This is a genomic window from Streptomyces sp. NPDC042259, assembly GCF_055582085.1.
In genome coordinates this window covers 968,720-1,023,782 of the sequence record NZ_JBVJDW010000002.1, presented here as the reverse complement: position 1 = coordinate 1,023,782, position 55,063 = coordinate 968,720, and the positions used below count along the sequence as shown (strand labels likewise).

The window sequence follows — 55,063 nt, the reverse complement described above, 5'->3', positions numbered from 1 at the left end:
GGCCGGTTTTCCGGCCGGGCGCCCCGCGTTCCCGCAACCGAGCAATTCAGGTTAAATGCACCACAACGGAGTGTGATTACCGCCGGTTCGTCACTGCTTTCGCCTCATCAACTCGCCCTCCGTGACGGCAGGTTCGCGCCAGGGCCGTCAACGCCCTTGACGGGGTGGTGAATCCGGGTTCCCGATGCGCGGGTGACGCGATGGGGCGATAGGGTTACTCTGCCTGGGCCGGGTGCCTCGTACGGGTGGGGAGTCTCAAATGGATCAGATAGCAATGCGCGGCAGGCCACGTATGCCTGCCATCAACTGCGGAAACAGCGCTTCCAGCGCGCGTCTCGACCGTCATCTCGCCGTGCTGGGCGGGCCCGCCCTGCCGCAGCGCGAGGTGGAGGGCGCGACGGTGCTGATGCGCGAGCTGACCGCGCGTGACCGTGCGCGCACCAAGCAGAGCCGGACCGCCAGGGTCTCGCTGTTCGCACCGCTGCGACGGCTTCGCCGTTCGCTGTTCGGCAACCACAGCTGACCCGGGGCCCGGCCCCCGTACCTCGGAGCCCGGCAGCCCCACCGACCCGGCACAGCGCCGATGGTCGCACCCCCTTCCCCGGGGGTCGGCCATCGGCGTTTCGGCTGTGGGCCGCCGGTTCGCCCGCGCGGCGGTTCCCGTCCGTCCGCGGCGCCGAGCGTCCTGCGGGCGTGTCCTCGCTCAGTCGGCGGCCGCGCAGTCGGCTTCGAGAGTGACGGTGAACGAGAACCGGTCCCCGCGGTACCGGATGCGCGCGACGTCGACTGCGCGGCCGGTCTCGTCGTAGGTGACGCCCGTGTAGTGCAGGATCGGGCTGAGCAGCGGCACCTTGAGCAGCCGGGCCGTCTCCGGGTCCGCCAGGCGCGCCTCGACGGTGTCGGTGATGCGGCTGATGCGCACCCCGACCGCGTCGCGCAGCACCTTCGTCATCGGCCAGCGGGCGAGGTCCGCGAGGTCGATGCGCTCGGCCAGCTCGGGGCGGACGAGGTTCTCCGCCCAGTTCGTCGGCTCGCCCGACTTCTCGTCGCAGCGCAGCCGCCGGTAGGCCACCGCCTCGTCGATGTCCGGGAAGTGCTCGGCCAGGTCGGCGGGGACCGGCACCGGGCCGTGGCCCAGCACGGAGGTGTGTTCCCCGGACTGCTGGGCCACGATCGTGTCCACCGAGCCGAGCAGCCGTACCGGCGAGCCGCGCCGGGCGCTCGGTTCGATGAACGTGCCGCGCCTGCGGTGGCGGCTGATCAGCCCCTCCGCCTCCAGCTCCTTGAGCGCCTGCCGCATGGTGAGCACGCTGACGCCGTAGTGCTCGGCGAGGGCGTCCTCGGTGGGCAGCCGCAGCGGGTCGTGCGGCCGCCGCCCGAGTATCGAGGCACGCAGGGACTGCGACACCTGATACCAGAGCGGCAGCTTGCGGTTGAGCGCGAGGGAGTCGGGGGCGAAGGTGGTCACGGGAACTCCGGCTCTACTGCGGCACTGACGGCGGGGTCCTGCCGGGGGTCACGCCCCGGAGCCCCAATGGCGCTCCAGACCCTGCCACACCTCGTCGTACCCCTTCTGCAGATGCCCCGCGGTCCGCGCCTGCTCGGTCGCCGTCACCGGCCAGCGCGTCTCGAACATGAACGCCAGCCCGTCGTCCACCTTCTGCGGCCGCAGCTCGGCCGCGCTCGCCTTGTCGAAGGTGTCCCGGTCCGGGCCGTGCGCGGACATCATGTTGTGCAGCGAGCCGCCGCCGGGTACGAATCCACCCTTGCCGGCGGTCTTCGCGTCGTACGCGCCCTCGATCAGCCCCATGTACTCGCTCATCACGTTCCGGTGGAAGTACGGCGGCCGGAAGGTGTCCTCGCCGACCAGCCAGCGCGGTGCGAAGACCACGAAGTCGACACCGGCCAGGCCCGGGGTGTCGGACGGCGAGGTGAGGACCGTGAAGATCGACGGGTCGGGGTGGTCGTAGCTGATCGTGCCGATCACATTGAAACGGCGCAGGTCGTAGACGTACGGGGTGAGGTTGCCGTGCCAGGCGACGACGTCCAGCGGCGAGTGCCCGTATGTCGCCGACCAGAGGTTGCCACAGAACTTGTTGATCACCTGGACCGGGCCCTCGACGTCCTCGAAGGCGGCGACGGGAGCGAGGAAGTCACGCGCGTTGGCCAGACCGTTGGCACCGATCGGGCCGAGGTCGGGGAGGACGAACGGCCGGCCGTAGTTCTCGCAGACGTAACCGCGGGCCTCGGGGTCCAGCAGCTCCACCCGGAAGCGCACGCCGCGCGGGATCAGCGCCACGTGTCCCGGCTCGGCGCGCAGCAGACCGAACTCGGTGCGCAGCAGCAGCCCGCCGCGCTGGGGGACGATCAGCAGCTCGCCGTCGGCGTCGCTGAACACCCGGTCGGTCATCGAGGTGTTGGCGGCGTAGAGGTGCACGGCCATGCCTGTGCGCTGGGTGACGTCGCCGTTGCCGCCGAGGGTCCACAGCCCGGCGAGGAAGTCCGTGCCCGGGGCGGGCTCGGGCAGCGGGTCCCAGCGCAGTCGGTTGGGGTCCGGGACGGTCTCGGTGAACGGCGCGCTGCGCAGCCCGCCGTTGTCGATCCGGGTGAACGGCGGGTGCACGGCGGACGGGCGGATGCGGTAGAGCCACGAGCGCTGGTTGCTGTGCCGGGGCTCGGTGAACGCGGTGCCGCTCAGCTGCTCCGCATACAGCCCCAGCGGCGCCCGCTGCGGTGAGTTGCGGCCGTGCGGCAGCGCCCCCGGGACCGCTTCGGTGCTGTGTTCATTGCCGAAGCCGGACGAGTGGACCAGCCCTTCGGCCGTCTTACGCGCCTGGTCGTTGCCCGTACCGCTCATCGCGTGCTCCCGCTGCCGGTGGATTCCTATGGAAGACCGTAGGATTCCATCCGGGGCACGTCAATGGATCAATTCCCCGTGGCGTCGGACGGGTTTGCTGTGCTGTGTCCTCAATCGCCGGACGGGCTCGATTCGAGCCCGTCCGGCGATTGAGGACGCGCCCGCAGGGCGCCCGCCGCCGCAGGCGGCACGGACGGTCCGCAGCCGAAAGAGCCGCCGGCCAGGCAATCGGTAGGGTCGGCCCGACCGTGTGTCACCGCCGCCGTCCCCGGGAGGGACCGATGACCCGACCCCCGAGCAGCACCCCGACCGGGACCGCCCCGCGGATCTGTCCGCTGTGCGAGGCCACCTGCGGGCTGACCCTCACGCTGGAGGACGGGCGGGTGACCGGCGCCCGCGGCGACCGGGCCGATGTCTTCAGCCGGGGCTTCATCTGCCCCAAGGGCGCCGCCTTCGGCGAGCTGGACGGCGACCCGGACCGGCTCGCCCGCCCCCTCGTACGCCACGGCGGACGGCTGCGCGAGACGGGCTGGGACGAGGCGTTCGCCGCGGTCGCGCGCGGACTGCGCCCGGTCGTCGAGGAGTACGGGCCGCAGGCCGTGGCCACCGTCCTCGGCAACCCCAACGCGCACACCATGGCGGGGGCGCTCTACCCGCCGCTTCTGATCGGGGCGCTGGGCAGCCGCAACGTCTTCACCGCCAGCACGCTCGACCAGATGCCCAAGCACGTCTCCAGCGGGCTGCTCTACGGCGACGCGATGGCGGTGCCCGTGCCCGACCTGGACCGCACCGACCACCTGCTGATGATCGGCGCGAACCCGCTCGACTCCAACGGAAGCCTGTGCACCGCGCCGGACTTCCCCGGCCGCCTCAAGGCGCTCCGGCGGCGCGGCGGACGGCTCGTCGTGATCGACCCGCGCCGCACCCGCACGGCCGCCCTCGCCGACCGGTACGTGGCGATCCGGCCCGGCGCCGACGCGCTGCTGCTCTTCGCGGTGGTCCACACGCTCTTCGCGGAAGGGCTCAGCGACCCCGGCCCGCTCGACGCGCACCTCACGGGCGTGGCGGACGTGCGCCGACTGGCCGAGGACTTCGCCCCGGAGACCGTGGCCGGGGCGTGCGACGTGCCCGCCGAGGAGATCCGCGCCCTCGCCCGTGAGCTGGCCGCGGCCCCCCGGGCCGCCGTCTACGGCCGCATCGGCAGCACCACCGTCGCCTTCGGCACGCTGACCAGCTGGCTGATCGACGTACTCAACGTCCTCACCGGCAACCTCGACCGGCCGGGCGGCGCGATGTTCCCGCTCTCCGCCACCGCCGCCGCGCCCCGTCCGCCCCGGCCGGGCAGGGGCTTCGCCCTCGGCCGCTGGCACAGCCGGGTCGGCGGGCACCCCGAGGCGAAGTCCGAGCTGCCCGTCGCCGCGCTGGCGGAGGAGGTCGACACACCGGGGGAGGGCCGGGTCCGGGCGCTGGTCTCCATCGCCGCCAACCCGGTGCTCTCCGCGCCGAACGGCGCCCGTCTCGACCGGGCCCTGGCCGGGCTCGACTTCATGGTCAGCGTCGACCCCTACCTCAACGAGACCGCCCGGCACGCGCACGTCGTCCTGCCCCCGCCCCCGCCCAGTCGCAGCGCCCACTTCGACTTCACCTTCAACGCCTTCGCCGTCCGCAACCAGGTGCGCTACACCCGGCCGCCGGTCCCCCTCGACGCCGGCCGCCCCGACGAGGCCGAGATCCTCGCCCGGCTCGTCCTGTGCGCCGGCGGCCGGCCGGACGCCGACCACCGCTCGATCGACACCACCGTCATCGCCCGCACCCTGGGCAAGGCCGTCACCGACCCACTCTCCCCGGTGCACGGGGACGACCCCGCCGCCCTCGCCGAGCGCCTCACCGGCGCCACGGGCGCCGAGCGCCGGCTCGACCTGATGCTGCGACTGGGCCCCTACGGCGAGGGGTTCGGTGCCGATCCCGACGGCCTGACGCTGGAGAAGTTGCTCGCCCACCCGCACGGCATCGACCTGGGCCCGCTCACCCCGCGCGTGCCGGAGCTGCTGCGGACCCGCAGCGGGAAGATCGAGCTGTGCCCCGAACCCCTCGTGGGCGAGGTGCTCCGGCTGCGGCGCTCCCTCGACGAGGGCGCCGCGTCACCGGACTCCCTCGTCCTGGTCGGCAGGCGTCATCTGCGCTCCAACAACAGCTGGATGCACAACGTCCCCGCCCTGACCGGCGGCAGCAACCGCTGCACCCTCCAGGTCCACCCCGAGGACGCCGCGCGACTGGGGCTGCTCGACGGCGGCGGTGCGCGGGTCACCGGCGACGGCGGCACGGTGGAGGCACCGGTCGAGGTCACCGACACGGTGCGCCGGGGGGTGGTCAGCCTGCCGCACGGGTGGGGGCACGACCGGCCGGGCACCCGGCTGTCGGTCGCGGCCGGCACACCGGGCGTCAATGTCAACGCCCTGTCCGACGGCACCCGGCTCGACCCGCTCTCCGGCACCGCCGTGCTCAACGGCTATCCGGTGCGCGTCACTCCGGTCACCCCCGTGCCGCTCGCGCCAACCCCGTGACCTGGGGTTCTGCTCGTATTGCGCAGGTGTCAAGGCCTTGTGGACCCAAAGTTTGCGCACTTAGCGTCACCAGGACCGCCGTCCCGCGGTGGAGTTCAAAGGCGAACGTGAGGTACCCGCATGCTGACCATCCTGGGCTTCGGCATGATCGCCACCTTCCTGGTGCTGATCATGCTGAAGAAGATGTCGCCCATGGCGGCGCTGGTGATCGTCCCCGCGCTGTTCTGCGTCCTGGTGGGCAAGGGCTCCCACCTCGGCGACTACGTGCTCAAGGGCATCGGCTCCCTGGCGCCGACCGCCGCGATGCTGATGTTCGCCATCGTCTACTTCGGCGTGATGATCGACGTCGGGCTCTTCGACCCGGTCGTCCGCGGCATCCTGCGCTTCTGCAAGGCCGACCCGATGCGGGTGGTCGTCGGTACCGCGGTGCTCGCCGCGATCGTCTCGCTCGACGGGGACGGTTCCACCACCTTCATGATCACCGTCTCGGCGATGGTGCCGCTCTACCGCCGCCTCAAGATGAGCCTGGTCATCATGACGGGCGTCGCCGCCATGGCCAACGGCGTGATGAACACCCTGCCCTGGGGCGGCCCGACCGCCCGCGCCGCCACCGCGCTCAAGCTCGACGCCGGCGACATCTTCGTCCCCATGATCCCGGCGCTGGCCGTGGGCCTGCTGTTCGTCATCGGTCTCGCGTACGTCCTCGGGCTGCGGGAGCGCAAGCGGCTCGGCGTCCTGACGCTGGAGCAGGCCCTGGGCCGGCCCGACGGCGAACCGGAGCCCGAGCAGGCGCTGATCGGCTCGGCCGGCACGGGCGACGCCCCGGCCCGCAAGGTGGCTCCGGCCGGCGCCGGGTCCGGGGCGAGCGGCGCGGCGACCGGTCCGGCTGCCGGCGACCACACGGCCGTAGGCGGCGACATCCAGGACGAGGCCGACGCCTCCTCCGAGATCCTCGACCCCCACCGCGCCACCCTGCGCCCGCGCCTGTACTGGTTCAACGCCGCGCTGACCGTCGCGCTGCTCACCCTGCTGATCCTCCAGACGCTGCCCATCCCGGTGCTGTTCCTGCTCGGCGCCGCCATCGCCCTGACCGTCAACTTCCCGCACATGCCCGACCAGAAGGCCCGCATCGCGGCCCACGCCGAGAACGTCCTCAACGTCTCCGGGATGGTCTTCGCCGCCGCCGTCTTCACCGGGGGGCTGACCGGCACCGGCATGGTGGAGCAGATGGCCCGCACCGTCGTCGACTCCGTCCCCGACGCGATGGGCCCGCACATGGGCCTGGTCACCGGTGTCCTGTCGATCCCGTTCACGTACTTCATGTCCAACGACGGCTTCTACTTCGGCATCGTGCCGATCCTCGCGGAGGCCGGCGCCGCCCACGGGGTCTCCCCGCTGGAGATCGCCCGGGCCTCGCTCGTCGGCCAGGCCCTGCACATGTCGAGCCCCCTCGTGCCCGCCGTCTACGTGCTCGTGGGCATGGCGAAGGTGGAGTTCGGCGACCACACCCGCTTCACCGTCAAGTGGGCGGCGCTCACATCCCTCGTCGTCCTCGGGGCCGGGATGCTGTTCGGCATCATCTGAGGCCGCGGGCCGGACGGCGCGGCCCGCGGCGCCGGCGCAGCACACCGGAGGGCCCCTGGCGTACCGGACGAGTTCGGCGTTAGCGTGAGGCGCGTACGGGCATCGAACGGGCGAGCGAAGTCGTGGCCGCCTGCGGGCCCGTCCCGATACCGAGGAGACGGTCTGTGATCGCGCACGACGGGATGTTCATCGACGGCCAGTGGCGGCCCGCCGCCGGACCGGACACGATCGAGGTGGTCAACCCCGCCGACGAGCGCGTCATCGGCACCGTCCCGGCCGGTACGCCCGAGGACGTGGACGCCGCCGTGCGGGCCGCCCGCGCGGCCCTGCCGGGCTGGGCCGCCACCTCGCCCGCCGAGCGGGGGCGGCACCTCGCCGCGCTGCGCGACGCGCTCGACGCCCGCCGCGAGGAGATCGCCGCCACCGTCGTCGCCGAACTCGGCTCGCCCGCCGGCTTCGCGCGGCGGGTCCACACCGGCCTGCCGATCGCCGTCACCGGTTCCTGCGCGGAACTCGTCACGACCCACCCCTTCGAGGAGAAGATCGGCAACTCGACCGTCCTGCACGAGCCGGTCGGCGTCGTCGGCGCCATCACCCCCTGGAACTACCCGCTCCACCAGATCGTCGTCAAGGTCGCGCCCGCCCTCGCCGCGGGCTGCACGGTCGTCCTCAAGCCCGCCGAGGACACCCCGCTCACCGCCCGGCTCTTCGCCGAGTGCGTGGCCGCCGCCGGGATCCCGGCGGGTGTCTTCAACCTCGTCACCGGGCTCGGCGCCGTCGCCGGCCAGGCGCTCGCCGAGCACCCCGGTGTCGACCTCGTCTCCTTCACCGGGTCGACGGCGGTGGGCAAGCGGATCGGCGCGATCGCCGGGGCGGCCGTCAAGCGCGTCACCCTCGAACTGGGCGGCAAGTCCGCGAACGTCATCCTCCCCGGCGCGGACCTGGCCAAGGCCGTCGCCGCCAATGTCGCCGACGTCTGCCGCAACACCGGCCAGTCCTGCAACGCGTGGACGCGGACGCTCGTCCACGCCGACGACTACGAGGAGGCGGTCGCCCTGGCGGCCGAGGCCGTCGCCGCGTACGTCCCCGGTGACCCGGCCGACCCGGAGGTCCGCCTCGGCCCCCTCGTCAACGCCGCGCAGCACGCCCGCGTCCGCGGTTACATCGACCGTGGCGTCGCGGAAGGCGCCCGGCTCGTCGCGGGCGGATCCGACGTCCCGGAAGGCCGCGAGAAGGGCTACTTCGTCCGTCCGACCGTCTTCGCCGACGTCACCCCGGACATGGCGATCGCCCAGGAGGAGATCTTCGGCCCGGTCCTCAGCTTCATCAAGTACACCGACGAGGACGAGGCGGCCCGCATCGCCAACGACACCGTCTACGGACTGGGCGGAGCCGTCTGGGCCGCCGACGACGCGACGGCCGCCGCGTTCGCCCGGCGCATGGACACCGGGCAGGTCGACATCAACGGCGGCGGCTTCAACCTCCTCGCGCCCTTCGGCGGCCACAAGCAGTCGGGCATCGGCCGCGAACTGGGCACGCACGGCCTGGCGGAATTCCTGCAGACCAAGTCCCTGCAGTTCTGACCGGCGCCCGGCCGACCAGCCCGTCCGGCGCTTGAGGACGACCGCCGCGCAGCGGCGGTGCCGGTGACCTCCGGCGGTTCTTCGGCCACCGGGCCGGTTGTGCCGCCTGCGGCGGCGAGGCGCCCTGCGGGCGCGTCCTCAAACGCCGGACGGGCTCAGCCACACCAGCCTGTCCGGCGCTTGAGGACGACCGCCGCGCAGCGGCGGTGCGCACGACAGCCGCGGATCAGGACGTCACCCGGTACCCCCACGGGACATGCACGACGACGAGCGTGAATCCGGCCAGCATGACATTGCGGCCGGCGGCTTGGAGGCCGTTCCACTTCGAGGACTGCCACATCGCGAACCACTCGCCGCCGATGGCGATGAAGCCCATGCCGAAGAGCAGCAGCATCATCACGAGCCCCACGGTGGTGGCCCGGCGGGCCGCGTCGAATTCCCGGGGGTGGGCGGCCCGCCCCCGCAGCCCCCGCACCCACAGCGCCGTCCCCGCGACGAGGGCGAGCGCCGTCAGCGCCTCCCAGCCGATGATGGCGACGTAGGCCAGGTCCTGGACCGTACGGGAGGTGACGGCCCGCCACATCAGGTCCTCGTCCTGGAAGGTGGTGTCCATCGCCAGGACGTGCCGGACGAAGTCCCGGTTGGTGCCGAAGTCCGTGACGTTGCCGAAGACGACCAGCGCCATGTACAGCGCCAGGGTCGCCGTGAGCACCGCCGCCGCCACGGGCAGGGTACCGAGGGCGGATATCCCGCCGCGGCCGCCGAGCATCGGGCGCCCCGCCCACCGGCGATTCCGTTTGCCGTCCATCAGGCCCTCCCCTGAATCCCCTCGGATGCTTCTCCGGGATGATTCCCGGACACGACCCCTCCGCACCCTAAGCGCTTGCTCAGCTTCGCGGTATGGTGTTCGTTCTGTCGGAACAGGCCCGGGGCGGGCCCGGAGAGCGGGGCGTGGTGATGGGCACGGAGGCGAAGCGGGCCGGGGAATGGGCCGACGTCACACCCGATGCCGCCCGGCGGCTGGTGATCGCGGCCGTCCAGGCCTTCGCCGAGCGCGGCTACCACGCCACCACCACCCGTGACATCGCCGGGCGGGCCGGCATGAGCCCCGCCGCGCTCTACATCCACTACAAGACCAAGGAAGAACTGCTCTACCAGATCAGCGGCGTCGGCCACCGGCTCGCGCTCGGCATCCTCCGCCGCGCCCGGGAGGGCGACGGCAGCCCCGCCGAGCGGCTCGCCGAAGCCGTGCGGGCCTTCGTCCGCTGGCACGCGGAGCACCACACCACCGCCCGAGTCGTCCAGTACGAACTGGGGGCGCTCGGCGAGGAACACCACGAGGAGATCGTCGGGCTGCGCCGCGCCTCGGACGCCGCCGTCCGCGCCATCATCGAGGACGGGGTGGCGACGGGCGACTTCGACGTCCCGGACGTGCGCGGCACCACCCTCGCCGTGCTGTCGTTGTGCATCGACGTCGCCCGCTGGTTCAACGCGGACGGCAAGCGCACCCCGGACGAGGTGGGCGAGTTGTACGCCGGGTTGGTACTGCGCATGGTGGGGTACGCGGGCGGGGAGTGAGGCGACCGCGGGTGGGATTCAGCGGTAGAAGCGGCTCACCGACTCCGCCACGCACACCGGTTTCTCGCCGCCCTCGCGCTCGATCGTCACCGACGTCACCAGCTGCACGCCGCCCTCCACCTCCGACACCCCGGTGATCCTCGCCGTGGCCCGCAGCCGTGAGCCGACCGGGACGGGGGAGGGGAAGCGGACCTTGTTCACCCCGTAGTTGATGCCCATGCGGACGTTGTCGACGCGCATCAGCAGCGGCACCAGGGACGGCAGCAGGGAGAGCGTCAGATAGCCGTGCGCGATGGTCGACCCGAAGGGGCCGGACGCCGCGCGCTCGGGGTCCACATGGATCCACTGGTGGTCCCCGGTCGCCTCGGCGAAGAGGTCGATCCGTTTCTGGTCCACGTCGAGCCAGTCGCTGGGGCCGAGTTCCACACCGACCGCGGCCCGCAGCTCGTCCGGCGAGGTGAAGATCCGGGGCTCCGTCATCCAGGTGCCTCCCCATAGAGGTTTCCAAGCGCTTGCTCAGCATGCGGGGAGGCTCTCCCGGTGTCAACGCCCCGCGTTGACGTAAGGTCTTGAGCCGTGCCGCAGATTTCCACGAAGGTTCACGAACTCACCGTCGGCCAGCTGTCCGCGCGCAGCGGCGCGGCCGTCTCCGCGCTGCATTTCTACGAGTCCAAGGGCCTGATCAGCAGCCGCCGCACCGCCGGCAACCAACGCCGCTACGAGCGTGACGCGCTGCGCCGGGTCGCCTTCATCCGTGCCGCGCAGCGGGTCGGCATCCCGCTCGCCACCATCCGTGCGGCGCTCGCCGAACTGCCCGACGAGCGGACCCCCAACCGCGAGGACTGGGCCAGGATGTCCGAGCTGTGGCGCTCGGAACTGGACCAGCGGATAGCGCAGCTCAACCAGTTGCGCGACCGCCTCGCCGACTGCATCGGCTGTGGCTGCCTCTCGCTCGACAAGTGCGCGCTGTCCAACCCCGAGGACCGCTTCGGCGGTTACGGCAGCGGCTCGGTCCTGCTCGCCGGGGCCGACAAGCCCGGCGGACCGGGCCCCTCGGGGAAGGCCGCCCCGAAGGCCGCCCCGAAGGCTTCCGACGCGGCCACGCCGAAGCGGAGGGCCGCGCCCGACCAGTGCGCGGGAGCCACCCCCGGGACCTGAGGTCCGAAGGCCTTCGCACCGGTCCCGGGACGATCAGCCGGTCGCCCCGGGCGGCGTGCGTGCCCGTCCCCGCGGACACGGGACGGACCGGCCCTCACACCGTGGCGTACCGGGCCGCGTAGGCGTACCTCCTCGCCGCGGCCAGTGCCTCGGGGGTGAGCACGGACACCGGCACCACGATGCCGCAGTCCGTGCAGACGGGTCCCGTCAGCGGGTAACGCTCCAGATCGGTACGCCACTCGATCCGCTCCTGCGAGCAGACCGGGCAGGCGTCCCCGGGGCCGGACTCCATGGCGTTGATCATGCGTCGCAGCACCTCGGCGAGGCGCGCGCTCGGGAACAGGGTGGGACTCGCGCATGGCACGATGTCACACCCGCCCCAGGTGTTGCGGTGCCAGTCGTCGACGGCACTGGGCTGCCGGATGCCGTCGTGCTTCTCGCGCTTGCGCCGGCCGGCGAACTCGACCTCGTAGGCCAGCCAGAGTTCCCGGGCCTCCTCCAACTCCTCCAGCGCCGCGATCAGCAGCTCCGGGTCGGGTGCGCGGTCCTCGGGTGCCAGCCCGGCCCGGTTGCACAGATGGTGCCAGGTGGCCCGGTGCCCGTAGGGGGCGAAACGTTCGAGGCATTTGCGCAAGGAGGTCCGTCGCAGCGCGATCGTGTTCCGTGGATTGCGCACCTCTCGTGCGAGTGCTCTGAAACCTGCCACTGCATCCCACCTCCGACAGCGCGGACTCGGATCGACATGGAAGGGACGTAACTCATCGCCATTCGGATCCATCGGACGCCCGACGCGGCCGACTCCGCTCTGCTACCCCCATCACGCGTACAGATGTGAGGAACCGCGAAGGTGGCGGATCCTCACCCTCCGTTCCGTCCCGGAAGGTGCTCAGCCGACGATCCGGCCGGCCAGCAGGATCAGCCGCGCCAGCTCGTCGTGACAGATGTCGCCGTGGGCGCCCGAGGGCGGTCCGCCGCGCGAGACGACCGCCGACGCGTCGACGCTCGCGCACCCCTCGGCGGGCAGCCCGCCGTCCAGCGCCCGCGCGAGCGACAGGCGCGCACAACCGTCCACGGCCTGGACGCCGTCGTAGCCCATCGCGCCCCACCGGGTGTTGTCGATCCCCCGCACCGAGTCCGCGTCCCGGGCCAGCCGGGACGCCAGGGGATACAGCACGCCGAGTGCCGTGTCGTGACGCGAGTGGACACACACCACCGGCCCCCGCACCCGGTGGTGGGCGCCCTTCAGCGCGCCGCCGCGGCCGGTGTCGAAGGGCAGCCGGGAGGAGAAGGCGTAATGCGAGAAGGCACCCTGGAGCAGCGTCAGGGAGGAGACGGTGGCCTCCTCCGGCAGCCCGCGCAGCGCGAAGGCCATCAGCCGGGCACCGAAGCTGTGTCCCACGAGGTGCACCCGCGGGCCGGGCCCGGAGCGGGCGAGCACCCCGAGCACCGGGCCGAGCCCCCGCTCGCCCACCGTGCCGGCCCGGCGCTTCATCGTGTAGTACGAGGCCTGGCGCAGCAGCTCGTGGGCGCCCTTCCACAGCTTCTTCCAGCCATCGCCGAACAGCCCGGCCGACGCCTCGTCACCCGCCAGGGCATCGGCGAACGCTGCGCAGACCGCCTTCGGATCCCCGGTGAGCACGGCGGGCGCGCCCTCGCCCTCCAGATCCCGGACGACACGCGCGGCCCCCTCTTCCGTCGCTTCCCCCACCGTGACGAGCGCGCGGGCGAGACCGGCGAACTCCGCCAGCCGCTCCGGAGCTTCCGGCCGCCGGTCGAGCAGTTCCGCGAGCCGGGCCACCGTCTCCTCGCTTCCCGGGAAGACCGTGGTCAGCGCCTGCCGGGTGGCCGGGTCGAGCACGGGCGCCCCGGGGGCGGCGGTGACGGGCACCCGCTGCGGGAAGTCGGGGACGGGCTCGTCGGCGAACCGCATCGACGGCCAGATCACGCCGCAGTAACCCACGCGCACCTCGTCGCGCTCGACCCCGAGGACCCTGTCGAGGAGCGCCGGAAACGGGGCGAAGAAGCGCCGGTAGAGCCCGGTCGCCATCGACCGGTCGTTGTTCCAGCCGTGCGCGAAGATCACCAGATCGGTGAGCCGTTCCTGTCCGACCCCTGCCACCAGGGCGTCCCGTTCGCCGGTGTGGACGTCGCCGTCCGCGTCGAAGGTCAGCTCCCAGTAAGGCTCCACACGCGTGCCCGCCATGGCCAGTCCCCCTGTGCCGGTCGGATGTGCGGCGCATCGTCCCGCCGTCAAGAGGGCCTGTCCAGCGTTTTCGCCGGCGCTGGCCGGGGCGGGTGTGTCTGTGCCTGTGCCACACGGTGGGTGTCCTCAAGCGCCGGACGGGCTCGGTTTGGTGGGGTCCTCAAACGCCGGACCGGCTTGGTTTGGTGGGGTCCTCAAGCGCCGGACGGGCTTGGTACGGCTGGGCTCAGCCAGATCAGCCCGTCCGGCGATTGAGGACACGCCCGAAGGGCGTTCGCCGCCGCAGGCGGCAGCGGCGGCAGCGGCGGCAGCGGCGACGGCGGCCTTCGGCCGAAATCCATAGCGCGCCAGGCGCCCACGGCGCGAACGCGCTCTTCCGCTCGCACATACCGACTGGTTAGTCTGCGCACGCGGCCGACGCGGCCGGGTACCGACCGAGGGAGACACGAACGTGCACACCGTGCGGGACGCGGGAGTCGTGGTTACCGGAGCGGGTGGCGGCATAGGTGCCGCCCTCGCCCGCCGGTTCGCCGCCGAAGGCGCCCGGGTCGTCGTCAACGACCTCGACGCCGCCAAGGCCACGGCGGTCGCCGCGGAGATCGGCGCCACCGCCGTCCCCGGTGACGCCTCCACCATCGTCCCCGCCGCCCGGGAGGCGCTGGGCGGGACGATCGACGTCTACTGCGCCAACGCCGGCGTCGCCGCCACCGGCGGCCCCGAGGCGGACGAGGACCAGTGGGCCGCCTCCTGGGACGTCAACGTCATGGCCCACGTACGGGCGAGCCGGGAGCTGCTCCCCGCGTGGCTGGAGCGCGGCAGCGGGCGCTTCGTCGCCACCGTCTCCGCCGCCGGACTGCTCACCATGGTCGGCTCGGCCCCCTACAGCGTCTCTAAGCACGCGGCGTACGCCTTCGCCGAATGGCTCTCCCTCACCTACCGGCACCGCGGCATCGCCGTCCACGCGATCTGTCCGCAAGGCGTCCGCACGGACATGCTGCGTGGCACCGGGGCGGCCGGGGACCTGCTGCTCGCGCCCACCGCCATCGAGCCCGAGCGGGTCGCGGACGCCCTGTTCGAGGGCATGGCCGCCGGTCGTTTCCTGATCCTCCCGCACCCCGAGATCGCGGACTACTACACCGCACGGGCCGCCGACCCCGACCGCTGGCTCGACGGCATGAACCACCTTCAGCGCAAACTCGAACCGGCCCCGGACCCCGACCGCGCGTAGCCGCGGAGGCGGCCGGAGCCTCCCGGAAAGGGCGGCACCCACGATGACAGCGAACCCTTCCCCGTCCCGCCCCCGCCCGGCCCGTGCCCCGGTGGCACGGGCGGTAGCGGGCTCCTACGCGGACAGGCCCTGGCTCGCACTGCTCAACGAAGCCCAGCGGGCACCCGTCGAGCCGCCGCCGAGCGTGCTGCACGCCTTCCGGGACGCCGTGCGGCGTGCTCCCGACCGCCCCGCGCTCGCCTACTTCGACGGGCGGCTGGACTACCGCCAGGCCGACGAGATGTCCGACGCGATCGCGGGCCACCTCGCCGGGCGCGGCTTCCGGCCCGGCGACCGGGCGGCGGTCGTGCTGCAGAACTCCCCGCACTTCGTCCTCGCCGTCCTCGGCATCTGGAAGGCGGGCGGCATCGTCGTCCCGATGAATCCCATGTACAAGGCGGGCGAGGCCGGGCACATCCTGCACGACGCCGAGGCCACGGCCCTCATCTGCGCGGACCGCGCCTGGGTGGACCGGCTGCGGGAGGCGGCGGACGCCTCGGCCGTCCGGATCGTCCTCACGGCCTGCGAGTTGGGCCTCCAGACCCGCGACGACACCCGGGTGCTGCGCGGCGGACGGCTGCCCGTGCCCGAGGACGCCGAGGACCTGCTGACCGTGGCCCGCTCGGGTGCCACCGCACCCGAGGGCATCGACCTCGGCCCCACCGACATCGCCCTCATCAGCTACACCTCGGGCACCACCGGCCGTCCCAAGGGCGCCATGAACACCCACGGAAACATCTGCCATAACGCCGAGCGGCAGCGCACCGGCGCCGGACTGCCCGAGGGCTGTACCTACTTCGCCCTCGCCCCGCTGTTCCACATCACCGGCATGGTCGCCCAGCTCGCGGCCTGCGTGGCCGGGGCGGGGACCCTCGCGCTCGCCTACCGCTTCGAACCCGGCGTCGTCCTCGACGCGTTCCTGGAGCACCGCCCCGCCTACACCGTGGGCCCGGCCACCGCGTTCATGGCCCTGATGGCCCACGACGGCGTCGGCCGGGACCACTTCGCGTCCTTCCGCATGATCTCCTCGGGCGGGGCCCCGCTGCCGCCCGCGCTGGTCGAGACGTTCCGCGCCACCCTCGGCCCCTACCTCCACAACGGGTACGGGCTCACCGAGTGCACCGCCCCCTGCGCGGCCGTCCTGCCCGGCCTCGAAGCCCCGGTCGACCCCGTCTCCGGCACCCTCGCCGTCGGGGTGCCCGGCGCCGACACGCTCGTCCGTGTCCTCGACGAGCACGGCGCGGAGGTCCCCTTCGGCGAGCAGGGCGAGATCGCGGTGCGCGGCCCCCAGGTGATCCCCGGCTACTGGCGGCGCCCCGAGGACACCGCCGCCGCCCTGCCCGGCGGCGAACTGCGCACCGGTGACATCGGCTTCATGGACCGCGAGGGCTGGCTGTACGTGGTCGACCGCAAGAAGGACATGATCAACGCGTCGGGCTTCAAGGTCTGGCCCCGCGAGGTGGAGGACGTCCTCTACACCCACCCCGCCGTCCGCGAGGCGGCCGTCGTCGGAGTGCCGGACCCCTACCGGGGGGAGACGGTCAAGGCCTGGATCAGTCTGCGGCCGGGCACGACCGCGGACCCCGAAGCGGTCGTCACCTACTGCCGCGAGCGGCTCGCGGCGTACAAATACCCGCGGGCGGTGGAGATCCTGCCGGACCTCCCCAAGACGAGCAGTGGCAAGATCCTCAGACGGGAGCTGCGCGACCGGGCGTAGCACAGCACTTCGGCGACAGGCGGGTGACGGCGATGACCAGGACGACGACGGCCGGGACGACGGACGGCGGCGGCAGGGCCGTGCCGCAGCGGCTGCTGGCCGCCGCCACCCGCCTCTTCGCGGACCAGGGGTACGACCGGACGTCCGTACAGGAGATCGTCGAGGCGGCGGGCGTCACCAAGGGCGCGCTCTATCACTACTTCGGGTCCAAGGACGATCTGCTGCACGAGGTCTACGCACGGGTCCTGCGGCTCCAGCAGGAGCGGCTGGACGCCCTGGCGGACTCGGACGCCCCCGTCGAGCGGCGGCTGCGTGACGCGGCCGCCGACGTCGTGGTCACGACGATCGAGAACCTCGACGACACGAAGATCTTCTTCCGGTCCATGCACCATCTCGCACCGGAGAAGGACAAGCAGGTGCGGGCCGAACGCCGCCGCTACCACGAGAGATTCCGCGCGCTGGTCGAAGAGGGCCAGCGCACCGGAGTGTTCAGCACGGCGACCCCCGCCGATCTGGTGGTGGACTACCACTTCGGCTCGGTCCACCACCTGAGCAGTTGGTACCGCCCCGACGGACCGCTCCGCCCCCAGCAGGTCGCGGAGCACTTGGCGGACCTGCTGATGCGGGCCCTTCGGCCGTAGCCGGGGCTCTGCGGCTCGGCTGCGGGCCCGTCGTGCCGCCTGCGGCGGCGGGCGCCCTGCGGGCGCGTCCTCAAGTGCCGGACGGGCTGAATCCAGCCCGTCCGGCGATTGAGGACAGAGCACAGCAGCCCGTCCGGCGATTGAGGACGACCGCCGCGCAGCGGTGGTGCGGACGGCACGGCCCGCAGCCGGCACGACATGCCTTGCCCAGCTGCTCAGCGATACCGCTTCAGCTCCCGCCGCGCCAGCGACCGCTGGTGGACCTCGTCCGGCCCGTCGGCCAGGCGCAGCGTCCGCGCCGCGGCCCACAGCTCGGCGAGCGGGAAGTCCTGGCCGACACCGCCCGCGCCGTGCAGCTGGACCGCCTTGTCGATGATGCCGGCGACCGTACGCGGCGTCGCGATCTTGATGGCCTGGATCTCCGTGTGCGCCCCGCGGTTGCCGACGGTGTCCATCAGCCACGCGGTCTTCAGCACCAGCAGCCGCAACTGCTCGACCGCGACCCGGGAATCGGCGATCCACTCCTGGACGACACCCTGCGCCGCCAGCGGCTTGCCGAACGCCGTACGGTCCGCCGCCCTCCGGCACATCAGCTCGATGGCGCGCTCGGCCATGCCGATCAGCCGCATGCAGTGGTGGATCCGGCCGGGGCCGAGGCGGGCCTGCGCGATGGCGAATCCGCCACCCTCCTCGCCGACGATGTTCGCCGCCGGGACGCGGACGCCGTCGAAGACCACCTCGGCGTGGCCGCCGTGGTAGTGGTCCTCGTAGCCGTAGACCCGCATGGCGCGCCTGACCTCGACGCCGGGCGTCCCGCGCGGGACCAGCACCATGGACTGCTGGCGGCGCGGGTCCGCGCCGTCGGGGTCGGTCTTGCCCATGACGATGAAGATCTCGCAACGGGGGTTCATCGCACCGGAGATGTACCACTTGCGGCCGGTGATGACGTAGTCGTCGCCGTCCCGCTCGATCCGCGTCCCGATGTTCGTGGCGTCGGAGGAGGCGACATCCGGCTCGGTCATCGCGAACGCGGACCGGATCTCGCCGGCGAGCAATGGACGGAGCCAGCGCTCGCGCTGCTCCTCGGTGCCGAACTGGGCGAGCACCTCCATGTTCCCCGTGTCGGGGGCCGCGCAGTTGAGGGCGGTCGGGGCGAGCTGCGGGCTGCGGCCGGTGATCTCGGCGAGCGGCGCGTACTGGACGTTGGTCAGCCCGGCGCCGTACTCCGCATCCGGTAGGAACGCATTCCACAGCCCCCGCCGCCGGGCCTCGGCCTTCAGCTCCTCGACCACCGGCGGGGTGTCCCAGGGATCGGCGAGCGCGGCGCGCTGTTCCTCGGCGACCGCCTCCGCCGGGTACACGTGCTCGTCCATGAAGGCCAGCAGCCTGCCCCGCAGCTCCTCGGTGCGCGCGTCGAACGCGAAGTCCATGGCTCAGCCCTTCCGAAGCGTGGTGAGGCCGCCTTCGACGAAGAGCGGCACGAGCTGCCCGATGCGGTCGAAGCCCGCGCCGACGGTCTGCCCGAGCGTGTAGCGGTAGTGAATGCCCTCCAGGATGACCGCGAGCTTGAAATAGGCGAAGGCGGTGTACCAGGGGAGGGCCGACACATCACGGCCCGAGCGGGCGGCGTACCGCTCGACGATCTCGGCGGGCTCGGGGTGGCCGGGGGCGTCGCGCGTGGTGGCGACCGGCGAGCCGGGAACGGGCCGTTGCTCGCTGTACATCATCAGCAGCCCGAGATCGGTGAGCGGGTCGCCGAGCGTGGACATCTCCCAGTCGAGGACGGCCTCGACGGTGTCGTCGGCCCCGATCAGGACGTTGTCCAGCCGGTAGTCGCCGTGCACGACGGTGGGGGCGGGGGAGTGCGGGAGCGCCGCGCCCAGGGCTTCGCGCAGTTCGTCGATGCCGGGCAGCTCGCGGTTGGCGGAGGCTTCCAGCTGGGTGCCCCAGCGCCGCAGCTGCCGGCCGAGAAATCCCTCCGGGCGGCCGAAGTCGCCGAGACCGACCGCGCCCGGGTCCACGGCGTGCAGGTCCACCAGCGTATCGGCGAGGCCGAGGACGACCTCGCGGGTCCGGGCGGGGCCGAGGACGCGGAGCTGCTCGGCCGTGCGGTAGGGCGTGCCGGTCACGAACTCCATGACGTAGAAGGGTGCTCCGAGGACGTCCTCGTCCGCGCAGAGCGCGATCGTCCCCGGCACCGGCACGGCGGTATCGCGCAGTGCGCTGATCACCCGGTGCTCGCGCCGCATGTCGTGGGCGGTGGCGAGGACGTGCCCCAGCGGCGGCCGGCGCACCACCCAGCGGCCGGTGCCGTCCGTGACGGCGTAGGTGAGGTTGGAACGACCCCCCTCGACCAGCTCCGCGCTCAGCGGCCCGTGGACCAGCCCCGGCCGCTCCCGCTCCAGATACGCGCGCAGCCGTTCCAGGTCGAGCCCTGGGGGGTTGCCCTTGCTCATCGAGTGTTCCTCCACGGGGAGTCGAACAGGTGGATGTGCGGTCCCCGATCATGATGCCGACCGGTCGGTATGCCGTCTAGGGGGCGCCGGGGCCGATTTCCGGCCACGGGCCGAGCCCGGCGGCCGGCCCGTCCGCGGTGGAGGTCAGGCGTGGCAGGCCATCGGTTCGCCGCCGTTCATCGTCATCATGTCGCCGAGGACCTCCGGCAGGTCCAGCGGGCTGCCCAGGGGCTGCCCGTCCAGCTCGGCGTAGGCGCGGTGCAGATTGGCGACCAGGCGCTCGCTCTCGCGCAGTGACGCGAACTCGCCGAGTTCCGCCTCGCGGGCGGCCTCCAGCGGTGTGCGGCCCGCCGCGCGGGAGGCGCGGGCCAGCTCGTCGACGTACCGCAGATAGGCCTCCGTGGCGTCGTACACCCCGGGGTCGGTGACACGGCCGTGACCGGGGACGACGACCTGGGCGTCGAGCGTGCGCAGCCGCTCCAGGGCGCGCAGTGATCCCGCGAGGGAGCCCATCATCAGGAAGGGGGTGCCGCCGTTGAAGATCAGGTCGCCGGTGAAGACGATGCCCTGCTCGGGCAGCCAGGCGACGGTGTCCCCGACGGTGTGGGCGACCCCCGGGTGGATCAGCCGTACCTCGATGACACCGACGTGCACGGTGAGTGTCTCGGAGTAGGTGAGCGTGGCGGGGGTGATGGCGACGTCGCCGTAGTCGACCCCGGGCCAGATGGTGTGCAGCTGGTGCCCCGCGGCGAGGGTCTCCTCGCGGCAGGCCGTGTGCCCGATGATCGTGGCCTCGGGGAACACGCAGTTGCCGTAGGTGTGGTCGCCGTGGTGGTGGGTGTTGACCACGGTGGTGGGCGGCGGCGCGCCCTCGGCGGTGACGGCGGCGCGCAGCAGCCGCGCCCGCCGCTCGGTCGCGGCGGTGTCGATCAGCAGGGTCCGGCCGCCGGCCGTCACGAACCCGGCGTTGTTCAGGCACCAGCCGCCGTCGGGCTGGACGAACGCGTGCACCCCGGGGGCGAGCGGGACCGTATACGGTTCCGTCTCCGCCGGTTCGACGGCTCGGGCGGTGGTCGGACTGGACATCGCTGCCTCCCCTGGCGTCCGCGCGGGGCGCGCGGATCGGACCGACCGTCAGAATACGGTCCGGGGCGGGCGGCTGAGGACCGGTCAGGCGCGGTGCTCCAGGCCCGGGCGCAGCCGCTCCAGGAGCCCGTAGAGCGCGGTGCGCTCGTCCTCTTCGAGGGCGTCGAGCGCGCTGTGGGTGGCCTGCATCTCGGCGCGGACGCGGCGGATGGTCTCCAGGCCCTCGTCGGTGGCGACCACGTTCTTCACCCGGCGGTCGCGGGGGTCGGACTCGCGGCGGACCAGGCCGCGCGATTCGAGGCGGTCCACGATGCCCGTGACGTTCGAGGCGTCGCAGACCAGCAACGTGGCGAGGCCGCGCATCGGGACCGGTCCCTTGAGCTGGGCGAGCAGCTTGGCCTGGACGGAGGTGAGCCCGTGCCGGGCGGCGGCGGCCGCGAAGTCCTGCCACTGGGCGGTGCCGAGCGCCGCCACCAGCTCCAGGAGCTGGGCCTTGGTCGGGGACTGAGGGGTGCCGGTCATGGTTGAAGTGTACTCAAAGAGCTTGAGCCCGTAAAACATTAACTTGACTATGTGAACTATTTCGACCTACCGTGCATCGAGTTGCTTGACGATCTCAAGCATCCATGTCGTGAAGTAACTCGAAGGACCCGACACCCCTCATGAGCACCCAAGCCACCACCGCCCCGGCGGGCAGGCAGCGCAACGAGACGGTCATCGTCTTCGCCCTGAGCCTCGCCGCCATGGTCGTCTCGATGATGCAGACCCTGGTCGTGCCGATCCTCGGCCTCATCCAGACCGACCTCGAAACCTCCTCGGCCAACGTCAGCTGGGTCACCACCGCCACCCTGCTCTCCGCGGCGGTCTTCACCCCGCTGCTGGGCCGCTTCGGCGACCAGCACGGCAAGAAGCAGACCCTGGTCGGCGTGCTGATCGTCATGGTCGCGGGCTCGGTCCTCGCGGCCGTCACCCACTCCCTGCTGTGGCTGATCGTCGGCCGGGTGCTCCAGGGGGCCGCCACCGCGATCTTCCCGCTCGCGCTGTCCGTCCTGCGCGAGGAGGTCCGTCCCGCCAAGCTGCCCGGCGCGATGGCCATGGTCAGCGGCACGCTCGCGTTCGGCAGCGGTCTCGCGCTGGTCGCCACCGGTCTGCTGACCTCCGGCGACAACCCCGACTACCGCAGCGCCTTCTGGCTGGCCACCGGCCTCGCCGCGCTCGCCCTGCTCGCCGTCGTCCTCCTCGTGCCCGCCACCCGGGAGACCACCGGCGGCCGTACCGACGTCCTCGGCGCCCTGAGCCTCGCCGCCACCCTCGTCCTGCTCCTGCTGCCCATCACCCAGGGCCACGAATGGGGCTGGTCCTCCGCCCGCACGATCGGCTGCTTCGCCGGTGCCGTGCTGATGGCCGCCCTCTGGACGGTCATCGAGCGCAAGGTGCGCGAGCCGCTGGTCGACATGCGGATGTTCTCCCACCGGCCCGTGCTCTTCGCCAACATCGCCGGCCTGCTCGTCGGCTTCGGCTCCTTCGCGCTCTTCATCGGCGTCTCCTACCTCGTACAGATGCCGTCGAAGATCGCCGGTTACGGCTTCGACGCCAGCGTCCTGCGTGCCTCCGTCCAGTTCCTGCTGCCCAGCACGATCGTCTCGCTGCTCGCCGCCCCGATCGGCGGCCAGCTGGTCCGCCACAAGGGCCCGCGCCTGGTGCTGCTGCTCGCCTCGCTCATCGGCACCGCCGGCTTCGTCTGGATCGCCCTCGACCACGAGCACGCCTTCTCCGTCATCGCCGCCGGCATGTTCGTCGGCGCGGCCATCAGCTTCGGCTACGCCGCCATGCCCGCGGTGATCGTCGCCAGCGTGCCGCCCCGCCAGACCGGCATCGCCAACGGCATCAATTCCATCTCCCGCTCGACCGGCAGCGCCATCGGCAGCGCGATGATCACCACGGTGCTCGCCTCCAAGAGCCTGGAGCACCTGCCGCCGGGCGCGCCGAAACTGCCCGCCGAAAGCCAGTTCTCGCTGACCTTCGTGATCGCGGGCACCGCGTTCCTGCTGGTCGCGTTCGTCGCCGGGCTGGGCCTGCGCAAGGTCTACGGCCCCCGCCCCGCCGAAGTGGCGGACCACGCCGCCACGGCGGACGCTGGGACCGCATCCGCCAACGCCTGACCCGCCCCCGCCCTCCCACCCCGTAAGGAGCACCACCATGAAGGCCATCAGCTACCGCGCCTACGGCGGACCCGAGGTCCTGGAGTTCGGCGAGCTTCCCCAGCCCAAGGTGGGCCCGGACTCCGTCCTCGTCAGGGTCAGGGCCGCGGCCGTCAACCCCGTCGACTGGAAGGCCCAGGCCGGCTACCTCGACGGAATGCTCCAGGCCGTCTTCCCGGTCGTCCCGGGCTGGGACGTCTCCGGTGTCGTCGTCGCCCTGGGCGCCGACACCCCCGAGTTCGAGATCGGTGACGAGGTCATCGGCTACGTCCGGGAGGACGTCCTCTCCCGGGGCACCTTCGCCGAGTACGTGGCCGCACCGGTGCGCACCCTCGCGCGCAAGCCGGCCAACCTCACCTTCGAGCAGGCCGCGGGCCTTCCGCTGGCCGGGCTGACCGCCTACCAGTCCCTGCGGGCCGCCGGTGCCGGCGAAGGGGACACCGTGCTGGTCCACGCCGCCGCCGGCGGGGTCGGCACGATGGCCGTCCAGCTCGCCAAGCACCTCGGAGCCCGTGTCATCGGCACGGCGGGGGAGCGCAACCACGACTACCTCCGTTCGCTGGGCGCCGAGCCCGTCACCTACGGGGACGGGCTCGCCGAGCGGGTGAAGGCCCTGGCGCCCGAGGGCGTCGACGTCGTCCTCGACTTCGTCGGCGGCGGCACGATCCACACCTCGCCGGAGGTCACCGCCCCCGGTGCCCGGCTGATCTCCATCGCCGACCCGGAGGTGACCGCCCTCGGCGGCCGCCTGCTGTGGGTCCGCCCCGACACCACCGACCTCACCGCGCTCAGCCACCTGGCGGAGCAGGGCGTGCTGACGGTCGAGGTCGCGGAGGTCTTTCCGCTGGAGAAGACGGCGGACGCGCAGCGGCTGAGCGCGGAGGGGCACACGCGGGGGAAGATCGTGGTCACCCTCTGACCGTGTCACGGGCGGCGGTGCTCGGCTGCGGGCCGGTTCGGCCGCCTGCGGCGGCGAGCGCCCTGCGGGCGCGTCCTCAAGCGCCGGACGGGCTGGTTAAACCAGCCCGTCCGGCGCTTGAGGACACAGCACAGCAGCCCGTCCGGCGATTGAGGACACCGCCGCGCAGCGGTGGTGCGGGACGGTGTTTCGTCACTCGGCGAGTCGCCGGTACGCCTCCAGCCCGTCCGGGACCCAGTCCCACTCCCGAAGCCGGGCCGTCAGTTCCTCGTCGGTGAGGAAGGCGTGCCAGGCGATCTCCTCCGGCTGGGGTTCGACCGGCAGGTCGCACCGCACCTCGTAGACCGCCGACCACCACGCGTGTTCCGGCGTGCGGTAGAGGAAGCGGAAGAGCGGTGTGGGGGCCGGCAGGCCGCTGACGCCCAGTTCCTCCTCGGCCTCGCGCAGCGCCGCCGTGTCGTAGGACTCGCCGGCTGCGACCACGCCCCCCACGAACATGTCGTAGCGCGAGGGGAAGACGAGCTTCGTGGCCGTGCGGCGGTGTACGAAGATCCGTCCCGCGCCGTCCCTGGCCAGGACGAAGACGCAGCGGTGGCACAGACCGCGCGCGTAGGCCTCGCCGCGGGGTGCCTGTCCCACGACCTCGTCCCGCTCGTCGACGATGTCCAGCAGTTCGTCGGCCGGCCGCGCTCGCTGATCGCTCATGCGGCCCATCCAACCAGCCGCCCGCCGCGCACGGCTCAGCGCGGCTGGAGGTCGCGCACCCGGTCCGCGTCACCCACCCCCGGCGGCATCGCCGGATGGCGGCCGATCAGGACGATGCCGGCCACGATCGCCGCCAGTCCCGCCGCCTCCCAGGCCAGTGCCCCGGTCGTGGTCCGTACCCGGTCCCCCAGGAAACCCACCCCGCACACGATGCCCGCCAGGGGCTGCGCCGCCGTGAGGGCGGGCAGCGACAGCCGCAGCGGGGCCGTCTCGAAGGCGCTCTGGACGAACATCAGCCCCAGCAGGCCGAGTGCCAGCACCGCGTAGGGCTGCCAGCCCAGCAGCAGCGCCGTCCAGCCACCGCTGTGCAGCCGCTGGCCGCTCACCCGGGTCAGCGCGTCCTGCACGCCGTACAGCAGTCCGGCCGCCACGCCCAGCAGCGCCGCCTCCACCGTGATCCGCACCCGTTTGGAGGCCACCGCCAGCAGCAGCGCCGTGCCCACCATCACGCCGATGATCAGCCATTGCCGCCAGGAGCCCGCGGTGGCGTGCCCGCCGTGCGGGCGGCCCGCGACGATGAACGCCGTCACCCCGCCCGCCAGCAGCCACAGCCCGCCCCAGCCCGACAGGCCGAGCGACTGGCCGGTCTGCCATCGGGACAGGGCCATCGCGAACAGCAGATTCGTCGCCAGCAACGGCTCCACCAGCGAGATCTCTCCCCGGCCGAGCGCCATCGCGCCGAGGGCGGTGCCGCAGACCATCAGCCCGATGCCGGCCAGCCAGCGGGGCATCCGGGCCAGGTCCAGCAGCAGCCGGAAGGAGAGGAAGTCGCTCATCGGGGCGTGCTGGGCCGCGTTCTGCTGGAGAACGAATCCGACACCCAGGCAGCACGCCGCGCTCAGGGCGAAGACGAAGAGCAACACGCCGCGCACCTCAAGACCAGCGGGTCGTAGGAGACTTGACGGGACGAGGCTAACCGTCGTACGGCGGTGCGAGCGCCGAGCGCGGGCCTTTCGGCTCCCCGGCCGGGCAAACGGCCGAACGGCCACCCGGGCCCCACCCCCACGACCGAACAATCGTTCGCTGGTCGGATGTACTGTCCTGTCGGTGCGTCGAGCTGACGGCATGTCAATTGATGAAGTGTCAGCGCAAGATCGGTCTTGACTCGGAGCCGTGACTACCGCTTTGCTGTGCGTGATTACGACAGCTTGTGTGCGGACGCCTCGACCCGGCGCCCGGAGGGGACGTACGCCGTGGAGGAAGCCCGACGATGACGCCCCCACCCCCCTTGGGCCGCCCCCGGAACAAGGACGGGCTGACCTTCGACCCCGCCCTCGACGACACCGAACTCGCCACCGTCCGCGACGCACTGGCCAGAGGGCGCTGGGCGGACGCGCGGAGACTCCTCGCCGAGACCGGCGACGACTGGGACCGCCGCGGCCACCGCCTCACCGTCCTCGGCGAGGGTGCCAGCAGCGTCGCCTGGGCCCGGGAGTGGCAGCTCGCCGAGCCCGACAGCCCCGACGCCGCGGCCCTGCTGGCCAGTGCCACCGTCTTCCGGGCCGTGCGCGGCAAGGGCAGCCCCGAGGCGGCCCGCGCGTGTGCGCTGACCGCGGCCAGGATGGCCCCGGCCGATCCCTCCCCCTGGCTCGCCATCCTCGTCCTCGCCCGCCGGACCGGCACCGACGACGAGCGCGTCCGCGCCTTCGACCAGGTGCGCGCCCGTCACCGCGACCACCACCACGCGCACCATCTGATGGCTGCCTGTCTGGCCGAGCACCAGCGCGACGACCGGGACGACCCGCTGCACGAGGTCTACGACTTCGCCTCCTGGGCCGCCGAGCAGGCACCCGCCGACTCGCCCCTGGCCGTCCTGCCCGTGGTGGCCCACGCCGAGCGCTACCGCGTCCTCGCCCGGGCCGGTCTCGAACCCCGCGACCCCGCCCGCTCCGGGCACTGGACCACCCGGCGGGCCCGGCAGGTGATGAAGGCGGCCTTCGACTGGTGGCTGGAATGGGACATCGACGAGGACGCCGCGGACGCCGCCGCCACCGCGCACCCCCGGCGCAAGGTCGACCTCAACTACCTCGCCCACGCCAAGCTCTACGAGGGCCGGATGGCCGAGGCCGCGGCCCTGCTCACCCGCATCGGCCCGCACGCCGTGCGGGCCCCCTGGTCGTACCCCGACCGGGACCCCGCCAAGGCGTTCCACGCCGCCCGGCGCGCAGCGCTCGGCGCGGCGTGACCCGCGCGGACCCCGCGTCACCCCACGCGCGGCCCCGCCGGCCCGCGTGCGCACCCCAACCCGCTCACCCCCACGGGAAGGACGAACCCGCCATGTCGACGGGCACCACGAGCGAGATCAGCACCTTCAAGGGCCAGGACAGACGGCTGCGCGCCGACCGGATAGGCCTGGCCGGACTGTTGCTGTCGGTGGTCGCCGCCAGCGCGCCCCTGATGGTCACGGCCGGCGTCATGCCCACCACCTACGGGACCATGGGCATCGTCGGGCAGCCCCTCCTCTACGTCATCCTCGGCGTGGTGCTGACCCTGTTCAGCTTCGGCTACGCCGAGATGAGCCGTCATGTGCACAACGCCGGGGCCTTCTACGCCTACATCGCCCGCGGCCTGGGCGGTACCGCGGGCGCCGCCGCCTCCGTCGTCGCGCTGGTCGCCTACAGCGCCATGCAGTTCGCGATCTACGGCATCTTCGGCTACGAACTCTCCGGTCTGCTCGCCACGTATCTGCACGTCGACGTCGCGTGGTGGCTGCCCGCGCTCGGCGCCGTCACGATCGTCGGCGCTCTCGGCTGGCTCAAGGTAGACCTCAACGCCAAGGTCCTCGGCGTCCTGCTGCTCGTCGAGTGCGCCATGGTCGTCGTCTTCGACATCGCGGGCGTCACGAGCCCGGGCAAGGACGGCTTCTCCCTGCACGCCTTCAACCCCGAGACCCTCGGCGGCGCCGGGCTGGGCACCGCGCTCTGCTTCACCATCGCCTCCTTCGTCGGCTTCGAACAGGCCGCCGTCTACGCGGAGGAGACCAGCCGTCCGCAGGAGGTCGTCGCCCGGGTGACCTTCCTCGCCGTCGGCTTCGTCGCCCTCTTCTACGCCCTCGGCTCCTGGGCGCTGAGCGTGGCCGCCGGGCCGTCGCAGATCGTCGGCGCGTCCCGGCAGGAGGGCCCGAACCTGCTGTTCGCCCTCACCGCCGACCGGTTCGGAAGCACCTTCGCCGATGTGATGCACGTCTTCTACGTGACCGGCATGTTCGCCGCGATGCTCAGCTTCCACAACGTCGTCGCCCGCTACGCCTTCGCCATGGGCCGCGAGGGCCTGCTGCCCGCCGCCTTCGGCCGTACCTCCAAGGCCAGCGGGGCGCCCGCCCTCGGCTCGCTGCTCCAGAGCGTCGTCTCGCTGCTGATCGTCGTGGTCTTCGCGGTCACCGACGACAAGCCGCACGGCGATCCGACCGCGCCCGTCCTGCGGCTGTTCACCTGGATGGGCAACGTCGGCGCGCTCGGCGTCATCGTCCTGATGGTCGCCGCGAGCGCCGCCGTCATCGCCTTCTTCGTCCGGCGCGGCGCCGCTCGTGCCCAGGCCCCGCGGCTGATCGCCTCCGGCGTCGCCGGGCTCGCGCTGCTCGGCATCCTGGTCTATGCGGTCAAGGACTTCGACGTGCTGCTCGGCGCCGACCCCGGTTCCGTGCTGCGCTGGGTGCTGCCGGGCATCGTCGCCGCGGCGGTCGTCCTCGGGCTGGTCTACGGGCTGGTGCTGAAGTCCGCCCGGCCCGAGCGGCATGCCCGGATCGGGCTGGGGAACGAGGCGTTCCAGCTGGAGAAGGCGGCGGCCGCCTGCGCGGAGCCGGCGGCTTCCGAGGCGTCGGTCCGCTGACCGGTCAGGCCTCGAGTCCCTGGCCCACCCGCCGGGAGACCGTGAACGCGTACAGGTCCAGCACCCCCGGCGGCTCAGCCAGGCCGGGGCCGCCGGCCCGCACCCACGCGGCGATGTCCGCCAGCGCGTCGTCGTCGTTGACCAGGCCCAGCCACACGGGCCGCCCACCGGCGGCCCGGCCCGCCGCCGACGGCTGAACCACCATCACATTGGCCTGGTCGCAGACGTCCAGGCACTCCGACGCGCGGATCTGCGCGGCCCCGTCCACGGCGCCGCGCAGCTTCGCTATCTGCCCGCCGTGGTCGACGCCGGGCACCTTCGCCGGATCGCCGCAACAGCAGCCGCGGCAGACCGTGATCCGGCAGGGGGCGGGGGCGGCGGGGGAGCGGCGGGCGCTGTTGGAGATCACCGGCCCGATGATACGCAGACCTCCGCCGGCCGTCCGTTGACGAGAGGGTGACCGTGCGTACGGCACAACACCCCGGCGCACCGGCCTCTTTCGGAAAACCCCGGGTGACAACTGCTTGAAGCAGGAAGGAAACACCCGGCCGGTGGCTTTCACGGGGGCATTTCTTTTGAGCCAAAGGGCCGGAACGGATCTCCGGCGCGAACTCTAGCCAACGTGCGTACCGCTCCCTATTATTCGAACGCTCCCAGTCCTACGGACCGCGGGAGGGCAGCACAGTGGCTTGGCATGTGCATGCTCGTACCGCTTTCGCTCGAAGGACAATGCCGTGGTCCATGGCTCTTTCGTCGGTCCGGAACCACTCATTCCTGACGCTCCCGCAGTCGAGCCGGCACCCGGCCGGCCCACCCCCCACCGCTCGGGGGAAAGCGCGCATTCACCTTCGTGATTCCCGCGGTGCGGGCACTTCAGGATCCTTTCGTCTTCCCCTCGTGCCGTATGGCGCGAAGACAACCGACAGGAGAACCCATGCCCGGCGGCATTCTCACCGGCAGCGCGATCGCGGCATTACTCGCCGCGCCGTTCGCCACGCACAACCCGGCGGCCCTCATCACCCCGCCCCCCGACAAAATCGTGATCGAGATAGCGACCGTCAACGGATCGGGATGTCCCGCGGGAACCGCGGCGGTGGCCGTCGCCCCCGACAACACGGCCTTCACCGTCACCTACAGCGACTACCTGGCCCAGGTGGGCGTCGGTTCCAAGCCGACCGACTTCCGCAAGAACTGCCAGCTGAACCTGATCGTGCACGTGCCGCAGGGCTTCACCTACGCGATCGCCAGCGCCGACTACCGGGGCTTCGCCTCGCTGGAGTCCGGCGCCGTCGGCACCCAGAAGGCCTCGTACTACTTCCAGGGGTCCTCCACGACCACGCCGAGCAGCCACGGCTTCAGAGGCCCCTACAAGGACAACTGGCAGGCCAGCGACCGGGTCCCGGTCGGCGCACTGGTCTGGGCGCCCTGCGGGGAGAAGCGGAACTTCAACATCAACACCGAGCTGCGCGTCGGCGCCGGCAGCTCGGACCCCGCCAAGACGACGAGCTTCATGACGATGGACTCGACGGACGGCGACATCAACACCGTCTACCACCTGTCGTGGAAGGAGTGCCCCCGGCCCTGACCCCCGGGTGAGCGCGGTGGCGCTCGCAGGGTGGACGGGCTTGGTTTCGGCCGAGCAGGGCCGGAACCGAGCCCGTCCGGCGATCGAGGACGCGCCCGCAGGGCGCTCGCTGCCGCCGACGTGCCCGGGGCCGACGTGTCCCCGGCCGCGCCGCCGGGCGTCCCGGCTTTGCCCGCCTTTTGCGTACCGCGACTTTATGGCCGTACGACCGTTCCCACCTGCGGCGATAGCGCTCCGCACGCCGACCGTCACCCATAGGGTATAGACCTCTGGCGGAAATCGAGCGAATGTGGGAAATCCCCCTGCGAAGACGAGCGGCCCGCCGAGCCCCCGGAGCCGCCCAGGCGCCGGAGACGAGTCCTCGTTCAGCGCCCTTCGCGCTAGTCGATTGCCAGAGCCCCCTATGCCTCCCAGTAGCCACACCCTGAGCTCCTCGCATACGGCCCACGTTCTTCCCGGAGCCTTCCCCGCCGCGCCCGACCCCCTCCGAACCAGGGCGGCGCATCCGCAGCGACTCCTCGGCCACGGGAGCCACGGCACGTCCCGGACGCCCGGCATGCCGCTGTGCATGCACAGCCCGCCCTCCCGCTGGGCGCCGCACTACCTGCCGCCCGGTCTGCCGTCCCACACCATCTCGCTGCCGTCCTCGACCCGGTCCGTAGCGGCCGCGCGGCGCTTCTCCGAATGCCTGCTGAGCGACTGGGGCCTCACCGAGCTGGCGGCGGACACCGTGCTCCTGCTCTCCGAGCTGGTCACCAACGCCATCGTGCACGTCCCCGTGGCGGCCGGCGACGTGCGTCTCGTCCTCACCCGCGCCTTCGACCATCTGGTCGCCCAGGTCACCGATGCCGGCGGACTGCTGCCGCACTGCGCGGAGGCCGGTGTGGACAGCGAGAACGGGCGGGGGATGTGGCTGGTCGAGCAGATCGCCGCCCAGTGGGGCCACCACGCGTGCGACGAGGGCAAGACCGTCTGGTTCACACTGCGCATCCCGGCGGGCGCGCCCGGCGCCTGACCGGGGCCACCCGGGGGCCGGGGCTCCTCCCGACGAGCCGCCGGTGCCGTTTCCCCGGTCCCGCGGGCTGCGAGGAGGGCCGGTTCGGAGAGACCATGGAAGTCGCGCGGCGCACGGGACGAGGAGACGGGACGGACAGACCGGCACGAGGCCGCCGCACCACCCCGAGCGGGCGGAGGGAGGACCTCGCATGGGCCAAGCCGACACACCGTTCCGGCCCGAGCCCGGCCGGATCCCCGCCGGACGTGCCGCCCGGAACCAGCCGGGCAGCCTGCTGGACGTACTGAGCGTCGCCGCGGTGGTCCTGGACCAGGACGGCCGCATCGTGCTGTGGAGCCCCCAGGCCGAGGAACTGTTCGGCTGGACCGCGGGGGAGGCGCTGGGCACGTTCGCCGCCCGGCTGCTGGTCGCCGAGGAGGACTTCGAGACGGTCCTCGCGGAATTCGCCCGGGTGGTCAGCGGGGGCGGCGGCTGGGCCGGTGTCTTCCCCGCCCGGCACAAGAACGGCGGCTCCCGGCTGATCGAGCTGCGCACCATGCGGCTGGAGGACGAGGACGGCAGGCTCTACGGCCTCGGAATGGCCACCGACCAGGCCGTCCTGCGGGACGTCGAACGGGACCTGGCGCTCTCGCTCCGGCTGGTCGCCCAGTCCCCGATCGGGCTCGCCGTGCTGGACACCGAGCTGCGGTACGTGCTGGTCAACCCCGCCCTGGAGCGCATCAACGACCTGCCCGCCGAGCGGCACATCGGCCGGCATGTGCGGGACGCGCTGCCCCACGCGGACACCGAGCAGATCGAAGCCGCGATGCGCCGGGTCATGGCGACCGGCGTCCCGCTGCTGGACGAGTTCTCCGTCGGCCCTCCCGTGGGCAGCGGCCTGGGCCCCGACCTGGCCCTGCTGGTCTCCTACTACCGGCTGGAGGGCCCCGGCGGCCGACCGCTGGGCCTCGCCACCTCCGTCGTGGACGTCACCGACCGGCACCACACGGCCACCGAGGCCCGCCGCAGGCTGTCACTCGTCGCCGACGCCTCCGTGCTGATCGGCACCACCCTCGACCTGGACCAGACCGCCCGGGAGCTGGCCGAGGTCGTCGTGCCCGACCTGGCGGACGTGGCCGCCGTCGACGTCCTGGACACCGCCCTGAGCGGCACCCGCCCCGGTCCCCTCCCCGACGGGCAGGCGGCCGTCTTCCGGGCCCTGGCCGTGGCGGCGGGCGACTCGGCCGAGGCCGCCGACGCCGTCCGCGCGGCCGACCCCCCGGGACAGATCACCAAGTACGGCGCCGACCGGCTGGTCACCCAGTGCGTCAGCACCGGCCACCCCGTGCACATCGCCCACGTCACCCCCGCCGACCTGCCCCGCATCGCCCGGGACGAGGACGCCGTCCGGCTGCTGGCCGACGCCGGACTGCACTCCTACATGGCGGTACCGCTGATCGCCCGGGGCGAGGTGCTCGGCGCCCTGGACCTCAAGCGCATCGACAACCCGGCGCCCTTCGGCGAGGACGACGTCGTCCTCGCCGGCGAACTCGCCGCCCGCGCCGCGGTCTGCATCGACAATGCCCGCTGGTACCAGCGCGAACGCGCCACCGCCCTCACCCTCCAGCGCGATCTGCTGCCGCACCGGCCCCCGCGGCTGGTGGGCCTGGACATCGCCTACCGCTACCAGCCCGCCGGGCTCGCCAACAACGTCGGCGGCGACTGGTTCGACGCCATCCCGCAGCCCGGGGGCAAGAGCGCCCTCGTCGTCGGCGACGTGATGGGCAGCGGCATCAACGCCGCCGCGGCGATGGGGCAGCTGCGCACCGCCGCCCGTACCCTGACCGGCCTCGGCATCGACCCGGCCCAGGTGCTGCGCCACCTCGACGACACCGCCGCCGGGCTCGACCAGATGATCGCCACCTGCGTCTACGCGGTCTACGACCCCGAGCGCGGGCAGGCGTGCGTGGCCAACGCCGGACATCTGCCGCCCGTCGTCGTCCGCCCCGGCCGCCGCCCCGAACTGATCGAACTCCCTTCCGGGGCCCCGCTCGGCGTCGGCGGCATCCCCTTCGAGAGCGTCAAGGTGGAGCTGGCCCCCGGCGATCAGCTGATCCTCTACACCGACGGCCTGGTGGAGACCCGCGACCAGGCCATCGATTCCCGCCTGGAGACCCTCCTCGCCCTGCTCGACGGCCCGCCCCGGGAGCCGGAGGCCACCTGCGACCTGCTGCTGAGGGACCTGCCCGAAGGCAATGACGACGACGTCGCCCTGCTCATCGCGCGGGTCCGCACCGAGCGGGACCCCGTCAGCGAGCCCCCGCCCCCCACGTCACCGGCAGCTCTTTGAGGGCGTGCGAGCGGAACGAGGTGCGCCAGCGCAGCCGGTCCGCGGGGACGGCGAGTTCCAGGCCGGGGAACCGGCGCAGCAGCGTCTCCAGGGCGATCTGGATCTCCATCCGGGCCAGCGGCGCCCCGAGGCAGTAGTGGATGCCCTGGCCGAGCGCGAGGTGCGCCTTGTCCGCCCGGTGGATGTCGAAGCGGTTCGGATCCGGGTAGCGGGCGGGGTCGCGGTGGGCGGAGGCCAGACACAGCAGCACCGTGTCACCGACCGGGATCCGTACGCCGCCGAACTCCACGGGCTCGGTGGGGAAGCGGCGGATGGCCATCTGGTTGGGGTGCGCGTAGCGCAGCAGTTCCTCGACGGCCCCCGGCAGCAGCGCGGGGTCGGACCGTACCTCGGCGAGCTGGCCGGGGTGGCGCAGCAGGGTCAGCAGACCGCCGCTGATCAGGTGCTGGGCGTTCTCGCTGCCGGCCATGAGGATCAGGAAGGCGAGGGAGACCAGCTCGTCCTCACTGAGCCGGTCGCCGTCGTCGCGGGCGGCGATGAGCGCCGAGAGGAGATCGTCGCCGGGCGCCGCCCGACGGGCTGCGACGAGGTCCACCAGGAAGCGGTGGATGTGGTCCACGGCCTCCGCGATCTGCCCCGGGTGCTCCGGGGCGAGCATGGTCGCCACCCGGTCCGAGAAGGGCCGGCGGTCCGGCTCCGGCACCCCCAGCAGATCCCCGATGACGACCAGCGGCAGCGGGTTGGCGAACGCGGTGACGATGTCGACGGGGCCTTCGCGGAGGGCGAGTGCGTCGGCGAGCCGGTCGGCGGCGGCCTGAACCCGCCCCCGCAGGTCCTCCACGCGCCGCGGGGTGAAGCCCTTGGAGACCAGGCGGCGCAGCCGCAGATGGTCCTCGGGGTCGATGTTGAGGAGGTTGGCGTCCAGCGCCGGGGGCAGTGAGAAGCCCTTGTAGCCGACGCCGGACCGGTCCTTGTTGACCGACAGCCGCGGATCGGTGATGCCGGCGCGCACATCGGCCTCCCGGGTCACGAGCCAGACCGGGGAGCCGTCCGGCAGCGCGACGCGGTGCACGGGCGCTTCCTCGCGCAGCCGCGCGTAAGTGGGGTAGGGGTCGGTGAAGAACGCCCCCACGAACGGCTGGGGGAGGGCGGGGGTCGTGGTCCGGTCTGTCATGCGGTCTGCTCCGACGAGGCGTGGCTGAGCGGGATACGGGCGAGGGTGTCCGCCACGACCGGGGACGTGGCGAAGGCGCGGGCCAGCGTGCGCTGGAAGGACAGTTCGGCGGCCAGGTCCTGGGGTTCGGCGGCGATCGGGGTGACCGCGTGCTCGGCGGGTTGCAGGCCCCGCTCCTTGGCCCGCAAGGCGGCGGCGAGCAGCGCGGCCTCGACGGTCGCCGCGAGCGCGTCCCCCGTGAGCCCGGCGTCGGCGGCCCGCGCCCTGGCGGTGTCGGCGACGGCGGGGTCCATCCAGATCCGCAGCGCCCACTGGGCGTCCCGGATCTCGATCACCGTGCGGTACACCCGGGTACGCCGGTCCGCGTCCGGTTCGAGTTCGAGCACCGGCTCCGGCACCTGGGCGGTCAGGGCCCGGTGCAGGGGCCGCAGTTCGCGGTGGGCGCGGCGCAGATCGACGCGTGCCCACAGGGCGCTGAGCGAGCGCCCCCAGTCGGGCATCGTCCAGCCCGCCGTCTTCCCGATCGTGTTGACCGTGACCGCGATCGGCACGAGCGGCTCCCAGGCGTGGCCCGACGTGCCGAACTGCCCGGCGACGATGTCGGCGGCCCGGCAGCCCGCGTAGAGCAGGCCCGCGGGCAGTGTGAGGCTCACGAGCCGCAGACCCCGGCGCAGCCACGGGGTGGGGGCGATGTCGGCGTAGCGCCAGCACAGGATGCACACGTCGATCTGGTTCCAGGCGTAGGCGATCAGATAGACGGTGAGGTACGCGGGGTAGAACTGAGCCCTGCTCAGCGCGAAGTCGGTGGGGCGCTCGCGCAGCTCGGTGGCCACGGAGAACAGCGTCACCATGATGAGGAGCGTGATGCCGATGCCGATGAGGCGCGGCAGGGCCTTGCGCCAGGCGACGTCCCGCTCGTAGGTGAGGTGCAGCAGGACCAACTGCTGGCAGGCGGTCAGGAGCATGACGCAGCTCTGGGTGAACAGGCCCGAGAAGTTACGGATGCCCACCGCCTCGCTGGTCGCCACCCAGACCGCCGGGGTCGACACGGTGAAGATCAGGAAGGGGATGAGGAAGTTGCCGGCGAGGGCCCACTGCGCCGGGGACCGGTCGACGCGCAGGACTCTCGCCTTGTAGCCGAACGCGAGCAGGTTCACCGCGGCGCACGTCGGATACATGACGCTGTTCAGGGTGTTGTTCATTCGTTCACCGTTCGTCTCGCTCACGGTCCGGGCGCTCCAGCGCGGACAGCCGGGCCGCGAGTTCCGCGGCCTCCGGGGGCACTTCCCACACGCGGCGGGTGGTCCAGGTGCCGATGCGCCGGCCGAGGAGGGAGCCGATGAACTCGGCCTCGCGCTCGGCCGGCGAGTGCGCGTGCTCGCGGCCCAGGACCCGGCGCACCAGCTCCGGGTCGAGGGAGGGCAGCAGCAGCCGGGTCGCCTCGGGGGTCAGCACCGGGGCCGCCTCGTGGTCGCAGACGAAATGCCCGATCTCGTGCAGGATGACCTGGCGTTGGTGAATGGGTGCGAGCCGCGCCTCGAACGCGATGAAGTCCCGCTCCTCCGCCGATACCCACATCCCGTCGGGGCTGCCGGGCGGAAGGGCGAGCGGCACCAGATGAATGGGCCGGCCGAACCGCTGGCCGAGATGATCACAGAGCGACTGAATGGTCAGTTCGCCCGGAGGAAGCCGGAGCGCGCGGACGCGCTCCTCACATTCGAGCCGGAACGAGGTGAATTCACGGTCCGGCTCTTTCCGGCGCCAGCGCATCACCATCATCAACGGTCGTGGTGCGGGGCCGACGGCCCGGGCGGCGCGGGAAGTTCCCGTAACTCGTTCTGCGCCTGGGCGGCGGAGGCGAGGATTTCCTGGAGCAGTCCCGACAGCCGGTCCACGGGCGGCGCGTGGCCGGCGCCGTGCCCTGTGCCGGGCGCGAAAGAGGCGGGGGAGATGGGGGAGGAGGTGCGCAGGGCCACGCCCTCCACGCGCTGGGACCGCAGCACGCGCAGGGTCTCCAGCTCCTCGTTCACCTGGTGGAAGACCTGCTCGTCCAGGAAGTACGCGTCACGGGAAATGCCCAGGCTGTAGGAGACCTTGAGGAGGGTCTCCAGGGTGAGGTTCGAGCCGTCCGCGGATTCCGCGTGGGACAGCGTCCGCTTGGAGACACCCGCGCGCTCGGCCAACCCCGCCAGGGTGAAGGGCCCTTCGGGATGGTGCTGGCGTACGTACCGCAGCCGGCGGCCGATTTCGGCCTTCGCCGCCTGGATCCGCTGCTCCAGGGAGGGCCGTGCCGACGCCTCCGGAGCCCCGCCCCCCTGATTCATCCTTCAACCTCTCGGATGTCGACGCGTGGCATGGCCGGCGCCACGGCGCGGCGCTCTGCCGACCGGAGGACTCTAACTTCCTGGTGAAGCCCCTAGCCAGTCACCGACCGGCCGTTCCACGGCCGGGCGCCCGCCCCGCGCACGGCGGTCACACCGGCCCGCGAATCGATTGCCCGGCTTACTGACGGTGCATACGGATATGGGGCCGAGTGCGAGTGCATTATGTTGCAACTTCGATGCAGCAAGTTGCGATGACCGGATCGGGATGACTAACGTCCCCGGTGTTACGTGCGGCGGTCACTCAGAGCCACGGGGGTGCATTGAGTGACACCGCCGTTTCTTTTTTCTTGCGTCCTCGAACGCGCGTGCGCGTAAAATACGGACACCATGTACCGCACCATGATGAAGTCCAAGATCCATCGCGCCACCGTGACCCAGGCGGACCTGCACTATGTGGGTTCCCTGACGATCGACGCCGATCTGATGGAAGCCGCCGACCTGCTGCCCGGCGAGAAGGTCGACATCGTCGACATCGACAACGGCGCCCGGCTGTCGACTTACGTGATCGAGGGGCCCCGCGGCTCCGGAGTGATCGGCATCAACGGTGCCGCCGCCCGTCTGATCAGCCCCGGCGACCTGGTCATCATCATCGCCTACGGGACGATGGACACCGCCGAGGCCGCCGCCTTCGAGCCCCGCGTCGTCTTCGTCGACGAGCACAACGCCGTCGTCGACCTCGGCAGCGACCCGGCCGCCGTCCCGGACGGGTCCGGGCTGCGCCGGGGCGACCTCGTCGAGAGCTGAGCCGGCCCGGACCGGCCGGGCCGCACGCCCCCGGGGCCCGCACCGGATCACGGGAGCGCGTGGCGCCGGTCGGGATGTCCGCCGAGCCGCGCACCGGGCGGTCCGGCGTCGCGCCGCGGCCGGCCGGCCGCCCGGCCGGGAGGCCGCGCCCCCTCGTCCGCGCCGGGCGGCCGCAACCCCGGTCGGTACCCACGACCGCCATGGGCCGCCGGCCGCCGGCCGCCCCCGGCGGCGAAGCGCCCCGCGCCGCGACCGAGGGCCCCCTCGCCCGGACCGGCCGGCCGGACCACGCCGTCGCACCGCCCGGCGGCATCGGCCGGCAGGTCCTTGAAGGCGACCGCCACCCGCACCAGCCAGGCCGTCTCCGCGGCGAGGTCGGTGAACGCCGGCCCCTCGGGCCCGCCCCGGGCGCGGTCGGCGTCGGCCACCGTCCGGCCCCGCGCCCGGGCCCGCAGGGCCGAGGCGATCCGCAGGGCCTCGACCCTGGCCCGCAGCGCGTCCCCGGACAGCCCCGCCGCACGGCTCGCGCGCGTCAGCTCCGCCAGCGCCCCGGGGTCGGTGTGGGCCCGCAGGGCCAGCTGCCCGTCCCTGATCTCGATGACCCGGCGGTACAACCGGAACTCCAACTGCCGCAGCGCCAGCCGGTCGGCGAGTTCACCGCGCGCCGGGGCGAGCGCGATGCCGGGGACGGCCTCGTGGAGCGCGGCCCACAGCGGATAGAGCCGCCGGTGCCGCCGGTAGGCCGTCACCCACCGGCCCGCCGCGGCCACGCGCGGACCCCACCCCGGCAGCGTCCAGCCCACCAGCACGAGCGCGGAGCCGAGATCCCCGCACAGCCAGGCGAGGGTCTCCAGACGGCGCAGATCGAAACCGAGCACGATGCCGAGGACGTTGCCGGCCCGGATGGCGCCGTAGCCGAGGGTGATGGACGCCCCGACGGCCGTGACCCGCAGCCCCCGCCGCAGCCAGGTCCGGCCGGCCACCGCCGAGTACCCCCAGCAGACGCGCACGACGGTGATCTCGCCGATGAGGTACGCCCCGCTGTAGAGGGACAGATAGGCGATGTAGTACGGGTCGTGCACGTAGTAGAGGGTGAAGTCCCGCGGGCGCTGCGCGGTCGGGGCCAGCAGCAGGAAGAGGACGACCAGCGAGGCGACGGCCGCCGCCCCGAAGCACAGCTGCAGCCGGGCCAGCACCCGGGCCCGCTCGGGCGGGCGCGCCCAGTACGTCAGCACCACCTGCTGGCCGACGAGAAGCGCCATCACACAGCTCTGGCCGAGCAGTGCCGCGATGTTCGGCACCCCCAGGAGACGGTCGACGCGGACCCACACCGGGGGCAGGGAGATGAAGAAGCTCAGACCCGAGAGGGCGAAGACGGTGCACAGGGCGAGCAGGGCGGGGTCCGCCGGGTTCTGCCGCAGGGAACGGAGCTTGTAGAACAGGCCGGCCCAGGCGGCGACGGCGCCGAACGCGTGGAGGGAGGTGATCACGTCTCGTCCAGGGTGGAGCTGCGCAGCGACCGGTCCAGCCGCTCGACGCTTTCGGCTGCCTCGGTGGGCACGGTCCAGTTGCGCTCCAAGGGGCGCCGGTTGGCCTCCTGGAGGATCAGCGAGGCGATCATCTCGGCTTCCTGTTCCTCGGCCGAGGTGTAGTACGTGCGTTGCAGCACGCTCTGAACCATGCGGGGGTCGAGCGTCGGCAGCACCAGCCGCGAGGTCTCCTCGCCCAAAACCGCGTTCTCCTTGTGACCGCAGATCACATGGCCCAGCTCGTGGGCGATGATGTGCTCCTGATGGAGCGGACTGGTGTCCTCTTCGTAGAAGATGTAGTCGACTTCGGGCCCAGATATCCACAGTCCGCACGGCCCGTCCACGGGCAGGTGGACGGGCTCCAGACGGATGGGCCGGCCATGGCGCTCGGCCACCCGGGCGCACAGCTCCCAGACATCGAACGGTATGGGTATGTCCAAGCTGCGAACCCGTTCCAGGCTTCGCCGGTGCAGCCTCTTGAAGTTCACGGTGTGGGTCCCCCCGTGGCGTTGTCGCGCCGTGCTCCCGACGTGCTAGGGGTGTTGCCGCTCGGGCCGGTTGGCCGGCAGGCCCTCCAGCTCGCGGACACGCTCGATCACTTCGTTGATCGAATGCAGACTCTTGGGGGACAGCCCGGCCGCCCGCAGCGCGACCCGCTGCACCTGGGTGTCGCGGAAGGCGACGAGCAGGCGCAAATCGGCGTTGACGGCCTCGGTCACCCGGTCGTCGAAGAAATAGGCCGGCGGCACACCGAAGAACTTCGCCAGCGCCTCCACATGCCGCAGCGTCGGGTTGTCACGCTGGCCCTTGCGTAGCAGCCAGATGTAGCTCCCGGAGATCGACACACCCCCGGCGGTGATCGAGCGCGCCACTTCCTCGGTGCTGTACGGCTCACGGCCGGCCGGGACCACCGTGTTGAACAAATGGTTGAGCTTGTCGGCGAGCGTGTGCTCGGCAGGGGCGTCGGGGTCGTTGATCATCACACCTCCCTCCAGCGGGTCAATCTAGCGTAGAGGCCCCGCAAGGACCCCATGAGGCGCACCCGGCAATGCAGTTGACAGTCGTACCGGTCGCTGCCTAGCGTCGCTGGTGTCGGTGGGATCAACTGGTGTTGGATCGCCCGCTCCGGCGATCGACTGCCAGTTGGCGAGGCGGGGGCCCCGGGTAACTGTCTTCGTCACGTGCGTGATTTCCATCGCGGTCCGTCGGAGGAGTTCCTGGAAGGGTGTCGTGACGACTTCGCAATGTGCTCGATCGGGAGAGTTGGCAACGGACGCGGGGCCCGCGGAGTTCGCGGTGCGTGAGGGGCGCGTACACAGCGAGAACGGATCGGACCGCTGTCTGACGGCGGTGGTCTGCCTCGACGCGTTACTGCCCGCCGACTCCCCCCGGGTGGCCGGTGAGGACCCCCGCCATGTCCAGGCGCTCGCCAAGCTCGACACGCGCCTTCCGCCGATCATCGTCCACCGCTCCACGATGCGCGTCGTCGACGGCATGCACCGGCTGCATGCCGCGCGGCTGCGCGGCGAGGACCGCATCACGGTCCGCTTCTTCGAGGGCAGCGAGGCGGACGCCTTCGTCTACGGCGTCAGGCTCAACACCCTCCAGGGGCTGCCACTCACCCAGGCCGACCGCACCGCCGCCGCCGAGCGCATCATCGGCACCCACCCGCAGTGGTCGGACCGGCTGATCGCCTCGGCCACCGGGCTCGCCGCGAGCACCGTCGCCTCCCTGCGCCGGCGTTCGAGTGCGGGCGCCGCGCAGTTGAACGCCAGGACCGGCCGCGACGGGCGGGTCCGCCCGCTCAACGCGGCGGAGGGCCGCCGCCGGGCGGTCGCCCTCATCACCGCCAAGCCGCACGCCAGTCTGCGGGAGATCGCCGACGTCGCCGGAATAGCCGTCGGCACCGCGCGGGACGTACGGCAGCGGCTGCGCCTGGGAGAGGACCCGGTGCCCAAGAAGCTGCGGGAGGCGGAGAGCCGGACCGCCGGCGAGCCCCCCGTGGCACTGCGCGAGCCCCCCGCGGCCGCCGCGCCGGCCACCACGGGCGCGGAGCAGCCGCTGCCCAATCTGCGCCGGGACCCCTCCCTGCGCTTCACCGAGGGCGGCCGGGCGCTGCTGCAGCTGCTGAGCGCCCACGCCATGGGCGGCGACCGGTGGCAGCGACTCGTCGAGAGCGTGCCCGCCCATCGCACCGCGATGGTGGCCCAGGCCGCCCGCAACTGCGCGGAAGCGTGGCTCCGCTTCGCCCTGGAACTGGAACGCAAGGGAGCTTGAGCCCGTCACCGGACGGGCTGCGGTGTCCTGTCCTCAAACGCCGGACGGGCTGATGGCGGCCGAGCCCAGCCAAATCAAGCCCGTCCGGCGATTGAGGACGCGCCCGCAGGGCGCCATGCCGCCGCAGGCGGCGCGACACCCCCCGGCAGGGAGGGGCTCAGTGCGCCAACCCCCGGCAAGGGGAGAGGCTCAGTCCCGCAGCCGGATACGGAACGCACCCTGCTTGTCCGTCTGCGTGAGCGAAGCCTCGCCCCGCGCCTTGGCGTACGCCCCGGTGCCGCCGGTCACCGCGGCGGTGCCGGTGTGCGGGCCGCGGCCGAAACGGTCGGTCATGGAGGTCAGCACCAAGGTGCCGTTCTCGGTGCGCAGCACCCGCTGGCACTGCACGACCACACCCTCGTACCGGGCGAGGACCACGTCGCAGCGGTCACTGCCGTCACCGACCCGGCGGCCGGCCGTCTCCTTGCCGTCCCGGCCCGTCTCGGTGGTGTGCACGTCGAAGTAACTCACCCAGTGGTCCCCGGCCTTGGGGTATTCGGGCCGGGTGTCGCTCTTCTCCACGGTGGTCAACCGCAGCTCCGTGTCCTCCTGGGCGGCGGAGGCGGTGTGCGGGGACGTCAGGCCGAAGGCCACGGCACCGAGGGACGCCGCGGCGGCGGCGACGGCGGCGACGGTGCGGCGGGGACGAGCACGGAACATCGGTTCCTCCAGGTCGGGTCGGGAGCGGTCCGCCGGACCACCGGGCTCCCCCCACCCGCCTCGTCCGACGCCGCGTTCACCTCGACTCCCGACCGTACCGCCCGGCCGACGCCGCCGACAGAACATCACCCGCCAGAGAAAGCGGCCGTCCGGTGGGACGACGACGACCGGAAATCCGTCCGCTATGCGGGCAATCCCGGCGCCGGTGGCAGCTCGTCGAGGGTCGGATACGACGGCTGCGCACCCGCCTTGGTGACGGACGCGGCCCCGACCCGCACCGCGAACCGCGCGGCCGCGGCCAGCGGTGCGCCCGCCGCGAGCCGCACCGCCAGGGCCCCGGTGAACGCGTCCCCGGCGCCCGTGGTGTCCACGACCCGGGCGGGGGCGCCCGGCACCGTCACCGGCTCCGTGTCCGTGTGGTCCAGGGCGAGCGCGCCGTCGCCGCCCAGGGTGACCACGACCGACCGGGCGCCCTGGTCCCGCAGGGCGCGCGCCCATGCGGCGGCGGTGCCGTCCGCGAGCCCGGACAGCTGCCGCGCCTCGTGCTCGTTGACCACCAACGGATCGGCTGCCGCCAGCAGTTCGGGATCGAGCCGGTCCGGCGTGGGGGAGGGGTTCAGCACGACCCGGGTGCCGGTCTCCCGCGCCACGGCGGCGGCCGCCCGTACGGTCGCGGGCGGGACCTCCAGTTGTAGCGAGACGACCGCCGACGCGGCGACGGTCTCCCGGGCCGAGGTGACGTCGTCCGGCGTGAGACGGTCGTTGGCGCCGGGGGAGACCACGATGGAGTTGTCCCCGTCGGGGCCCACCACGATCAGCGCGGTGCCCGTCCGCGCACCCGCCTCGACCAGCACGTGCCGCAGCTCGGTGCCGGCCTCCCGCTGGGCGGCCAGCACCAGTTCGCCGTAGGCGTCGTCACCCACCCGCGCGAGCAACGCCGTCCGCGCGCCGAGCCGGGCCGCCGCCGCGGCCTGATTGGCCCCCTTGCCGCCCGCCGACTCGACCAGGTCACCACCGTGCACGGTCTCGCCCGCTTCCGGACGCCGGTCCACCCGGACCGTCAGGTCCGCGTTGGCCGAACCGATCACCAGCACGTCGTACGTCCGCGTACCGCCGGACTTCTCGCTCACCGTCATACTCCCACTGTCCCAGCCGGACGGTCCCGGCCGTTTCGTCGCCCCCGGCGTCCCGTCGCACGCGGCCCGCGCCCGCCGGTCAGCCGGACCAGAACCAGTCGGCGACCTCCGGCAGGTCCACCCCGTGTTCGCGGATCCAGGCGTGGTGGCGGGTGCGGACGTCGGTCATGGCCTGCCGCACGGACGCCGCGCGGACCCCGAGGCCGGGGACCCGGTCGATGACGTCCATGACGAGCCGGTAGCGGTCGAGGTCGTTGCGGACGACCATGTCGAAGGGCGTGGTCGTGGCCCCCCTCTCCTTGTAACCGCGCACATGGGTATGGGCGTGGCCGGTGCGGCGGTAGGTGAGCCGGTGGATCAGCCACGGGTAGCCGTGGTAGGCGAAGATGACCGGCTTGTCGGGGGTGAACAGCGCGTCGTACTCCGCGTCGGTCATGCCGTGCGGGTGTTCCCCGTGCGGCAGGAGCCGGGTCATGTCGACCACGTTGACGACGCGTACGGCCAGCTCGGGCAGGTGACGGCGGAGCAGGTCGGCGGCGGCCAGCGTCTCCTGGGTGGGGACGTCGCCGGCGCAGCCGAGCACGACGTCCGGTTCGCGTTCCCCGGTCTCCGTGCCCGCCCAGTCCCACACCCCGGCGCCCCGCGCGCAGTGGGCACGGGCCTCGTCCATGCCGAGCCAGTCGAAGCAGGGCTGCTTGCCCGCGACGATGACGTTGACGTAGTCACGGCTGCGCAGGGCGTGATCGGCGACGGACAGCAGGGTGTTGGCGTCCGGCGGCAGATACACCCGGACGACCTCGGGGGACTTGTTGAGGACGTGGTCGACGAAGCCGGGGTCCTGGTGGGAGAAGCCGTTGTGGTCCTGCCGCCAGACGTGTGAGGTGAGCAGGTAGTTGAGGGAGGCCACCGGGCGGCGCCAGGGCAGCGCCCGGGAGGTGCGCAGCCACTTGATGTGCTGGTTGACCATGGAGTCGACGATGTGGGCGAACGCCTCGTAGCACGAGAACAGCCCGTGCCGGCCCGTCAGCAGGTACCCCTCCAGCCAGCCCTGGCACAGGTGCTCGGAGAGCACCTCCATGACCCGGCCGTCATGGGCCAGGTGTTCGTCGGTGTCCAGGGTGCGGGCCTGCCAGGCCTTGCCGGTGGCCGCGTAGAGGGCCTCCAGCCGGTTGGACTCGGTCTCGTCCGGGCCGACCACCCGGAAGTTCCGGCTGCCGGCGGTGTCGGCCATGATCTGGGCGAGGAACCGGCCGAGGATCCGGGTGGGTTCGTGGTGTGCCACCCCGGGCTTGTCGACGGGGACGGCGAAGTGCTCCAGCGGCGGCATCGGCAGGGACCGCAGCAGCAGACCGCCGTTGGCGTGCGGGTTGGCGCCCAGCCGCCGGTTGCCCCCGGGCACGCAGGCCAGCACCTCCGGACGGGGCCCGCCGTGCTCGTCGAAGAGTTCCTCCGGCCGGTACGAGCGCAGCCAGTCCTCGAGCTGGCGCAGGTGCTCGGGGTTGTCGCGGACCTGTGACAGCGGAACCTGGTGGGAGCGCCAGGTGTCTTCGACGGGAAGGCCGTCGACCTCGGCCGGCCCGGTCCAGCCCTTGGGGGTGCGCAGCACGATCAGGGGCCAGTGCGGCCGGTCGGTGACGCCCTCCTCGCGGGCCACGCGCTGGGCGGCGGCAATGTGGTCCAGCGCCCGGTCCATGGCGTGCGCCATCGCCCGGTGCACCCGCGCCGGGTCGTCGCCGCTCACGTAGAGGGGTTCGTGGCCGTAGCCGCGCAGCAGCCGGTCCAGTTCCTCGTCCGGGAGCCGGGACAGCACGGTGGGGTTGGCGATCTTGTAGCCGTTGAGGTGCAGGATCGGCAGGACCGCGCCGTCGTGGACGGGGTCGAGGAACTTGTTCGCGTGCCAGGACGTGGCGAGCGGCCCGGTCTCGGCCTCGCCGTCGCCGATGACGCAGGCGACCAGCAGATGGGGGTTGTCCAGGGCGGCACCGTAGGCGTGGGCCAGGGAATACCCCAGCTCGCCGCCCTCGTGGATCGAACCGGGCGTCTCGGGGGCGACGTGGCTGGGCACCCCGCCGGGGAAGGAGAACTGCCGGAAGAGCCGTTCCATGCCCGCCGTGTCCCGGCTCACGTCCGGATAGACCTCACCGTAGCTGCCGTCCAGCCAGGAGTTGGCGAGCACGGCGGGTCCGCCGTGCCCCGGCCCCCAGACGCAGATCGCGTCGAGGTCCCGTGCCGTGACGACACGGTTGAGGTGGGTGTGCACGAGGTTGAGCCCGGGGGAGGTGCCCCAGTGGCCCAGCAGCCGTGGCTTGATGTGTTCCGGCTCCAGCGGCACCGCCAGCAGCGGGTTGTCCAGCAGATAGATCTGGCCGACCGACAGGTAGTTGGCCGCGCGCCAGTGGGCGTCCAGGGCCGCCACCTCGCGGTCGGAGAGGTCGTGGGCATCCGGCTCGGCCCAGTGGGCGGGAGGCTGGGGGTGCGTGGGCACGGGGGTCTCCTCGGTGATGGCCGGACGGGCTGCCGCTGCCGCGAGTACCCCGTTCGGGGCAGGGGAAACGAGGGCGGCGCCGGCGCGAGGGGGCCCGGCCACCCCCACACACTCACTGCGGGTGACGGTTCGCTCGCGTCGAGTCGCGCGTTCGGCCCATGCGCGGCATGCTGAGAGCCGTGGCCGACACCGGCCGCCCCGGCCCCGGCGCCGATCCGTTCACGGGTACGCGAGGGTGGCGACCGGGCGGACGGTGTTCCGGCCGGCACTCCTTGTCACACGAGCGAGGGGACCACTATGAGCATGGCCGAGACGACGTCCCCCCGGTGTGTGCGCGACGCACCCGACACGGCGGCCCTCTTCCTGCGGATGGCCGCCCTGCCCGACGGGCCCGAACGGGACCGGCTGCGGCAGGAGGTGATCGCCGCGTGGCTGCCCATGGCCGAGCGCATCAGCCGGCGGTTCCGCGCGAGCGGGGAGAGCCCGGCGGACCTGCGGCAGGTGGCGGCCCTGGCACTGGTCAACGCCGTGGACCGGTTCGATCCGGAGCTGGGCTTCGCGTTCGAGTCCTTCGCCGTCCCCACCATCAACGGCGAACTCAAACGACACGTCCGCGACCACGTGTGGTCCCTGCGCATCCCCCGCAGGGACCAGGAACTGCGCTCCGCCGTCCGCTCCGCCCAGGGCCGGCTGGAACAGCGCGCCGCCGGCGGCCGGGTCACCCTCACCGAACTGGCCGTGGAGGCCGGGCTGACGGAGGAGGAGGTGCGGCGCGGGCTCGACGCCGACGGCGTGCACCGCACGCTCTCGCTGGACCAGCCGTCCTCCGGGCTCGGTGAACTGCCGCTCGCCGACACCCTCGGCCGCGCCGACCGCACCCTGGACCTCGTCCTGGACCGCCAGTCCCTCAGGCCCCTGCTGGACGCGCTCCCCGAACGGGAGAAGTCCGTCCTGTACTGGCGGTTCTTCGCGGGCCTCACCCAGAAGCAGATCGGTGCCCGGCTGGGCGTCTCCCAGATGCAGATCTCCCGCATCCTCGCCCGCACCTGCGCCCGGCTGCGCGAGCAATTGCTCGCACCGGTGTGAGGCTGCCCCACCCCCCCCACCGGCTGCCACCGCCCGTCCACCGTCGAAGGGATCCCCCTCATGCTGATGGCTCACCCGGCGGTTCTGCGCGACCTGCTCGACCGGTACGAAAGGCTGCGCGCCGTCGCGGGCGAACGGGTCGTCCGCGCGCACGTCTACCGCCGGCTCCAGGACACCGCCTACACCTTGTGCGTCACCACCGGCACCCGCGACATAGACGCCGCCCTGCGCGCCGCGCGATCGCGGCTGGCGCAATATCCGACGGCCGAGGCCCTCGCCGTCTGATCGCTCGTCCCCTCCACACGACAGGCCAGGCGCCCCACCATGACCTCACGCCATACCCATCTGACCCCCGATCTGCCGCCGATCGTCGAGGTGCCCGACCTTCCCGGTGCCCCGCACCCCCACGACCCCCGCACCGACCACGGTGAACGCGAGCCGCACCGCGAGGAGCCACCCGACGGCTCGTCCGGGCGGCACGCACCCGCCGACTGAACGCGGCGTCCGGGCATGGCAGTGGCGTCCACCATGAAGCACGGTGGACGCCACGGACGCGCGAGTAAGGGCTCCGGCGGCTGACTGTGGCTCCCTCCCCACGCGGGCTGTGCCGGACGCGGACCGCTGCCCGCGCCCCCGGGGGAGACTCAGTAGCGGCCGTTGTGGCCGTTGTGCCCGTCGTGGTCCTTGTGGTCCCCGTGGTCGCCATCGGCGTTGACGCAGGTGTTGCCGAAGGTCGGGTTCAGCAGACCGACGATGTCAACGGTGTTGCCGCAGAGGTTGATCGGGATGTGCAGCGGGACCTGAATGACGTTGCCGGAGATGATGCCGGGCGAACCGACGGCCGCACCCTTCGCGCCGGAGTCGGCGACGGCGATGCCCGCCGCACCCGTGATGGCGGTGCCGGCGGCGACGGTCAGGATGGCTGCCTTGGCGATACGCGACATGACTAAACCTTTCTAAGGGGCGTTGAGCGGCAATTGTTACCGCCGAAATGGCGACGGTTGAGCCAATTCGGGCCCGGGGAGACATGATTAACCCGGAAAGGTCAATAAGTCGTATGAAATGCGGGGTCTTATGCGGCTTCGAATTCCCTGGGTATTCCGTCGTGGCCGAGACGCGTTTTCCGCCGGATTTCCGTCGGCGTTTCCCCGTATCCGGACCGGCTTCCCGGGGTGATCGCAGCACCTCCTTCGGTGCGGCCGGATCTGTGACCTGCGTCACCCCCCAGGGTGGCCGACCCCTGCACCGCACCCCCCGTGCAGCTCCGCCCAGGGCATGCTCTAAGGTGCGCGTTTGGCGTGGCCGCCCCTGTCTACGTACAGTTCTTCGAAGCTTCAATGAAGATCAGACGAACTGGGAAACGACAGCGCCGATGACGGTCACAGAAGAAAGCCGGGACGGTGCGGGTCACCAGTCCGGCGAGTCCGGTATCGATCCGGAGCGCATGGCGATGTGCCTGAGCGTCCTCGAGGAACTCGACGCACTGCCCGTCGACCACCCCGACGCCATCGAGATCCGCCGGGCCACCGCGGGCATCTACCGGACCGTCAAGCAGCGCCGCCGCCAGGAGCGCCGGGCCGCCAAGACCGCCAACGACCGGGCCGTGACCGAGGCCACCGCCACCGGCGCCGCCGACCGCATCGACGACGAGACGCGCGGCATACCCCTGGCCGCCACCTCCGCCGCCCAGATCGTCGGCATCCTGGAGCGCCCCCGCTCCTGCTACATCTGCAAGACCCGCTACACCGAGGTCGACGCCTTCTACCACCAGCTGTGCCAGCCCTGCGCCGCCGAGAACCGTGCCCGCCGCGACGCCCGCACGGACCTGACCGGCAAGCGCGCGCTGCTCACCGGCGGCCGGGCGAAGATCGGCATGTACATCGCGCTGCGGCTGCTGCGCGACGGGGCGCACACCACCGTCACCACGCGCTTCCCCAATGACGCCATCCGGCGGTTCAAGGCCATGCCGGACAGCGCGGACTGGCTGCACCGCCTCAAGATCGTCGGGATCGATCTGCGCGACCCCGCCCAGGTCGTCGCCCTGGCCGACTCCGTCGCCGCCGAGGGCCCGCTCGACATCCTGATCAACAACGCGGCCCAGACCGTGCGCCGCAGCCCCTCCGCCTACCGCGAGCTGGTCGCCGCCGAGGCCGCCCCGCTGCCCGCCGGCGAGCTGCCCGCCTCGGTCGTCTTCGGTGCCTTCGGCAGCGGCGCCCAGGCCGCCCTGCCCGCCCCGGCCGGCAGCCGGCACGACGAGCTGACCCCCCAGGCCCTGACCGACCTGGCCCTGACCAGCGGCTCCGCCTCGCTCGCGCGGGTCGAGGCGGGCACCGCCATCGACGCGGGCGGGCTCGTACCGGACCTGGACGCCACGAACACCTGGGTCCAGACGGTGAGCGAGGTCGACCCCGTCGAACTCCTCGAAGTGCAGCTGTGCAATGTGACCGCGCCGTTCGTGCTGGTCAGCCGGCTGCGCCCGGCGATGGCCGCGTCCGCCGCCCGCCGTAAGTACGTGGTGAACGTCTCCGCGATGGAGGGCGTCTTCAGCCGCGGTTACAAGGGCGCCGGCCACCCGCACACCAACATGGCCAAGGCCGCCCTGAACATGCTCACCCGCACCAGCGCCCAGGAGATGCTGGAGAGCGACGGCATCCTGATGACCGCCGTCGACACCGGCTGGATCACGGACGAGCGCCCGCACCCCGACAAGGTGCGCCTCGCCGAGGAGGGCTTCCACGCCCCCCTCGACCTCGTCGACGGCGCGGCCCGGGTCTACGACCCGATCGTCCGCGGCGAGCAGGGCGAGGACCTCTACGGCTGCTTCCTCAAGGACTACGCCCCCGCCAACTGGTGACGTGGCCGTGCGGCGGCACCCGCGGGGGAGCCGCCGCCCCCGTCGGCCCGTCCGGCGGCCCCTGAACCCCCGAGGATCCACCGGACAGGCCCTAAAGGACCAGCCCCGCCTGGCGCGAGGTGCACCGGGCGGGAGACCGTGGATCCCATGGGCACCACAGACAACGACCAGGACCGGGCCCCGGGCGGGCCCGCCGGCGCCGCCGAGCCGTCGCCCCGCGCGCTCGTCGCCGGGGCGACGGGCTACATCGGGGGCCGGCTCGTCCCCGAACTGCTCGACGCCGGGTACCGGGTGCGCTGTCTGGCGCGCGATCCACGACGGCTGCGCGACCAGCCCTGGGCGGGCCGGGTCGAGACCGCCAAGGCCGATGTGACCCGCCCGGACACCCTCCCCGACGCCTTCGCCGACGTGGACGTCCTCTACTACCTCGTCCACGCGCTCGGCACCGGCAAGGACTTCGAGGAGACCGACCGGCGGGCGGCGCTCGCCGTCGGGCGCGCCGCAAAGGCCGCCGGGGTGCGCCGCATCGTCTACCTCGGCGGACTCTCCCCCCGCCAGGTACCCGAACGCCTGCTCTCACCGCACTTGCGCTCCCGCGCGGAAGTCGGCCGGATCCTCCTCGCCAGCGGCGTCCCCACGGCGCAGCTGCGCGCCGCGGTGATCATCGGATCCGGTTCCGCCTCCTTCGAGATGCTCCGCTACCTCACCGAACGGCTCCCGGTGATGGTCGCCCCGAAGTGGGTGAACACCCGCATCCAGCCCATCGCCGTCCGCGACGTGCTGCGCTGCCTCGTGGCGGCGGCGCGACTGCCCGACGACGTCAGCCGCAGCTTCGACGTCGGCGGCCCCGACGTCCTCACCTACCGCCGGATGATGCAGCGCTACGCGGCCGTCGCCCGACTGCCTCGACGGCTCGTCCTGCCCGTGCCCGTCCTCACCCCCGGCCTCTCCAGCCTCTGGGTCGGCCTGGTCACCCCCGTCCCCAGCGGCATCGCACGCCCCCTGGTGGAATCGCTGCGGCACGAGGTGGTCTGCCGCGAGCACGACATCGCCCGCTACGCGCCGGACCCGCCCCAGGGCCTGATCGGTTTCGACGAGGCCGTGCGCCTGGCCCTCGCCCGTGTCCGGGACGCCGACGTCGCCACCCGCTGGTCCTCCGCATCCCTGCCCGGCGCCCCCAGCGACCCGCTGCCCTCCGACCCCGACTGGTCGGGCGGCAGCCTCTACGAGGACCGCCGCGAGGTGTCCGTCGACGCCGGGCCGAAGGCGCTCTGGCGGGTCGTCGAGGGCATCGGCGGGGAGAACGGCTGGTACTCCTTCCCCCTCGCCTGGTCCCTGCGCGGCCTCCTCGACCGCCTCGTCGGCGGCGTCGGCCTGCGCCGCGGCCGCCGGGACCCGCACGCGCTGCGCGTCGGCGACTCGCTCGACTTCTGGCGCGTGGAGGAGATCGAGCCGGGCCGGCTGCTGCGGCTGCGCGCCGAGATGCGGCTGCCCGGCCGGGCCTGGCTGGAACTGACCGTCACCCCCGACGGGCCGTCGCGCGCGACGTACCGGCAGCGGGCACTGTTCCGCCCCCACGGGCTGGCGGGCCACGCGTACTGGTGGTCTGTCGCGCCGTTCCACGCGATCGTGTTCGGGGGAATGGCCCGCAACATCGCGCACCGGGCGCGGTCGTACCACGGTTCGTAGGCCGCGGGCCGTCCGTTGCCGCCTGCGGCGGCGGGCGCCCTGAGGGCGCGTCCTCAAGCGCCGGACGGGCTTGATATGGCTGAGCTGACGGGGACAGCTCAGCCAAAACCAGCCCGTCCGGCGCTTGAGGACAACCGCCGCGCAGCGGCGGTGCGGGCGACGCGGGCCCGCGCGGGCCCGCGCATGGTGCGCCCCGCACACGGCCTAGGCGGCGCCGGCCAACGGGTGGAGGGCGGCGTATTCCAGCGGTGCCGACGGGTCGATGGACACCTCCAGCGGCGCGGGTTCCGCGCCCGACCGGACCAGCAGGTCGCCGACGGCCGCGATCATCGCGCCGTTGTCGGTGCACAGCCGCAGCGGCGGCACCCGCAGTGCGATGCCCGCCGCCGCGCAGCGGGCCTGGGCCAGCGCCCGTACCCGGGAGTTGGCGGCCACCCCGCCGACCACGACGAGGGTGCCCACGCCGTGCTCGACGCACGCCGCGACGGCCTTGCGGGTGAGGACGTCGGCCACAGCCTCCTGGAGGGACGCGGCCCCGTCCGCGACGGGCAGCGGCCGCCCGGCCTGCCGGTGCTTCTCCGCCCAGCGGGCGGCGGCCGTCTTCAGGCCCGAGAAGGAGAACGCGTACGGGGCGTCGCGCGGGCCGGTCAGCGGGCGGGGGAACGCCACCGCGCGCGGGTCTCCCTCGCGGGCCGCCCGGTCGACGGCGGGACCGCCGGGGTAGGGCAGGCCGAAGACCCGGGCCACCTTGTCGAAGCACTCGCCCGCCGCGTCGTCCAGGGTGTCACCGAGGTGGACGATCGGGTCGCGCGCCAGGTCCCGCACGAGCAGCAGCGAGGTGTGGCCACCGGAGACGATCAGCACCATGCCCGGGTCGGGCAGCGGCCCGTGCTCCAGGGTGTCGGCGGCCACGTGCCCGGCGAGGTGGTGCACCCCGTACAGCGGCACCCCCAGCGCGTACGCGAGCCCCTTCGCCGCGGCCACACCGACCTGGAGCGCGCCCGACAGGCCGGGGCCGGTCGTCACCGCGACCGCCCCGATGTCACGCATCGTCAGGCCCGCGTCGGCCAGCGCGGCCCGCACCACGGGCGCCGCCGCGTGCACATGCGCGCGGGCCGCGATCTCCGGCACGACACCGCCGAACCGCGCGTGCTCGTCCATGCTGGAGGCCACCGCGTGTCCCAGCAGCTTCCCGTCCCGCACGAGACCGGCACCGGTCTCGTCGCACGACGACTCGATCCCCAGCACCACCGGTGAACGCCTCACGAGCGGACCTCCTGCCTTCAATACGTAATTGCAAATCATATGCAACTGTAGTCAACCGGGTCCCGGCCGTGATGCCGTCGTCGCAGGTCAGTAGAGTTCCGATGCCCCTGTACGCCGCGAATCCCGAGGTGCGCCCACGTGAGCCAAGCCCCCGTGACGGTCGTAGGCATCGGCGCCGACGGCTGGCCGGGCCTCGCCCCCGGCTCCCAGGAGGCCCTGCGCCGGGCCGAAGTGATCGTCGGCGGCCCCCGCCAGCTCGGTCTGCTGCCACCCGAGTGCGCGGCGGAGCGCGTCGCCTGGCCCACCCCACTGCGCCCGGCCGTCCCCGGACTGCTGGCCGCGCACGCCGGACGGCGGCTGTGCGTGCTCGCCAGCGGCGACCCCATGTTCTTCGGCATCGGCCGCACGCTCGTGGACGCCCTCGGCACCGCCGAGGGCCTGCGGGTGCTGCCGCACCCGTCCTCCGTCTCGTACGCCTGCGCCCGGCTCGGCTGGCCGCTCGACGACACCGAGGTGCGCAGCCTCGTCGGCCGCCCGCCCGGCGCGCTGTCCGCCGCCCTGCACCCCGGCCGCCGGCTGCTGGTGCTCAGCGCCGGCGCGGACACCCCCGCCGAGGTCGCCGCCCTGCTGCGCGACCGCGGCTTCGGACCGAGCCCGCTGACCGTGCTGGAACAGCTCGGCGGTGGTGCCCGCGAGCGCCGGGTCGAGGGCACCGCCGACGACTGGCACCACGCCCCCGGCGACGCGCTGAACGTCATCGCCGTCGAATGCCGTCGCGCCGACGGGGCGCTCCGGCTGCCGCTCACCCCCGGGCTGCCGGACGAGGCCTACGAACACGACGGCCAATTGACGAAGCGTCATGTGCGGGCGGTGACCCTCGCCGCGCTCGCCCCCGCCCCCGGCGAACTGCTCTGGGACATCGGCGGCGGCTCCGGCTCCATCGGCATCGAATGGATGCGCACCCACCGCTCCTGCCGCGCCGTCACCGTCGAACGCGACCCCGTACGGGCCGCGCGCGTCGCCCGCAACGCCGAGACCCTCGGCGTCCCCGCGCTGCGCGTCGTCACCGGCGCCGCCCCCGCCGCGCTCGCCGGCCTGCCCACCCCCGACGCCGTGTTCATCGGCGGCGGGCTCACCGCCCCCGGCCTGCTCACCGCCTGCTGGGACGCGCTCCCGCCGGGCGGCCGGCTCGTCGCCAACACCGTCACCCTCGAATCCGAGGCGCTGCTCACCGACCGGTACCGACGCCACGGCGGCGAGCTGACCCGCCTCGCCGTCGCGCACGCCGTGCCCGTCGGCGGCTTCACCGGCTGGCGGCAGGCCATGCCGGTCACCCAGTGGTCCGTGGTCAAGCCCGCGGAGTCCGAGGTCACCCCCGCAGAAGGAGAAACCGACGCATGACCGTGTACTTCATCGGCGCCGGCCCCGGCGCCGCCGACCTGATCACGGTGCGCGGGGTGCGGACCCTGGCCCGGTGCGGGGTCTGCCTCTACGCCGGCAGTCTCGTCCCCCCGGAACTCCTCGCCGACTGCCCGCCGGACGCCCGCCTCGTCGACACCGCACAGCTCGACCTGGACCAGATCACCGCCGAGTTCGTCGCCGCCCACGAGACGGGCCTCGACGTCGCCCGGCTGCACTCCGGGGACCCGGCCGTCTTCAGCGCCGTCGCCGAGCAGATGCGCCGCCTCGACGCGGCCAAGATCCCCTACGAGATCGTCCCCGGCGTCCCCGCCTTCGCCGCCGCCGCGGCGGCGCTCGGCCGTGAGCTGACCGTGCCGACCGTCGGCCAGACCGTCATCCTCACCCGCGTCGCCCAGCAGGCCACCCCGATGCCCCCCGGCGAGGACCTCGCCACCCTCGGCCGCAGCAAAGCCCTGCTCGTCCTGCACCTCGCGGCCCGCTACGCCGACCGCGTCGTGGCCGAACTGCTCCCGCACTACGGCCCCGACTGCCCCGCCGCCGTCGTCGCCATGGCCAGCCGCCCCGACGAACTCGTCCTGCGCGGCACCCTCGCCGACATCGCCGGGAAGGTGAAGGAGGCGGGCGTGGTCCGCACGGCGGTCATCATCGTGGGCCGCACCCTGGCGGCGGAGCAGTTCCCGGACAGCCATCTGTACTCGACGACGCGCGACCGCCGCACAGGCTGACCACGGGCGGCCGGAGCCGGGCCACGCGGGCGGGCGAGCCGGGGCTCAGCGCCCGGCCGGACCGCGCGGCTCGGCCCGGCCCACGATCGTGCCCGCCCGGTCGATGCAGATGACGTCGACCGTGACCGGCGCCCCGCGCAGCACGGCGAGGGCCTCGTCACGGGCGGTCGCCGCGACGAGGTCGCCGAGGGGGACACCGCGTGCCGCGCACAGGGTCAGCGCCTCCAGACCGGTGTTGGCGGCGGCCACCGCGGCCG

At 72.8% G+C, this 55,063-nt stretch carries 51 protein-coding genes (1 of these 51 only partly in view); 25 read left to right on the top strand and 26 right to left on the bottom strand.

What is annotated here, in order from left to right; all coding sequences use genetic code 11:
* Nucleotides 1-259: 259 nt before the first annotated feature.
* Complete coding sequence (locus ACZ6MA_RS08890; protein WP_469432199.1) at nt 260-523, top strand: hypothetical protein; 264 nt, start codon at nt 260-262, stop codon at nt 521-523.
* A 180-nt stretch (nt 524-703) separates the two neighbouring features.
* Here the strand turns inward: ACZ6MA_RS08890 and ACZ6MA_RS08885 are convergent, their stop codons facing one another.
* Entirely contained in the window at nt 704-1,468 is a 765-nt protein-coding gene (locus tag ACZ6MA_RS08885) for a GntR family transcriptional regulator (protein WP_469432198.1), read from the bottom strand.
* A 48-nt stretch (nt 1,469-1,516) separates the two neighbouring features.
* A complete protein-coding gene (hmgA, locus tag ACZ6MA_RS08880; RefSeq protein WP_469432196.1) occupies nt 1,517-2,857 on the bottom strand; it encodes a homogentisate 1,2-dioxygenase in 1,341 nt (446 codons plus the stop codon).
* A gap of 281 nt (nt 2,858-3,138) precedes the next feature.
* Between hmgA and ACZ6MA_RS08875 the strand changes: the two genes are divergently transcribed.
* The 3 genes from ACZ6MA_RS08875 to ACZ6MA_RS08865 all read left to right on the top strand — a co-directional run bounded on the left by ACZ6MA_RS08875 (nt 3,139) and on the right by ACZ6MA_RS08865 (nt 8,588).
* Nucleotides 3,139-5,421: a molybdopterin oxidoreductase family protein gene (locus ACZ6MA_RS08875; protein WP_469432194.1), complete on the top strand. Its 2,283-nt coding sequence runs from the start codon at nt 3,139-3,141 to the stop codon at nt 5,419-5,421.
* Nucleotides 5,422-5,541: 120 nt separating this feature from the next.
* A complete protein-coding gene (locus tag ACZ6MA_RS08870) occupies nt 5,542-7,005 on the top strand; it encodes a CitMHS family transporter (RefSeq protein ID WP_469432192.1) in 1,464 nt (487 codons plus the stop codon).
* 164 nt (nt 7,006-7,169) lie between these two features.
* On the top strand, nt 7,170-8,588 hold the full coding sequence (locus ACZ6MA_RS08865; RefSeq protein WP_469432190.1) for an aldehyde dehydrogenase family protein: 1,419 nt from the start codon (nt 7,170-7,172) through the stop codon (nt 8,586-8,588).
* Between the two features lie 226 nt (nt 8,589-8,814).
* On the opposite strand, the gene ACZ6MA_RS08860 is transcribed toward ACZ6MA_RS08865, so the two are convergent.
* Entirely contained in the window at nt 8,815-9,357 is a 543-nt protein-coding gene (locus ACZ6MA_RS08860) for a DUF2165 domain-containing protein (RefSeq protein ID WP_469432304.1), read from the bottom strand.
* A gap of 188 nt (nt 9,358-9,545) precedes the next feature.
* Here ACZ6MA_RS08860 and ACZ6MA_RS08855 point away from each other — a divergent pair, with 188 nt between their 5' ends.
* Entirely contained in the window at nt 9,546-10,166 is a 621-nt protein-coding gene (locus tag ACZ6MA_RS08855) for a TetR family transcriptional regulator (protein ID WP_469432302.1), read from the top strand.
* 18 nt (nt 10,167-10,184) lie between these two features.
* On the opposite strand, the gene ACZ6MA_RS08850 is transcribed toward ACZ6MA_RS08855, so the two are convergent.
* Nucleotides 10,185-10,646 carry a MaoC family dehydratase gene (locus ACZ6MA_RS08850; RefSeq protein ID WP_469432188.1) on the bottom strand — a complete coding sequence of 154 codons (462 nt, stop codon included), beginning with the start codon at nt 10,644-10,646 and terminating at the stop codon, nt 10,185-10,187.
* 96 nt (nt 10,647-10,742) lie between these two features.
* Between ACZ6MA_RS08850 and soxR the strand changes: the two genes are divergently transcribed.
* The gene (gene soxR / locus ACZ6MA_RS08845) at nt 10,743-11,324 is read left to right on the top strand and encodes a redox-sensitive transcriptional activator SoxR (RefSeq protein ID WP_469432187.1); all 582 of its coding nucleotides are present in this window, start codon (nt 10,743-10,745) and stop codon (nt 11,322-11,324) included.
* A 94-nt stretch (nt 11,325-11,418) separates the two neighbouring features.
* Here soxR and ACZ6MA_RS08840 read toward each other — a convergent pair whose 3' ends face one another.
* Nucleotides 11,419-12,030, bottom strand: a complete 612-nt coding sequence (locus ACZ6MA_RS08840) for a hypothetical protein (protein WP_469432186.1) — start codon at nt 12,028-12,030, stop codon at nt 11,419-11,421.
* A gap of 180 nt (nt 12,031-12,210) precedes the next feature.
* Nucleotides 12,211-13,527: an alpha/beta fold hydrolase gene (locus ACZ6MA_RS08835; protein ID WP_469432184.1), complete on the bottom strand. Its 1,317-nt coding sequence runs from the start codon at nt 13,525-13,527 to the stop codon at nt 12,211-12,213.
* A 451-nt stretch (nt 13,528-13,978) separates the two neighbouring features.
* Here ACZ6MA_RS08835 and ACZ6MA_RS08830 point away from each other — a divergent pair, with 451 nt between their 5' ends.
* Genes ACZ6MA_RS08830 through ACZ6MA_RS08820 form a run of 3 tightly spaced genes read left to right on the top strand, consistent with a single transcriptional unit; the run spans nt 13,979 to nt 17,152 of the window.
* Nucleotides 13,979-14,755 carry an SDR family oxidoreductase gene (locus ACZ6MA_RS08830; RefSeq protein ID WP_469432183.1) on the top strand — a complete coding sequence of 259 codons (777 nt, stop codon included), beginning with the start codon at nt 13,979-13,981 and terminating at the stop codon, nt 14,753-14,755.
* A gap of 43 nt (nt 14,756-14,798) precedes the next feature.
* Entirely contained in the window at nt 14,799-16,511 is a 1,713-nt protein-coding gene (locus ACZ6MA_RS08825; RefSeq protein WP_469432181.1) for an AMP-binding protein, read from the top strand.
* Nucleotides 16,512-16,543: 32 nt separating this feature from the next.
* Nucleotides 16,544-17,152, top strand: a complete 609-nt coding sequence (locus ACZ6MA_RS08820; protein WP_469432179.1) for a TetR/AcrR family transcriptional regulator — start codon at nt 16,544-16,546, stop codon at nt 17,150-17,152.
* Nucleotides 17,153-17,367: 215 nt separating this feature from the next.
* Here ACZ6MA_RS08820 and ACZ6MA_RS08815 read toward each other — a convergent pair whose 3' ends face one another.
* From ACZ6MA_RS08815 to ACZ6MA_RS08800, 4 genes are all read right to left on the bottom strand, one after another.
* Nucleotides 17,368-18,582 carry an acyl-CoA dehydrogenase family protein gene (locus tag ACZ6MA_RS08815; protein ID WP_469432178.1) on the bottom strand — a complete coding sequence of 405 codons (1,215 nt, stop codon included), beginning with the start codon at nt 18,580-18,582 and terminating at the stop codon, nt 17,368-17,370.
* 3 nt (nt 18,583-18,585) lie between these two features.
* The gene (locus ACZ6MA_RS08810) at nt 18,586-19,608 is read right to left on the bottom strand and encodes a phosphotransferase family protein (protein WP_469432176.1); all 1,023 of its coding nucleotides are present in this window, start codon (nt 19,606-19,608) and stop codon (nt 18,586-18,588) included.
* Nucleotides 19,609-19,752: 144 nt separating this feature from the next.
* Nucleotides 19,753-20,694: an MBL fold metallo-hydrolase gene (locus ACZ6MA_RS08805; RefSeq protein ID WP_469432175.1), complete on the bottom strand. Its 942-nt coding sequence runs from the start codon at nt 20,692-20,694 to the stop codon at nt 19,753-19,755.
* A gap of 84 nt (nt 20,695-20,778) precedes the next feature.
* Complete coding sequence (locus ACZ6MA_RS08800; protein ID WP_469432173.1) at nt 20,779-21,216, bottom strand: MarR family winged helix-turn-helix transcriptional regulator; 438 nt, start codon at nt 21,214-21,216, stop codon at nt 20,779-20,781.
* Nucleotides 21,217-21,356: 140 nt separating this feature from the next.
* On the opposite strand from ACZ6MA_RS08800, the gene ACZ6MA_RS08795 reads away from it, so the two are divergent.
* The gene (locus tag ACZ6MA_RS08795) at nt 21,357-22,856 is read left to right on the top strand and encodes an MFS transporter (RefSeq protein ID WP_469432172.1); all 1,500 of its coding nucleotides are present in this window, start codon (nt 21,357-21,359) and stop codon (nt 22,854-22,856) included.
* 37 nt (nt 22,857-22,893) lie between these two features.
* On the top strand, nt 22,894-23,814 hold the full coding sequence (locus ACZ6MA_RS08790) for an NADP-dependent oxidoreductase (protein WP_469432171.1): 921 nt from the start codon (nt 22,894-22,896) through the stop codon (nt 23,812-23,814).
* Nucleotides 23,815-24,006: 192 nt separating this feature from the next.
* Here the strand turns inward: ACZ6MA_RS08790 and ACZ6MA_RS08785 are convergent, their stop codons facing one another.
* Both ACZ6MA_RS08785 and ACZ6MA_RS08780 read right to left on the bottom strand, forming a co-directional pair.
* Nucleotides 24,007-24,519, bottom strand: a complete 513-nt coding sequence (locus ACZ6MA_RS08785) for an NUDIX hydrolase (protein WP_469432170.1) — start codon at nt 24,517-24,519, stop codon at nt 24,007-24,009.
* A 35-nt stretch (nt 24,520-24,554) separates the two neighbouring features.
* Complete coding sequence (locus ACZ6MA_RS08780) at nt 24,555-25,442, bottom strand: DMT family transporter (RefSeq protein ID WP_469432169.1); 888 nt, start codon at nt 25,440-25,442, stop codon at nt 24,555-24,557.
* A gap of 347 nt (nt 25,443-25,789) precedes the next feature.
* Between ACZ6MA_RS08780 and ACZ6MA_RS08775 the strand changes: the two genes are divergently transcribed.
* The gene (locus ACZ6MA_RS08775; RefSeq protein ID WP_469432167.1) at nt 25,790-26,764 is read left to right on the top strand and encodes a hypothetical protein; all 975 of its coding nucleotides are present in this window, start codon (nt 25,790-25,792) and stop codon (nt 26,762-26,764) included.
* Between the two features lie 92 nt (nt 26,765-26,856).
* Nucleotides 26,857-28,407 carry an APC family permease gene (locus ACZ6MA_RS08770; RefSeq protein WP_469432166.1) on the top strand — a complete coding sequence of 517 codons (1,551 nt, stop codon included), beginning with the start codon at nt 26,857-26,859 and terminating at the stop codon, nt 28,405-28,407.
* Between the two features lie 4 nt (nt 28,408-28,411).
* Here the strand turns inward: ACZ6MA_RS08770 and ACZ6MA_RS08765 are convergent, their stop codons facing one another.
* Nucleotides 28,412-28,813 (bottom strand): (2Fe-2S) ferredoxin domain-containing protein, encoded by a 402-nt coding sequence (locus ACZ6MA_RS08765; protein ID WP_469432301.1) that lies wholly within the window; start codon nt 28,811-28,813, stop codon nt 28,412-28,414.
* 528 nt (nt 28,814-29,341) lie between these two features.
* Here ACZ6MA_RS08765 and ACZ6MA_RS08760 point away from each other — a divergent pair.
* From ACZ6MA_RS08760 to ACZ6MA_RS08750, 3 genes are all read left to right on the top strand, one after another.
* Nucleotides 29,342-29,992: a DUF4360 domain-containing protein gene (locus tag ACZ6MA_RS08760; protein WP_469432165.1), complete on the top strand. Its 651-nt coding sequence runs from the start codon at nt 29,342-29,344 to the stop codon at nt 29,990-29,992.
* A gap of 568 nt (nt 29,993-30,560) precedes the next feature.
* Nucleotides 30,561-31,007 (top strand): ATP-binding protein, encoded by a 447-nt coding sequence (locus tag ACZ6MA_RS08755; RefSeq protein WP_469432163.1) that lies wholly within the window; start codon nt 30,561-30,563, stop codon nt 31,005-31,007.
* A 190-nt stretch (nt 31,008-31,197) separates the two neighbouring features.
* Complete coding sequence (locus ACZ6MA_RS08750) at nt 31,198-33,336, top strand: SpoIIE family protein phosphatase (RefSeq protein ID WP_469432162.1); 2,139 nt, start codon at nt 31,198-31,200, stop codon at nt 33,334-33,336.
* Here the strand turns inward: ACZ6MA_RS08750 and ACZ6MA_RS08745 are convergent.
* From ACZ6MA_RS08745 to ACZ6MA_RS08730, 4 genes are read right to left on the bottom strand one after another with little or no spacing between them, the layout of a single operon-like run.
* Nucleotides 33,296-34,510, bottom strand: coding sequence for a cytochrome P450 family protein (locus ACZ6MA_RS08745; protein WP_469432161.1), 1,215 nt, complete (start codon nt 34,508-34,510; stop codon nt 33,296-33,298). The two genes, ACZ6MA_RS08750 and ACZ6MA_RS08745, sit on opposite strands and share 41 nt — an antisense overlap.
* Nucleotides 34,507-35,712 carry an MAB_1171c family putative transporter gene (locus tag ACZ6MA_RS08740; protein WP_469432160.1) on the bottom strand — a complete coding sequence of 402 codons (1,206 nt, stop codon included), beginning with the start codon at nt 35,710-35,712 and terminating at the stop codon, nt 34,507-34,509. The genes ACZ6MA_RS08745 and ACZ6MA_RS08740 overlap by 4 nt, the downstream gene beginning before the upstream one ends.
* Before the next feature lie 4 nt (nt 35,713-35,716).
* Nucleotides 35,717-36,289, bottom strand: coding sequence for an ImmA/IrrE family metallo-endopeptidase (locus tag ACZ6MA_RS08735; protein ID WP_469432159.1), 573 nt, complete (start codon nt 36,287-36,289; stop codon nt 35,717-35,719).
* Nucleotides 36,289-36,834, bottom strand: coding sequence for a helix-turn-helix domain-containing protein (locus ACZ6MA_RS08730; protein WP_469432157.1), 546 nt, complete (start codon nt 36,832-36,834; stop codon nt 36,289-36,291). The genes ACZ6MA_RS08735 and ACZ6MA_RS08730 overlap by 1 nt, the downstream gene beginning before the upstream one ends.
* Before the next feature lie 387 nt (nt 36,835-37,221).
* On the opposite strand from ACZ6MA_RS08730, the gene panD reads away from it, so the two are divergent.
* A complete protein-coding gene (panD, locus tag ACZ6MA_RS08725; RefSeq protein ID WP_469432156.1) occupies nt 37,222-37,638 on the top strand; it encodes an aspartate 1-decarboxylase in 417 nt (138 codons plus the stop codon).
* A gap of 47 nt (nt 37,639-37,685) precedes the next feature.
* On the opposite strand, the gene ACZ6MA_RS08720 is transcribed toward panD, so the two are convergent.
* From ACZ6MA_RS08720 to ACZ6MA_RS08710, 3 genes are all read right to left on the bottom strand, one after another.
* Nucleotides 37,686-39,128 (bottom strand): MAB_1171c family putative transporter, encoded by a 1,443-nt coding sequence (locus ACZ6MA_RS08720; RefSeq protein ID WP_469432155.1) that lies wholly within the window; start codon nt 39,126-39,128, stop codon nt 37,686-37,688.
* Nucleotides 39,125-39,607 carry an ImmA/IrrE family metallo-endopeptidase gene (locus tag ACZ6MA_RS08715; RefSeq protein ID WP_469432153.1) on the bottom strand — a complete coding sequence of 161 codons (483 nt, stop codon included), beginning with the start codon at nt 39,605-39,607 and terminating at the stop codon, nt 39,125-39,127. The genes ACZ6MA_RS08720 and ACZ6MA_RS08715 overlap by 4 nt, the downstream gene beginning before the upstream one ends.
* 93 nt (nt 39,608-39,700) lie before the next feature.
* A complete protein-coding gene (locus ACZ6MA_RS08710; RefSeq protein WP_469432152.1) occupies nt 39,701-40,147 on the bottom strand; it encodes a helix-turn-helix domain-containing protein in 447 nt (148 codons plus the stop codon).
* Nucleotides 40,148-40,463: 316 nt separating this feature from the next.
* Between ACZ6MA_RS08710 and ACZ6MA_RS08705 the strand changes: the two genes are divergently transcribed.
* On the top strand, nt 40,464-41,444 hold the full coding sequence (locus tag ACZ6MA_RS08705) for a streptomycin biosynthesis protein (protein WP_469432150.1): 981 nt from the start codon (nt 40,464-40,466) through the stop codon (nt 41,442-41,444).
* A gap of 189 nt (nt 41,445-41,633) precedes the next feature.
* Here the strand turns inward: ACZ6MA_RS08705 and ACZ6MA_RS08700 are convergent, their stop codons facing one another.
* From ACZ6MA_RS08700 to ACZ6MA_RS08690, 3 genes are all read right to left on the bottom strand, one after another.
* Entirely contained in the window at nt 41,634-42,143 is a 510-nt protein-coding gene (locus ACZ6MA_RS08700) for a hypothetical protein (protein ID WP_469432148.1), read from the bottom strand.
* A 182-nt stretch (nt 42,144-42,325) separates the two neighbouring features.
* A complete protein-coding gene (locus ACZ6MA_RS08695; RefSeq protein WP_469432147.1) occupies nt 42,326-43,279 on the bottom strand; it encodes a ribokinase in 954 nt (317 codons plus the stop codon).
* Nucleotides 43,280-43,358: 79 nt separating this feature from the next.
* The gene (locus ACZ6MA_RS08690) at nt 43,359-45,764 is read right to left on the bottom strand and encodes a phosphoketolase family protein (RefSeq protein ID WP_469432146.1); all 2,406 of its coding nucleotides are present in this window, start codon (nt 45,762-45,764) and stop codon (nt 43,359-43,361) included.
* Nucleotides 45,765-46,061: 297 nt separating this feature from the next.
* Between ACZ6MA_RS08690 and ACZ6MA_RS08685 the strand changes: the two genes are divergently transcribed.
* From ACZ6MA_RS08685 to ACZ6MA_RS08675, 3 genes are read left to right on the top strand one after another with little or no spacing between them, the layout of a single operon-like run.
* Entirely contained in the window at nt 46,062-46,850 is a 789-nt protein-coding gene (locus tag ACZ6MA_RS08685) for a sigma-70 family RNA polymerase sigma factor (RefSeq protein WP_469432144.1), read from the top strand.
* 60 nt (nt 46,851-46,910) lie between these two features.
* A complete protein-coding gene (locus ACZ6MA_RS08680) occupies nt 46,911-47,135 on the top strand; it encodes a DUF5133 domain-containing protein (RefSeq protein ID WP_469432142.1) in 225 nt (74 codons plus the stop codon).
* 39 nt (nt 47,136-47,174) lie between these two features.
* On the top strand, nt 47,175-47,345 hold the full coding sequence (locus ACZ6MA_RS08675; RefSeq protein WP_469432141.1) for a hypothetical protein: 171 nt from the start codon (nt 47,175-47,177) through the stop codon (nt 47,343-47,345).
* Between the two features lie 149 nt (nt 47,346-47,494).
* On the opposite strand, the gene ACZ6MA_RS08670 is transcribed toward ACZ6MA_RS08675, so the two are convergent.
* A complete protein-coding gene (locus tag ACZ6MA_RS08670) occupies nt 47,495-47,794 on the bottom strand; it encodes a chaplin (RefSeq protein WP_469432139.1) in 300 nt (99 codons plus the stop codon).
* Nucleotides 47,795-48,222: 428 nt separating this feature from the next.
* Here ACZ6MA_RS08670 and ACZ6MA_RS08665 point away from each other — a divergent pair, with 428 nt between their 5' ends.
* The gene (locus ACZ6MA_RS08665; protein ID WP_469432137.1) at nt 48,223-49,704 is read left to right on the top strand and encodes an SDR family NAD(P)-dependent oxidoreductase; all 1,482 of its coding nucleotides are present in this window, start codon (nt 48,223-48,225) and stop codon (nt 49,702-49,704) included.
* Between the two features lie 147 nt (nt 49,705-49,851).
* The gene (locus ACZ6MA_RS08660; RefSeq protein WP_469432135.1) at nt 49,852-51,393 is read left to right on the top strand and encodes an SDR family oxidoreductase; all 1,542 of its coding nucleotides are present in this window, start codon (nt 49,852-49,854) and stop codon (nt 51,391-51,393) included.
* A 204-nt stretch (nt 51,394-51,597) separates the two neighbouring features.
* Here ACZ6MA_RS08660 and tsaD read toward each other — a convergent pair whose 3' ends face one another.
* Nucleotides 51,598-52,644 (bottom strand): tRNA (adenosine(37)-N6)-threonylcarbamoyltransferase complex transferase subunit TsaD, encoded by a 1,047-nt coding sequence (tsaD, locus tag ACZ6MA_RS08655; protein ID WP_469432300.1) that lies wholly within the window; start codon nt 52,642-52,644, stop codon nt 51,598-51,600.
* Nucleotides 52,645-52,797: 153 nt separating this feature from the next.
* Between tsaD and cbiE the strand changes: the two genes are divergently transcribed.
* Together cbiE and cobM are read left to right on the top strand one after the other, a co-directional pair.
* The gene (gene cbiE, locus ACZ6MA_RS08650) at nt 52,798-54,060 is read left to right on the top strand and encodes a precorrin-6y C5,15-methyltransferase (decarboxylating) subunit CbiE (RefSeq protein ID WP_469432134.1); all 1,263 of its coding nucleotides are present in this window, start codon (nt 52,798-52,800) and stop codon (nt 54,058-54,060) included.
* Nucleotides 54,057-54,806 (top strand): precorrin-4 C(11)-methyltransferase, encoded by a 750-nt coding sequence (gene cobM, locus ACZ6MA_RS08645; RefSeq protein ID WP_469432133.1) that lies wholly within the window; start codon nt 54,057-54,059, stop codon nt 54,804-54,806. The genes cbiE and cobM overlap by 4 nt, the downstream gene beginning before the upstream one ends.
* A gap of 45 nt (nt 54,807-54,851) precedes the next feature.
* Here the strand turns inward: cobM and ACZ6MA_RS08640 are convergent, their stop codons facing one another.
* A protein-coding gene (locus tag ACZ6MA_RS08640; protein WP_469432131.1) for a cobalt-precorrin-5B (C(1))-methyltransferase crosses the window boundary here: on the bottom strand, nt 54,852-55,063 show its final stretch. It continues 940 nt past the right edge of the window; the window shows 212 of its 1,152 coding nt (coding positions 941-1,152); its start codon lies off the right edge, out of view — the gene reads right to left on this strand; the stop codon is at nt 54,852-54,854.

What these genes read in the sequence shown, in the direction of transcription:
- ACZ6MA_RS08890 (WP_469432199.1), top strand. Translation starts at nt 260, where the DNA reads ATGGATCAGATAGCAATGCGCGGCAGGCCACGTATGCCTGCCATCAAC.
- hmgA (WP_469432196.1), bottom strand. Translation starts at nt 2,857, where the DNA reads ATGAGCGGTACGGGCAACGACCAGGCGCGTAAGACGGCCGAAGGGCTG.
- ACZ6MA_RS08875 (WP_469432194.1), top strand. Translation starts at nt 3,139, where the DNA reads ATGACCCGACCCCCGAGCAGCACCCCGACCGGGACCGCCCCGCGGATC.
- ACZ6MA_RS08870 (WP_469432192.1), top strand. Translation starts at nt 5,542, where the DNA reads ATGCTGACCATCCTGGGCTTCGGCATGATCGCCACCTTCCTGGTGCTG.
- ACZ6MA_RS08860 (WP_469432304.1), bottom strand. Translation starts at nt 9,357, where the DNA reads ATGCTCGGCGGCCGCGGCGGGATATCCGCCCTCGGTACCCTGCCCGTG.
- ACZ6MA_RS08855 (WP_469432302.1), top strand. Translation starts at nt 9,546, where the DNA reads ATGGGCACGGAGGCGAAGCGGGCCGGGGAATGGGCCGACGTCACACCC.
- ACZ6MA_RS08850 (WP_469432188.1), bottom strand. Translation starts at nt 10,646, where the DNA reads ATGACGGAGCCCCGGATCTTCACCTCGCCGGACGAGCTGCGGGCCGCG.
- ACZ6MA_RS08835 (WP_469432184.1), bottom strand. Translation starts at nt 13,527, where the DNA reads ATGGCGGGCACGCGTGTGGAGCCTTACTGGGAGCTGACCTTCGACGCG.
- ACZ6MA_RS08825 (WP_469432181.1), top strand. Translation starts at nt 14,799, where the DNA reads ATGACAGCGAACCCTTCCCCGTCCCGCCCCCGCCCGGCCCGTGCCCCG.
- ACZ6MA_RS08820 (WP_469432179.1), top strand. Translation starts at nt 16,544, where the DNA reads ATGACCAGGACGACGACGGCCGGGACGACGGACGGCGGCGGCAGGGCC.
- ACZ6MA_RS08815 (WP_469432178.1), bottom strand. Translation starts at nt 18,582, where the DNA reads ATGGACTTCGCGTTCGACGCGCGCACCGAGGAGCTGCGGGGCAGGCTG.
- ACZ6MA_RS08810 (WP_469432176.1), bottom strand. Translation starts at nt 19,608, where the DNA reads ATGAGCAAGGGCAACCCCCCAGGGCTCGACCTGGAACGGCTGCGCGCG.
- ACZ6MA_RS08805 (WP_469432175.1), bottom strand. Translation starts at nt 20,694, where the DNA reads ATGTCCAGTCCGACCACCGCCCGAGCCGTCGAACCGGCGGAGACGGAA.
- ACZ6MA_RS08800 (WP_469432173.1), bottom strand. Translation starts at nt 21,216, where the DNA reads ATGACCGGCACCCCTCAGTCCCCGACCAAGGCCCAGCTCCTGGAGCTG.
- ACZ6MA_RS08795 (WP_469432172.1), top strand. Translation starts at nt 21,357, where the DNA reads ATGAGCACCCAAGCCACCACCGCCCCGGCGGGCAGGCAGCGCAACGAG.
- ACZ6MA_RS08790 (WP_469432171.1), top strand. Translation starts at nt 22,894, where the DNA reads ATGAAGGCCATCAGCTACCGCGCCTACGGCGGACCCGAGGTCCTGGAG.
- ACZ6MA_RS08785 (WP_469432170.1), bottom strand. Translation starts at nt 24,519, where the DNA reads ATGAGCGATCAGCGAGCGCGGCCGGCCGACGAACTGCTGGACATCGTC.
- ACZ6MA_RS08775 (WP_469432167.1), top strand. Translation starts at nt 25,790, where the DNA reads ATGACGCCCCCACCCCCCTTGGGCCGCCCCCGGAACAAGGACGGGCTG.
- ACZ6MA_RS08770 (WP_469432166.1), top strand. Translation starts at nt 26,857, where the DNA reads ATGTCGACGGGCACCACGAGCGAGATCAGCACCTTCAAGGGCCAGGAC.
- ACZ6MA_RS08760 (WP_469432165.1), top strand. Translation starts at nt 29,342, where the DNA reads ATGCCCGGCGGCATTCTCACCGGCAGCGCGATCGCGGCATTACTCGCC.
- ACZ6MA_RS08755 (WP_469432163.1), top strand. Translation starts at nt 30,561, where the DNA reads ATGCACAGCCCGCCCTCCCGCTGGGCGCCGCACTACCTGCCGCCCGGT.
- ACZ6MA_RS08750 (WP_469432162.1), top strand. Translation starts at nt 31,198, where the DNA reads ATGGGCCAAGCCGACACACCGTTCCGGCCCGAGCCCGGCCGGATCCCC.
- ACZ6MA_RS08745 (WP_469432161.1), bottom strand. Translation starts at nt 34,510, where the DNA reads ATGACAGACCGGACCACGACCCCCGCCCTCCCCCAGCCGTTCGTGGGG.
- ACZ6MA_RS08740 (WP_469432160.1), bottom strand. Translation starts at nt 35,712, where the DNA reads ATGAACAACACCCTGAACAGCGTCATGTATCCGACGTGCGCCGCGGTG.
- ACZ6MA_RS08735 (WP_469432159.1), bottom strand. Translation starts at nt 36,289, where the DNA reads ATGATGGTGATGCGCTGGCGCCGGAAAGAGCCGGACCGTGAATTCACC.
- ACZ6MA_RS08730 (WP_469432157.1), bottom strand. Translation starts at nt 36,834, where the DNA reads ATGAATCAGGGGGGCGGGGCTCCGGAGGCGTCGGCACGGCCCTCCCTG.
- panD (WP_469432156.1), top strand. Translation starts at nt 37,222, where the DNA reads ATGTACCGCACCATGATGAAGTCCAAGATCCATCGCGCCACCGTGACC.
- ACZ6MA_RS08710 (WP_469432152.1), bottom strand. Translation starts at nt 40,147, where the DNA reads ATGATCAACGACCCCGACGCCCCTGCCGAGCACACGCTCGCCGACAAG.
- ACZ6MA_RS08700 (WP_469432148.1), bottom strand. Translation starts at nt 42,143, where the DNA reads ATGTTCCGTGCTCGTCCCCGCCGCACCGTCGCCGCCGTCGCCGCCGCC.
- ACZ6MA_RS08695 (WP_469432147.1), bottom strand. Translation starts at nt 43,279, where the DNA reads ATGACGGTGAGCGAGAAGTCCGGCGGTACGCGGACGTACGACGTGCTG.
- ACZ6MA_RS08685 (WP_469432144.1), top strand. Translation starts at nt 46,062, where the DNA reads ATGAGCATGGCCGAGACGACGTCCCCCCGGTGTGTGCGCGACGCACCC.
- ACZ6MA_RS08680 (WP_469432142.1), top strand. Translation starts at nt 46,911, where the DNA reads ATGCTGATGGCTCACCCGGCGGTTCTGCGCGACCTGCTCGACCGGTAC.
- ACZ6MA_RS08675 (WP_469432141.1), top strand. Translation starts at nt 47,175, where the DNA reads ATGACCTCACGCCATACCCATCTGACCCCCGATCTGCCGCCGATCGTC.
- ACZ6MA_RS08670 (WP_469432139.1), bottom strand. Translation starts at nt 47,794, where the DNA reads ATGTCGCGTATCGCCAAGGCAGCCATCCTGACCGTCGCCGCCGGCACC.
- ACZ6MA_RS08665 (WP_469432137.1), top strand. Translation starts at nt 48,223, where the DNA reads ATGACGGTCACAGAAGAAAGCCGGGACGGTGCGGGTCACCAGTCCGGC.
- ACZ6MA_RS08660 (WP_469432135.1), top strand. Translation starts at nt 49,852, where the DNA reads ATGGGCACCACAGACAACGACCAGGACCGGGCCCCGGGCGGGCCCGCC.
- cobM (WP_469432133.1), top strand. Translation starts at nt 54,057, where the DNA reads ATGACCGTGTACTTCATCGGCGCCGGCCCCGGCGCCGCCGACCTGATC.